This is a genomic window from Bacillus sp. AFS077874 (assembly GCF_002566505.1).
Classification (GTDB): Bacteria; Bacillota; Bacilli; order Bacillales; family Bacillaceae_G; genus Gottfriedia.
The window spans coordinates 57,672-115,342 of sequence record NZ_NUYF01000052.1; the positions used below are offsets into that span (position 1 = coordinate 57,672).

Consider the following 57,671-nt stretch of genomic DNA (forward strand, 5'->3'; position numbering starts at 1 on the left):
ATATAGCCAAAAAATATTCTATTTCCCTTAATTCCATTAATTTAACTCCTCATAAGTTTTTTGTTTTATGTATTAGATTTTATAAATACTTCTAGAATAAAGTGAAACAAACATTAAATGAAAATATTTAACAGGTTGGTTCAATAACTTATGAAAGAAACCTGAAGAAAAGAATCCTTGGAAGATGGTACTCCCTTCTTTGGATTTTGTGGACATTTCTGAAGTATATGAACGCTACTGTTTCTTTCTTTTCTTGAATGTAAAGGTATATTTCTGCCAGAAACAGTGAAAACTTTACGTCTTTACAATTTAGCCTTAACAGATAAATCTTGCTTATTTGGTAAATTCAGTTGGGAAGGGATTTGTAAAGATACCACACTCGCCAAAAGTAATAATAAGGTGGTGATACTATAGGAAACTAGATGTGTGCCAAAATGCTCATAGCTCCACCCGCCTAGAAAGGAGCCAATTGCTCCACCTATTTGATGAATGAAATATGCCCAACCATATAAAATACCCATCCATCTCACACCATAGATATCTCCCAGAATCGCAGAAGAAAGTGCCATACTTCCTGCCCATACCAACCCTCCGATTCCAGCTACCATATATAACTGCCATGGGGCGGTCACCAAAACTAGACCTAAGAAACCTAATCCACGGACAAAATAAATCACACTCAGTATTTTTCCACGAGGAATTCGATCTGAAAGAGAACCCAAGAACAGCTTACTAATCATTGCAACAACACCAATCATCCCGACCCCAAACGAAGCGGTGACATTAGAAAAATGATGATCTGTCAACATTGGTATACCATGAGATCCAAGTAGATTCATACTGACGCCGCAGACAAACAGCCCAAAAGATATTTGCCAAAACGGACGTGTCTTAAGGGCTTTAGTCCAAGAGGAAAAAACGAGCGGTTCTTGTTTTTTATTACCGGATGCGTCCCACAGGTTTCCTGGCAACGCATCACTTCCCTCGGGCACTTCATCGCGGATGACAATAATGGCTGAAGGGACAGCGATAAGGATAAAGATACCTGCGAGCAGCATTAAGGTGTTGCGCCACCCGACAAGATTAATAAACAATGTAAAAATGGGAGTCATGATGGCAATCCCAGCCATGGAGCCAGTTGACAAGTAAAACAACGCTTTTCCTCTTTGCCGTGTAAACCATCTGCTGACTACAGGAGAGACTGTCACAGGACTGGTAAAAGATAATCCCAGTGAAAGCAACACGCCATAAGCAATCGTAAAACTTAGTAAGCCATGAGAAAAATACGTCCAAATAATAGATGACACGACCAATCCCACACCAATCAGCAGAACAATTCGCGTTCCAAACCAATCCAACAATCGCCCTGCTAACGGCATACCAATGCCGTAGACCAACATGCCGATTGCAATAATGACTGAGAGCGTGGTTCTATCCATTCCTAAATCATTCAAAATTGGTTTTACAAATGGACCAATGCCTAATCTTGTCCCTACTGTTAATAACGTGAGAATTGTGCACACTGCTACAATGTTCCAGCCAAAGTACCATCTTCCTTATGATTGATTACTACTCACTTTTTCTCCTTCTTTCCATATTTTTTATGATGAAAATAATTAACTATTCCCTCTTTTCTCTATCTTAAAAATTATAATATGGCTTGATTGATAAGAAAAATATATATATGGTATATTAACTATAATAATTACTTATATCTTGATTTTAGGTGGTCATTTAATGTATGGAGCTTAGACAACTAACTTACTTCGTAGAGGTAGCAAGACTTAAAAATTATACAAGAGCGGCTGAACGGTTAAAGATAGCACAACCGGCGCTCTCGCAACAGATAGGTAATTTGGAACAGGAGCTCGGCGTTAAGCTCTTTAAACGAACCGGGCGGGGAGTAACGCTAACAGAGTATGGGGAGCAATTTTATATTGGTGCTGAAAAGACCTTAGCAGAGGCGCAAAGAGCGAAAGACTCAGTCAAAGAGTTTATAAATTACCCTCACGGCAAAATTATCGTAGGAGCGCTAGAATCTTTAGTACAAACTAGGTTGCCGAGTTTGCTGGTAGCGTTCGGGAAAGAGTACCCTGCGATTAAAGTTTTTTTAAGGGAGAATACTACTGAATTGATGCTAAAGGGTCTTCAAAAGGGAGAATTAGATGTCGCAATGGGTCACTCATTGGATTTTAAATACTCACCGAATTTGGTAAAGTTAGTAGCGCAGACGGGGATTTGCTCAAAACCTTTATATCAAGATGAATTGGTTCTAGTTGTCGCGAAAGGACATCCACTGGAGAAGAGAAAAACAATTTCAATCGGAGAACTTAAGGAAGAATCATTCGTATTCTTTAAGGAAGGGTCCGGAATTCGTTCACAACTACTTGCAACGTGCATTAGTGAAGGTTTCGAGCCGCATATCGCCTACGAGTGCGCCTCACCACGAACATTGGTGACAAAGGAGCTAGGCATTTCGATACTTCCACGTTTGATGGCGGAGTCTCCGGGACCAACAGTTTCTATTTTATCCTTGGACCCTCCTCTTTCACGTTGGGTTTCTATCTTTTACCTTGAAGGACGCTATCTCTCGCCGTGTACTAAGGTTTTTTTGCGTTTTGTGGAAAAATACCTCGTTTCCGATATCGAATGCTAAGAATAGTGGTTACTGTAATACGTAAAATACAATCTTAAATCTGAACTGTTCATTTTCAATTTCGTAATAGATGTTGTACGTACACATCTTTATAGTTGTCACTAACATAGTTCTGTAAATGATATTATCCCCTTATAGTAGATACTAAAAAAAGCCCATCCGATAATAAGGATAGGTAATCTACTATTTGGGAATTTATTTTGTCTAAAAACGAAATGATTCTTCATTTTTCCATCGATTTTTTCTCGAGGAGATAGTGACCCTCTTTTGCAAGCGAACTATTTGGTGTTTGATGTGAATCAATCGAAGCAATATAGTTATCCGAACTAATACTCATTGATGATAAGTTATGAATGTGTAGCAAAACATCGTAATGCACCTAATGAATTGCATGATAGTAAGTTTTCCCTATTATTATGCAATCGTTTAGGTACGGGAAAAAATTACTCGTTTTAATCAGTAATCCTTCTACCTATACTTCGAACCCAACAAGTACCACTTTCTTTCCAATTTCTTTGGCCAAATGAGCGAACATCAATCTTAAATCAGTAAACGATTGTCCATTTTTCGTTTCCCCTTGAATGAGTTTGTAATGCCCCTCGATCAATAATTTTTGTTCAAATGGATTAATGATTAAATATTTGTAATCATTAAATTTATTAATTATATTGAACATAGCTTATATCCTTTTGTTAAATAACTTTTCATTTTATATAACAAACTAATTTCACCCTAACCTATCGGCTTTTTTAAAAGCTTGAAAGACCATATAAATAATAAACAAAATTGGTATATAAAAATAAAGAAAACTAGAAGTGACATATGTCATGAAAGTCCCTATTTTCTCCACATCCAATTTACTTTTGACACTGATCACCATGAAATAAACAATTAATATTGTGAACCATAAAGACTTTCTAGTTTTAAATTTAAACGATTCTTTTAAAATTCGGAACGCTCCCCACAATGCCATACAACAAGGAGGAAGAATTACTAAGAGCCATAAAAAAATATAAACATATTCAAATCTTTCTATAAATGGATAGCGAATAATTTTTGACATCATAAGGGTTGGCCAAGTTATATGTTTAAGTTGTCCATGACTAAAGTAAGCAAATGAAACGAATGTAACAAATAAGTATAAAATGATTGTATACGCTTGAGAAATATGTGCCCATTTTTGAGATTTTTGATTATTTTTAATAAATGGGAAGTAAATTAGCAAAAACTCAGGTCCAGAGTACATCAGAATACAATTTTTTGCTGAAACATAATAGTCACTTATACTATGATTAAAAACTGGTAATAAATTCGTCCAATATGCATATTTTAATGGAAAGTAAAATGTTAACAATAAGAGAGAAGGAATGATTACTCCCCAAAAACAGATTCCTGTAATGACTCTAAATCCTCCAATGACCAAATATGTGATAACAAATAGCATAATAAGTGATAATAACCAAATTGGAAAATATGGAAAAACCCAAGTAATAAGAACTGCTATATAGGACCTAATGATCGTTGTAATGACTAAAAGTATGTAAACATAAAAAAAAGTATTTAATATATTTCCTATCCATTTCCCAAATAATTGTTGGTGTAAAGACATAATATCTCCATTATTCGATTTCTTTAACAAGTAAAACATTAACCAAATAATGATATGAAAAGATATACCCACTATTAAAACCGAAACCCATGCATCTTGTCCGGCTCCTTTTACTATTTCATTTTGAAAATTCAGCAAGCCAACACCTGTTTGGGTACTATGAATAAGAAATAATAAAAAAAAGGGAGATACTGTCAGACTTTCTTTTAATTGTTTACTCATAGACGGATCTCCTTCACTTTTTACTCGCCAATCCCGGATTGAAATAATACAACTTTTACATTCACATCAAAATCAATAGTTGGATACACCTTTTCATAAAATTCCTTTTCGTTCCATTTTTTCGAATGTGCTCGTGCTAAATCACCTATACCTAAAGGATCGACTTGATGTTTTTGAAAGGTTAAAAATAGTTTTTCAAAATCTTCTTTCATCTGTTTTTCTAATTGATTATTTAAAAATAGATTATTTTTTCTTTTCATTAAATCTAGCCAAATTGGATAATCTTTTACCATCCCATTTAGAGTAATATCAAATTTCACTTTTGTTTTTGTCTTATTAGTTTTAATTAATCTTTTTTCATCCCCATTTAAAATCGTTAATATTGCAGAATCATTTTTCTTCCCCTTCTGAATATTAAATTCTGTTTGCCCTCTAATTACTCTTCCTCTTAATATTTTATACAGTAAGCTTTCTTTTGGATTTAAGATAAGAGCAAGTTTGTCCTTCTTAAATACAGCTAGCCCGTTTACTTCAATATTCTTGTTTTGATTTATCTTAATATATGGTATTGAAGCATCTCTACCTTCTCCATAGTAATCAAATAAAAAACTATGAAAAGTTGGAAGCGGTACAAATTGGTTCTTAAAATTTTGTTCAATTAATTTATAGATATAGTTGCTGTCTTTCTCTTTGTTTTTCATTAATAAATCTCCTGCTGGTTCTTCTGAAACAGCCAATAGTGCATTGCTTCCAATCAATGGATCCCTACAAACAGCCTTAATAAAATACGACACCCCATTTTCTGCTAGATCTTTTCCGAAAATTAGAAGGTTCAACTTCCCAATTTCTATCGGTTTTGGGGATTGTTCATTTAAAGCTTGTTTAATTAATAGTGATTTCTTACCACTCCCCTGTAGGATCGAGCTCCCTTTGTTTGATACATCGGTAAAATCAGAATAAAGTGCCGTTCCAACAAAATGATCATCAACCTTATCAAAACCGTATACTGATAGAATTTGTACTTCATCAATAATTTTTTGCCGAGGAAAAGAGCAGCCTGATAGTAACAAGGTTAGTAGAAAAAAAGCACAAAAAGAGCATTTATTTTTTAGATTTATCCTATTCATCTTCATTATTACGATCATCCTTAACTTGATTAGGATTATATCTTTTAAGTGATAGAGGTCTTAAAAATCTACTGCGAGTGTTTGTAAATTGATATGATGACCGAATAAAACTATCGCCAAAGCTTTTTATTCTAAAAGGATATAAAGGAACCATATACGGATTTCCTAAGGATTTAAGCTTTAATAAATGCCCTAGCAGAAGAACAAATCCTATTATAATTCCAAAACCGCCCATAAATGCTGCAAGTAAAATGAGTGGAAACCGCAAAAGACGAATGGCATTTGACATTTTAAATATAGGTGTTGTGAAAGAAGCTAGTGCAGACAGTGATACAATGATAAGTAAAATATTGCTTGTTAATGCAGCTTGGACAGATGCCTGTCCGATTACAATCCCACCTACAATACCAAGTGTCTGTCCAATTTTTGTAGGTAAGCGAGCTCCTGCCTCTCTCAACAGTTCAATTGTAGTTTCCAAAAAAATGGCTTCCCATATCGGGGGAAATGGAACATGAGCTCTTGAACTAATGAGAGGTTGCAATAAATCATCAGGTAAAACTTCATAATGGTACGTTAAAATTGCTACATATATTGGTGTAGCAAACAATGAGAAAATAACACTCATTATACGAATGATTCGAAAAAATGATCCTAGTACCCAGTTTAGATAATAATCTTCAGGTGATATGAAAAAATCCAATATAGTGGTTGGTCCTGTAATAATGTAAGGCGATCCATTCGATAGGATAGCAACTTGCCCATTAACCATTGCATATACAACCCGATCAGTCCGTTCAGTAGATAAAAAAATAGGAAAAGGCGTATTTGAGTTATCTGAAATAATCTGGTCAATAAGGGAATTATCAAAAATAACGTCAAAGTCGATGTTTTCCAAACGTTGACGAACTGTTTGTACGTATTCTGGATTCGTAATTCCATCCAAATATGCAATAACTACTTCTGTTTTAGACATTGAACCTATTTTGATTTCCTCAAAAACTAACTCTGGTACAGCTAAGTGTTTTCGAAGTAGATGAAGATTTGTACTTAGATTTTCAACAAATCCAACTTTTGGACCAATAACACTAAATTCATTTTCTGTATCATTATTCTCGCGATAACCAAGATTTGTATTTTCTACGCTTATCGTCAAAAAACGTTTGAAATACTTTAATTCAATAATAACGTATCCTTTTATTAATCTTTCTTCGATATCTAGTGGGTCATTTGTAAATTGGACATCCTCAAAAGGAATCGACTTCTTCACATCATTTATCGTACTAATTTTCTTAATATTCTCTTGCAATGCCGGGAGTAAAAGGTTATTTATTTTTTCTCCATCTACCATACTTTTAAAGTAACTAATAGTTAGATCCTGCTCTTTAGATAATGAAAATTGGTGAAAATCGCTCGATTTAGCAGCCTGTTGAAATATGGATGTTATTGACTTTGTTTCTTTCTCGGACTCTTGACTATTTAAAATTCGTTCATTAGATTTGAAACGCATTTTGACCACCCAATCGAGTTTGTTTACTTATTTCTAAGTATTAAATCTAATCTTCCTAGAATTTCCATCTTATTTTCTATTTTATTTTTTCGTTCTTTCCAATTTATATACAATAAAAGTATTCAATTAAGATTACACTTAATTCTCTAATGCATCCTTCCAATGTTTTTAACTCTGAATTCGATCTATAAAAACAGTTCTTTTAGACAACAAATTACTTTATAAATATAGTGTTCGAACAGACGAACACTATATTGAATTATCTGCTTTGTTTAAAAAGGAAGCTGAAATCATGTTGCTCCAAATGTTTCAAAATGGTCTGCTAGTATAAAACTACTTCGTGCATATCGAATTAATCCAAATGAAGTTGTAGCTATAGGAGACGGACCAAATGATATTGAAATGCTTCGTCAAGTTGGGTGTGGCTATAGGGAACGCTACCGATGAAGTTAAAGCAGCATCTGACTTTGTAACTGGACATCATGAAAATGATGGATTAGCTGAATTTATAGAACATTATCACCTAAATCAAAAGAAACATTGCGATTTAGTGTTTTTTGAAAATGTAATTCTAAAAAGTTTGGTGAATAGGCGTAAATCCTAAAACAGCAAAAAGGCTCAGAAAAAAATCTGTGCCTTTTTACTTTGGTGTAGAATTTTATTAAATTGTTATTTTCTAAATATTTATCATCAATTAAATAAACATTTTATTGAATCCAAAATTCATTTAATAATATTTCTTCTGTTTGTGGCATTGTGATCCCTATATGCCAGCACCCCAATCCAGCTAATTTATATTCTTTAACTAAATGAAATTTTGCAAGTAAACTTCGAGGGTCTTCAAACCATACCTCATGCTGTGTTCCTTTTTTATCTATATATCGAAACGCTGGTGCTGATGCGTCTCGATCATAGTAAACTTGGCTTTCATTTTTCTTATACATATTTATCGCGTTTTGTGTAGAAATCGCGCTCCCTGTTCGGATATCACCTGTTAATGGCCAATCATATGCATATTGAGGAATTCCAAGTAATAATTTGGACCTTGGAACAACATTTACAGCATATTTTAAAGAATTTCTCACATTTTGTATGGGTGCTATAGGACCGGATGCACTGCCCGACCAATGCCAGTTATACGCCATTATAAACATCTTATCTACATATTTTCCAATTGTTTTATAATCATAAGCACTATAGTAACTTGGATTATTTTCCGCATCTTTTGGGGGCATAGCTATTAGTAGTTCCATTTTAGACCGATGCAACTTAAAAGATAATTCTTTTATAAATTGATTAAGATCTATTCGGTCATCTGGTTTAACCATTTCTAAATCCAAATTGATTCCTTTAAGATCATTTCGATCTAATAATGTATAGATATTTGAAATTAATTTTTTTCGTAAGATTTTATTACTTATAATATTATGTAATAAATTTGGATCAAAACCTTTATCGCTAATATTAGTAAGGGTCGCATAAGGTGTTATACCTTTTTTCCAAGCTTGTTTAATCGCACCATTTTCTTTTACTTTTATCAAATTTCCTTGTTTAGTTGAATGATATTCAAAAATAAAAATACTTGTTAACGTTTTTTTATAATGCTCCAGCATCCAATTATTCGTTTTTTTACTTTTAGGTATAAAATAAGTCCCTGCCCATACTTTCTTTTTTGAAATTGACGGAATAAATAATTTTTGCCCAGGAATTATATTGTCATTTCTTAACTTATTTTTGGATTTTAACAGGTTAACACTAATCGAATGTCTATAAGCAATATCCCATAACGTTTCATTTCCTCTCACATAGTACGTTGAACCTGGGATGATCATTGCTTGGCCGATCACTAATTTATCATTTTTTTCAAGTCCATTTAAATGAGCAACTGTTTTTACATTTAGTTTGTACTGTGCAGATATTTTATTTAAACTATCACCGGGTTTAACTTCATATATTACTGTTGCAAATGATGTAATGGATGGAAGTAAGAATAACAATAAAAAAGTTAAAAATATGATTACAAATCTTCTATGCATGTATACCACCTTAAGGTCTTTAGAGTATAGGATAAAGATAAATTTCCATTTTTATCATTTGCTTAATTTGAAAATTTTACTTAATGCATTGGATCTATTTTAAAATAATCTTATCTTGAGAATACTGTCTTTATTCGAAAGCATTAAGGTAATGTAGAACTTAAATTGCTTCAACCTCTAGTTAGGAAGAAATGACCTGTATAAAATTAATACAAAAAAATCAGGCCTAGTGATAAGGAATTCCATCTCCCAATTGTTCAAGATTCATTAAAACAGTTGATTGAATTTCTCCGACAGTTTGTATAAGTAAATGGTAAAATCTGAAGAATAATGGGTTCTCTTTAAATGGAAAACATAAAATAAAAGGATGTCTATTAGTCAAAAAAATTGACTATGAGACATCCTTTTTTTACTTACGCGATCGAAATACCATAAGAACTGGCTATTTTACCATTCGAATTGGAAGAATTAGCAATAATGACAGTTGTTCCTACATTAACTTGCTCAAAAAGCCATTGGATTTCACTGTTATGCATTCGAACACAACCTGAACTTACTGATTGTCCAATGGAACTTTCTTTATTATTTCCATGGATTCCATATGCAGCACCAACACTTAATCCTAGCCAGCGGTTACCAAGTGGATTCCTAGGATCGCCTCCACGAATATTTCCCTTGTACCATGGGCGGTTCTTCACTTTGTTTGAGATTACAAATTTTCCAGTAGGTGTAGGTGTTGATGACTTACCTGTTGCAACAGTAAAAGTTTTAACAAGGTTACCATTACGATAAAAAGTTAGTTTATTCGTCTTTGTATTGATAATCAATAATTGGCCAGCTGATAACGTTGAGTTATTTTTAACTGTACTTACTACTGGTGAAATATAATGTGATACGCGCAATGTAAATGGTTTACTTTGATTATTACTTTGATCCAAAACGATTACCTTGAGAATTGAATTCGCTTTTTGTTTACCAATTTTAACAGTGAACTTTCCAGTTGAGCTAACTGTATTATTACCGATAAGATTGTCATTCATAAATACTTTTACAGTTGCAAAAGGCTCAGATATTCCGGTTACATTCTGTGATTGATCAGTTATAGTAGACAGCGAAGTAATGGATGGTGCAATCGAATCTTTTACAATTAAAGAAATAGGTTTACTTTTTATTCCTTCACTAACCCCAATGATGCTTATTTTAGTAAATTCTTTCAATGGTTTTATAGCATTATTAAATTCACCTTTATCATTTGTTTTCACGGTATTAAAGAAAAGAGAATCTTTATAAATTTCTACTTCACTATTTGGAAGAAATTCCCCTTTAAGCGTTGTTGATTGATTTGTTACTTGTTCAATTGTTGGAATCGGTAAATCTATAATTGTGAAATTTATTTTTTTATCAGAGATTACTAGATTTTGATGATTAAATTTAATGGAATCAAGTTTATATTCTCCTTGTGCAAATGAACTTGTAATCTTCATTTTTCCAGAAAAAGAGTTCTTAGATGTTTTTATTAAAGAAATAACTTTTCGATTCGTACCATTTGAAAATGTTAATGAAACTTCTTCACCGCTTTTTTTCGTTTTTATAGTGATCTCAATCGTTTGACCATAGGTAGCTTTTGTTGTGTTTAAGTTCAAATGATCTATATAATTCGAGAACTCATTATTGTTAAAATTAAACTTAAATGTAGTGGCATTCGCTTTCGGTATGAGGATGAGGATTACTAATATTCCCAGAAGTATCAATATAATTTTATTAGGCATTGGCTCTCTCCCTATTTATATTAAATAACTTAACTAAAAGCCTTGAAGATTTCAAAATTCATTTTTGTTAAGTATTTGTAACGTTACATTTCAGCAATTTCTATTTTTCATGGATCACACTCCTGAAAACTTATATATGTATCATAGTTTTTAAATGTTTCATTTTTAGTCATAGGTTGTTTCAAAGTTGTAAACATTTCGTTTGTTGAATTAACAAGATAAATAAATTAAAAAATAAAAAAGCCAAGAAAAATTTCTTGGCTTTTTTATTAACCTATCTTTTGGGGGGGATATGTAAAAAAGAAAACAGTATTAATACTTTTTTCTTTTTACAAGTTACTTACGATAAATGGTATAGTGATTACTGTTATTAACATTAAAATCCAATTGTGTTTTTTTAGTTTATCTTCAAATTTTTGCATCTCTTCTGCTGAAATTGTTTTAATGGGCTTCAATTAAACCGCCTTCTTTCTGTTTAAGTAATAATTAAGGATAAAGTGATTATAATCTATTGATGTGAACTTAATGTGAATTTTACGATGAATTTTTTTGATTCTATTATATAATCAAAATCTGACTAAATCATGTTTTCAGGTCTAACAATTCGATCGAATTCTTCTTCCGATAAATAACCCGTTTTTAATGCAGCTTCTTTAAGTGTCAAATTTTCGTTAAATGCTAACTTCGCAATTGTTGCTGCTTTTTCATAACCAATATGAGGATTTAATGCGGTTACGAGCATAAGTGATCGATTTAGATTTTGTTCAATCACTTCTATATTTGCTTCTATGCCTTTTGCACAGTGATCGTCAAATGAACTGATTGCGTCTGAAAGTAATCTAACTGATTGCAGAAAATTATAAATAATGACTGGTTTAAACACATTCAATTCGAAGTTTCCTTGACTAGCAGCAAAACCTATTGTAGTATCATTTCCCATAATTTGTGTTACAACCATTGTCAGTGCTTCGGATTGGGTTGGATTTACTTTCCCTGGCATGATTGAACTTCCTGGTTCGTTTGATGGAATGGTAATTTCACCTATACCACTTCTAGGACCGCTTGCCATCCAACGGACATCATTCGCTATTTTCATTAAATCTGCCGCTAATGCTTTTAAAGCACCATGAGCATAAACAATCTCATCATGACTTGTTAATGCTTGGAATTTATTTTCAGCAGAAATAAAATGTAGTCCAGTTAACGAACTAATTTCTTCAGCCATCATCCTTCCAAAACTCGGATCCGCATTGATTCCAGTACCAACAGCAGTCCCACCGATAGCTAATTCAGCAATAAATTTCATACTATCTACTAGCATTTCTTCATTTTTTTCAAGCATTCGATGCCAACCACTTATCTCTTGACCAAGCGTTATTGGTGTTGCATCTTGCAAATGTGTTCGGCCAATTTTTATAATCTGTTTAAATTTATTCATCTTTTCATTTAATGTCATTTTTAAATTTATTAACGCAGGGAGTAGTTGCTCATTTACTGCAAGAGAACTTGAAATATGCATTGCTGTTGGAAATGTATCATTCGAACTTTGAGACATATTGACATCATCATTTGGATGAATTCTTTTATTGTTTCCTTTTTCTGCTAAGAACTCATTCCCACGATGAGCGATTACTTCATTAACATTCATATTTGTTTGTGTACCACTTCCTGTTTGCCAAACAACAAGTGGAAAGTGATTGTCAAGTTTACCATTTAATATTTCATCCACAGCACCAATGATTGCATCTGCTTTTTCACTATCTAATTTTCCTAGTTTTTTATTGGTAATCGCTGCACTTTTTTTAATTAATGCCAAAGCATAAATTAATTGAATAGGCATTTTTTCAGTACCGATTTTAAAGTTCTCATAACTTCGCTGCGTTTGAGCTCCCCAAAGTTTATTTACGGGTACTTTTATCTCACCAATTGAATCTTTTTCAATTCGATAATCCAATTTTTTTGCCTCCTAGATTTTAATTACTAAATCATATGTGAATAGATGGAATCAAAGTAATCATTTTGACATTAGAATCAGTAAAGTTAAGTTTGTTTATGTATCATTGGAACTTTGTCAAAAATTTTTTCTAAACGAGTAGTCCATTTATATTTTATATTCACATCAATATTTAAAATAAAAGTAAGCTAATCGAACAAGTCTCGATTAGCTTACTTTTAATTGACTTACATTTTCTATTATTTCTTTTTTTTATGATCAGATTCATTATTTAACAGCACATTTAAACTAATTAGAATTTACTTGTAAAATCATTTTTTAAAGTAATCATTTAGAATAAGAATGCATCTAACGCATATTTACCAGGTCCAATTAAAGCTATACCAATAGCAACTGAAAGCAATGTTAAGTTGTATTCATATCCATTAGCCGTTGCCCATAATCCATTTGGTCCATGAACTTTAATAATTGCCATCACCATTGTACCCGCAATCATAATTCCTGCAAGTGGTGTTAATAGCCCTAGTGTAAACAAAATTCCCCCAATCAATTCTGCTAACCCTGCGAAAAGTGCAATAGTTACACCTGGTTTCATGCCGATTGATTCAAACCATCCACCTGTTCCTTTCAATCCATGACCACCGAACGAGCCAAATAATTTTTGAGCTCCATGACCTACAAAAAGTAAACCGATTACTAAACGAATAATTAATAAACCAATATTTAACATCTTTAAATCCTCCTAATTATTTTTTACCTTTATTTCGAGATAATCTTACAAAAAAAATATTGAATTGAATTATTTTTACACAGTATTCCAAAATCATTTTAGTGCTTATATTCATCTTAAACTTCTTTATATTAGTGCTTTAATAGTATAACGAAAGGTTTTGAATTCATTCTCCATATTTTCACCTCCAAATTATTTCTAATTAAAATATCTCGAACTCGAGATAATAATAGTATGAATAGGCTAAGTTGTCAATATACCCTAAATAAAATTTTTTGTACAAGTTTAGAGTATACATTACAGGTTCTTTGTAAAAATTTTTTGAATAAATCAATAATAGGTATTTGATTACTTGATGTCTTTAGTTTGATCGCTTAATGATACGTTTTTTGCTTAAAACAAATTACAATAATAAGTAATGGGGGTAAATCGCGTTGAAAACAAGTGTATTTTACTACATGAAGGAAAGTATAGTTCAATGACCTTTCAAATGTGGAGTCCATTCCATTTTTTATTTATGTCGAGCCCTTTTCTATTTGTCACTTTGTTTTATTTTCTATTTAGGCGCTTTAACCATCAGTCGCTACGATTGATTGGTATGGGTTTCTCGCTTATTGGGATTACTCTTTTAGTTGGGCGTAATATCGAAATTTACCACAAAGTAAATCAAATCTCACCTGAAGAAATCCCTTTACAAATTTGTCATTTTGCTAATTTTATTTTATTTTTTGCTTTTTTATATGAAAGTGAATTGCTATTTTCAATTGCGTTTTGTTTCAACCTTCCTGCTGCTTTAGTAAGCATTATATTTGCTAACGGTCTTTCAAACTATCATTCTCTCCTAACGTGGCAAGGAATGGCGTATCTTTGGGGGCATATGCTAATCGTAGGAATCGTATTGTGGGCATATTTCAATAATATGGTTGTAATTCATTTAAAAATTTTGCGAAAAACAATGTCACTCATTATTTTATTGTACATTTTATCAATCTTTGTAAATAATTTGTTTATGAAATGGATGCAACCCTTTACATCTAATTACTTTTACACAATGGCTCCCGAAAAAGGAACACCATTAGACTATTTTTACAAAATGGGTAAAGAAACAACAACTTTAGGACTTCATTACAATCCAATTTATTTACTAATCCTACTTTTTGTTGGACTTTTTGTTGTATTCATCTTTTATTTAATCTATCTATTTTTGAATTTTTTTAAAAATAGTGAAGTCAAGAATCTTAATGAGCAGAGTTAAATGAATTAGTTTTAGAATCAAGGACTTTTAAAAATAAAGCCTCTTACTAAAAAGAGGCTTTAGACTATTGATAAATATCTACTTCTATATAATTTAAACGTACTTTTTCAATACTATGGCAGAATTATGTCCACCGAAGCCAAAAGAGTTTGAAATACCGATGTTTAACTCTTTTTTCCTTGCCCCTTCCGATACATAGTCTAAATCACAATCAGGATCTGGTTGAGTTAAGTTGATTGTTGGTGGAATAATACCTTCTTGAAGACTTTTCACTAAAGCGATCGCCTCTACTCCTCCTGCTGCGCCAAGCATATGACCAAGCATTGATTTATTTGCTGTAACTGGAATTTTATAAGCATGTTCGCCAAACAGTTTTTTTATAGCCAGTGTTTCAGATTGATCTCCTAATGGGGTACTGGTTGCATGTGCACTAATGACATCCACATCTTGTATTTCTATTTCTGCTCTATTTAAAGCATTTCTCATAGCTAAAAACGCTCCTCGTCCTTCTGGGTGAGTTGCAACCATATGATATGCATCTGAACTTGCTCCATAACCAATTATCTCACATAAGATAGGGGCATTTCTTTTTACTGCGTGTTCCATTGATTCTAACACTAAAACCCCTGCACCTTCACTCATTACAAATCCATCTCTTTTGGCATCAAAAGGTCGACTTGATGAGGTAGGTTCCGTATTGATTGACAATGCCTTAGCATTACCAAAACTTGCTAAAGATAATTGAGTTATAGCAGCCTCTGTGCCACCTGCAAAAATAACATCGGCTTCTCCGTTTCGAATTGTATTGAATGCCTCTCCAATAGATGAATTTCCTATAGAGCATGCAGTTACTGGTGATAAAGATGGACCGAGTGCACCTAATCTTATACTTATTTGAGCCGCTGCCGCATTTGAAATCATCATCGGTACTAAACTTGGACTAACTCTCCCAGGTCCTCTGTCGTTTAATAAATTTACATTTTCAATAAAGGTGTTAATCCCACCAATTCCTGATCCTACATAAACTCCTAAACGTTCAAGGTCAATTTTTTCTAGTTGCAATTGGGAACTTTCCAAAGCTTGTTCAGCAGCTGCTAAAGCAAATTGACAAAAACGATCTAATTTTCTTGCTTCCTTTCTTCCCCATCTTTCTTCGGCATCAAAGTCACGAACAATTCCTGCAACTTTCGTTTTTATATTTGAAACATCAATTGTATCAATAGCCGTGATACCTGATTTTCCGTTAATTAAGTTATTCCAAACTGTATCTACATCATTTCCTAGAGGGGAGACAACACCCATACCTGTAATAACTATTCTTCTCATCATAATTTCTCCAATCGTTTTTTCTTTATTTTAACGCGAATTTATCCTATTACAAGTTGTAGTTTATCCTAGTATAATTTATACTACGCTCAGAAGGGAGTTATAAGATGAATCGAGAAACCCGACTACAAGCACTGTCAGAATTTCTAAAAACGCAACGGTCTAAAATAAATCCGCAAATGGTTGGATTACCAGTTGGAACCCGTAGAAGAACTCCGGGCCTTCGTAGAGAAGAGGTTGCCGGGTTAGCAGGAGTAAGTACAACATGGTATACGTGGTTAGAACAAGGAAGAGATATAACCGTATCTAATTCCGTATTAGATGCCATTTCAGATGCATTACAGTTAAATAAGGATGAGCGAAATTATTTATATGCACTTGCTTTACCGGAAGCTGAAAAACGCTCATTTTCAAATGAAGAAGAAACAGTCATTAGTCCAGCCTTGACTAAAATATTAAATGAACTTCGGAACTGTCCGATCATTATTTCAGATCGAAGGTGCCATATTGTTGGATGGAATCAGGCAGCAGCTCACGTATTTCTAGATTTCGAACAAATTCCAAAAGAGGAACGAAATCTTATTCAATTGCTCTTCTCTAGAAAAGAATTTAAAAGTTTAGCAGTGAATTGGGAGCATTTTGTGAAAGGCTTTTTAGCAATTTTTCGAACTTATTACGGACAATATGTGGGCGATCAATGGTACACTTCCTTTATAAATGAAATGGAACAAAATTTCCCAGAATTTCATGAACTCTGGAATGAGAGCGAAGTAAGTTCGGCCCCAGATGTATTAATCGAGTTTCGACACGCAAAAGCAGGAAAAATGCTTTTTAACTTAACATCCTTACAAGTTCAAGGAAACATTGATTTAAGATGCAGTGTTTATACGCCTGTTGAAAATACAAATACAGAATCTAAGTTAAGAAAACTGATGGGTAATGAGTAGATTTTTAAAGTGCAGAAGCTTGGCAACCATGATTTCCAGACATTTGAACCATATTTCATATATTTTCTTTTTTACTTACTCATGAAGCTCTTATAGGTTACTACTTTTCTTATTATTGCTTTTTTTCATATTCAAATACCTTTTATGGAAGATTTTAAAAAAAGTAATTGAAGTAATTTAAAAACAAAAAAAGGGTAACTAATTTTAGTCACCCTTCTGCTTTAATATGCTTCCATTTGATCTGGAGTTCCGTATTCTGCTTTACGACGAAGAACAACAATTCCTCTTTCAGTTTTACCATTAAAATCAGCAAGTCCCTTTTGGCCAATACCTTTTACAACTTTTGGATAGAAATCTTTCTTGAATTCCTTTTTAGCATCATTTAAGTTGATATACCTAGTCATACAGAAACACCTCCAAATCAGTTAGATCGATTGCTTCATACTCTTCACTTGAAAAAGTGACAGTTAGTACCATACTATTTTCAATAGGATAGAATATTAAGTATGTATTGTAAAATTCACTTTTTTTAATGAAAATAATTTCGCTATTTAGATAACTATCGATCACAAAGATTGGCTCATCAACAATACCTTCGTTCACATCAAAATGATAAAAATCGATTCTAGACTTTTTACCGGCAACATGTTTTAAAACTGTCAGACCCTTCTACTTTCCATACACCTACATCAGCAATTTCATAACCTTCGGGTACACTATGGGCCCTTATTAAATTATCTGATAAGAATATCGCAACTTTATTTTGGTCTGATTTTAAAAGTTCTAGTGTTAGAAGTGTACTAAATTTAGCAACAACTTCACTTTCTTTTTTTGTACAATTAAATCATCAATTTTATTTTGAAGATTAGGAAATAAACCCTTTTCTCTAATCTTTCTCTTTATTTTAATACAAGCACCAGCCACTTCTTGAACAATATCTTTATCATCACGTATATCATATTTTAAGGAATTAAGACCTGTTAAATCCGAAAGTAAATGATAGTTCAGCGGTTCTATAGAGTTTTTATGTACTATGCCTTTCGTATCATTTGGCATAATGTAAAAAACACGTCCTCTTTTTAAACGCCCCCAAAATAGTCCCATTTCAAACATTGTATTATCTCTTGTTGCTAAATATTTCTCATTTCGAATTTCAATAATATCGTCTGGAGTAAATATGAATACTGCAAAGTCATTTGTATCGAGTTGCTTTTCTAAATCATCCATCGTGTACTCTAGTTCTTCAAAAGCATTCATCCACATCGTGACTTCCGTATCCCTTTTTAGTCCCTCAAATACGACTTCAACATAATGAATAGCTTCCGCTGATGAACCAATAAACACTCTTGGTTTCCTCTCCATAAATCCTAGATCCTCCACATTTCATTCACTAATAATGACAAAATAATTAGGCTGGCCAACGAAATGACCAATGTATTTTTGTTTAATTTTACCAAATGTAAAGCTAAAACGTCTATATTATTCAAAATATTTCACAAAATTTGTTACCTTTTTATTTCCTTTGGAAAAGGTAATTAACCTAGTCTAAATTTGAAAAAAAAATCCCGATCTACTCAAAAGAGCAATCAGGATTTTTTGTTTTGCAAATGCTAAAGGATATTATTTAACTACAGTTAACTGAGTTAATTTAAACGAATCAACATTTATTAACTTATTTGTTGCAGCACTAGATTTTGTACCAGTAGCAACAATTTTAATAGTGTGTGCTTTGTTTGGTAGATTTTGCAAATTAAAAACACTCACTTTATATTTGCGGCTTGAAGAGTAAAGGTCAATTTGCTTGATTTTTTTACCATCAACATAAACATCAGCTCTACCCATATTTTTATCTTTTAAAGCATATACAGTTATACCCGTACCATTAAAATTGTATTGAAGTGATCCAGTAGATTCTTTTGTTTGATTAATCGTACCGCCAGAAGCGTTCGAATAATTTAACTTACTCCAAGTTCCAGAGTATTTAACATTGGAATCATTGTTCTCTACTGATTTCGTTGTTTGCACTGCAATATTTATACTATATTGGCCAGATCCTTTTACAGCAGAAGGAACGATATAGTACATTCCAGTTTTTGTTGGTTTAAAGACAATTTTTTCAGTAGATGTGGTACTAGCAGACTTTTTCAATTCTTTCGTACCATAAATAGATGATGTACCAATGTTATATAATGAAAGATCAAAATTTGCATTAGTAGGGCCAGTTAACGTAATTTCATATGTTTTGCCTGCTTCTAAGGTTTTAGCCCAAACATCTAAAAAGTCTTTTGCGTCAGTATTAAGACTGCCTTTAGCAGTACCAGTAATATATACTTTTCCTTTAATATCATCATCGTTTACGTAATTAACTGATGCTGAATAAGGTGTCTCAGTTTTATCAAGTGTATTAATTACCACAACATAGTTGTACGTTTTTCCAGGCGACATTGCAGTTGTATCTGTAAAAGTTGTTGTAGTAATAGGTGTTTTATTTATTTGTACATAATCAGTTTGTGACGATTCTTTACGATAAATATTATATGATTCTGCCCATTTTGGAGCATTCCATGAAATAACTGGATATTTCTTTGCTGTATCAAATGAAGTTTTTAATGAAATAGGATTATCTTTTACAATAAATTTATCCAAGTTGATCCCCGTAGCAGATTTTCTTGCCACTGGATCACTTTTTCCAGTCCAAACAATTCTGATTGAGTGATTGCCATAAGTTGTAAAATCGTATTTTAATAAACTTTGTTTTGATTTCAACGTACTATTATAAAGAGATTGAGATTCAATCTTATTGCCATCTATATAAACATCGGCAATTCCTTGTGTTGGATCTTTAAAACCTTGCCATTCAATGCTAGAACCAACAAATGAGAAATTAACTTCACCTCTAGAATTTAGGACTCCTGCCATTTCTTCAGAGAATTCTGGATTAAATGCTGGCATCCAATTACCATCTAAAGTCACTGAGTCAGAATCATCTTCATACGATCCACCGAAATTACCAGAATAAAGTTTATAGTTTCCTGAACCACTGTAATCGTAGACATTTACAAAATAGATTCCAGTTCTAGGAGCGATAAATTTTATCTTTTCTTTAGATGAATTTATGTTTTCTGAATATGCAACCATACCATTTTTATTATTTACACTAGCTGCGGATTCATTATACACATACAGGTCAAAATCGCTTCCTGCTTGTCCATTTAATGAGAATGTGATGCCTTGGCCTTCTTTTAATGATATTGCATAAACATCGTTTTTGTCTTTTACAGAATCTAGACTTCCATTTATTACACTTTTATCTAATGGAATACCTGGTGTATCATTGTCATCAAAGTTATCTAGAGTTGATGATTTAACAATATTTCCTGTGCCTACAAGACCTTTTAGTGAATCTAATTTCGTTCCTTTTGCACTTGTATATAGTTTAAGCATCTCTGGTGACATATTCGGATGTAAACCTAATAAAATAGCAGCAGCACCCGTAGTATGTGGAGTTGCCATAGATGTTCCACTATAATAATCGTATGCTTGAGCATAGTCAGAAACATATTTAGAATTAATGATTGTTTTTTGTTGATCATTCGAAGTTACATAATCAGCAATGTAATAAGGTAAATCATATCGGTTTACATCATATTTAGTATTTTCATAGATTCCACCAGATAAACCTTCAACGTTCAAACTTGGACCCATATCTGAATATACATTTAAATGTAAAGAATCCTTTACAAATGATGATTTTTCTTGGCCAATTAAAGCGTTAACACCTGATAATAATAATTTACCGCCATTTGTAAGATAATTTTTTAATAATTCTGTATCTGATTTTGTTAAAGTATTACCTTCATCTGAGTTTAATCCAATAGCGTTTCCTGTAAACCAAACTACAGCATCGTATTGTGATAAATCAGTACTATTCATTGATAAAGACGATTCAGAACTGATCGTAACCGTTTTTACCGAAGAATACTTAGATAACAGATTTTGATATGTTGGTAAATAGTTTTTAAAGATTTTAGCAAGTTCAGGAATGCCTTTTAACATGTCTGCAAGATCACTTTCATCATCTTGAACTAGTAAAATTTTCTTATTTGTATCGGTCAAATCTAAATAACTTAATGCTTTATCAAAAGCATCTTGTCTTTGTTTTTCAGATATCTTTTCATATCCAATGCCATCAAAGATCGCTTTGTAATTGTCTCCAGCAATTTGAGCTGATGCTCCTGCTTGATCAATTTTTAATGCATTTGTAATTTCATCGATTGGGTATTTAGGGACTGAACTGATAATGTCGACTCCAGGAGCAGCAACATCAACAGATTCGGCGCCATAGTTTGAGAAAGGTGCTAAGTTACCTTTGTTATCAACGGCCGCAACTGATAAGATATTAGAACTTTCGTAGCTAGCTGGATATGCCCCTTCTTCATCATTATCCATTCCGTCATTACCCGCAGCAGCTACAAATAAGCTATTTGAATTTGCTATTGCTTCTTCAAGTAATGGATCGTATTCTCCGCCACCCCAGCTGTTATTTGTGATTTTAACGCCCATACTTTTAGCGTATTCGATTGCCTCAATCGCATCTGCAGATGTTCCTCCATCAGGACCGAGGAACTTTAATGGCATAATTTTTACGTTAGGAGCAACACCAACTACACCTTTGTTATCTTTTAGATTTGGACCTTCTAATGCTGCAGCAATTGTTCCGGATACATGAGTACCATGTTCATCTCCATCTAGTGCATCGTAAACAGTGTTATCATGGTTATAAAAATCCCAGCCATTTACATCATCAACATAACCGTTATGGTCATCATCAATTCCATTACCAGGAACTTCCTTTGTATTTGTCCAAATTTTTCCTTTTAAATCTGGATGGTTAATATCTACGCCCGTATCGATTACGCCAACTACTACTTGCGCTTCAGGTTTCGCAAGTTTTGAACTAAAATTGGTCCAGCTTTCAGGTGCGTCTAAGTCAATATTCTCTTTTCCTACACTGTCATTGATGGTTTGTCCGATATTATTAAGTCCCCATAATTGATCATAATAGTCATTAGCATTATTGAAATCAGAAGCATAATATTTGTAGTTCGGTTGTACTGATTCAACGTTTGGATCCTTTTTTAGTTTAGTTATGTATTCTGTAGTACTTTCACCTGTTGGAATTTTTACTAGTTCAGCGTTTAAACTCTTTAATTTCTTTGAAGATTTTAAAGAATACTTTTTCTGAAGTGTAGTGATTTCACTAGTAGTCACTTTCTTCTTATATTTAACGATTAATTCACCTGTTTGTTCATTATGTTTCGATACCGATTGTTTATTTTTTAATTTATCTCTTAATTTTGTTTCAATTTTAGATTCTGCCTTTTTAGGGAGTACTTTACCACTTGCTTTTGGTACTTCTTTTATTTGACTTTTTCTAAGGTTTTTACCAGAGTTTACCTGATTAGCAACTGTACTATTAGCTCCAGTTACTGAAGCAGCTTGAACTGTCCCAGAATAAATACTTGAAAATAAAAGGATTGTAGATACAGGTAAAGCTAAATAATTTTTTTTCTTCATTGTAGAGCCCCTTTTTTAATAGATTCAAAGATAATTAATTAGACACACATATGTAACATTTAAACATTAATCCATTCATTTGATTGAAAGATTTGAATTTATTAATGAATGAAAACAAATGGATTAATTTTTATAAGTAGTTACATTAGTTCCAAATCAAAACTGTCAAATCCCTCCTTTCTATTGGAATTATTTTCTAGTAAACACTCAATAATACCTTTTAGATTACTCAAAAATAGAACTTTTGGATTTGATAATATGAATTTCCGAGGATTTTTAAGGTCTATTTACCTGCAAGGTAATTAACGAAACAAGAGTTTTTACTCACAATAAATAGAATAAGAGATATAATTGTAACAAACTCTTATTAATTGTAAGTTATTTAAAACAAAATTAATATATAATTAATTTTTTTTTAGATTAATAGAAAATCTTCTTTATTCATATTTTTGTCATAATTGTGGCTAGTACAATATGAATCTCCTGAGTTAGGGTTCATTTCAATAGTACTGCTATTGCCATTTATAGCGTTAGCACTTTGCCAATCGTTGTATGTACATTATCATCACAATGTTTGTCATGGAAAGGCCGCCTGGCACAATTTTAGAAGTAGCATTTCCGATGTAACCAAATATGATATCTCCACCAAATAACTTGAGAAAATTAAATTTATGGCTATATATTTTTATCCTATCCCGTTATTAAATACGGCAATTAACCTCTCTCCTATGCCTTGAAAATTGTATTTTTCTTTTTGCTTTCTTCAAATTACAAAACTATATCTTTTTCTCTTAGCTTTTTCCAATGAATACGGGAGAGAAACTAACAGCAGACATCATACCCGCAAATACACCTAACCAACCTGTTAACAATATAATAAGTCCTCCAAATTTATCCTCACTTGCTGTAGTTAAAGCAGTAAACCTTAACGAAATAAAATACAAAGCCCAAATTATTATCAGAGTAATTATCTTGAAATGCTTTTTCATTATTTCTATCCTCCTTAACATATTTTACTATTAAAATATGATTCTTCTATATGCATTTTGTTTCTTAAAACTTAAAAACCTCTTCGTTACTGCATTTGTTTTATTTTCAGTGAAAGTTGCCAATATATTCGAATAGACTATTACTAATCCTAATAGTTGCAGATGGGGAAGCTGCAAAACGAATTAGAAACTGGCTTAAATTTGATATTTAAATGATAAAAGAGAAGCCGGTAGCAAAATAGCTACTCTCTTTACTTAAATAGGTAATCAAACATGTAATTAAAAATACAAATTAAAAAGAGTCTCCTAAAATATGGAGACTCTCGCTTTTTAATATTGATCACTAAAAATTCGTTGGTCCAAGATAGAATGAAAAAATGATTCAATTTCTTTGATGTCTTCAGCTGCAATGCCAAGCTTTTGGTCCCAGTGTTCTGGATGGTCAATGTCTTCTCTGCAAAGTAATACCATTCTACCACTTTGAATAGAGACCACCATTGCTTTGCCTAGAAATTTTTCCGAAAAGATAACAGCAAAGTCGTAGCGATGGCTACCTGCAGCGATACAGTAATAATGAATGTTTTGGTTTTCTTTCTCTTCCGATATAATGTAGAAATTCATCCCTACCACTCCTTTTTTTTCACCATAGTTTTTACTTTGAGCATCTTACACTATAATCGAATTGTTGAATCGATTATTAAATAGTAAAGAGAGTAAGAACTCCCTTTCTTACTAATTAGCTAAAATATGCCAATTTTCCTTTATTTTATTGCTAAAATTTTACGACAAATTAAAAATTATGTCGTAATGCATAGGAAATAATTTTCATTTAATATAAAATTGGACTTTTTCCTTAGCTATTGGTAATTATTTTCCATCAAAAAAAAAGATAAACAGTAAACTGTCTATCTAAATTTAAACAAAATATTTATTTTACTAGATTAATTTTGTGCAATCTTCTCTGCAAATTCTTCTTCTAAGATTGCTAAACAAACATGATCATACCACTGATCTCTAATTTTTAGGTTTTTTCGATAATATCCTTCCTTCACAAATCCAACCTTTTCAAGGACGCGTAATGACCCTAAGTTTTCTGGATTAACTTCTGAAGTCACTCGGTGGAATTTCAAATCTTCAAATGCAATTTTCAGAGCAAGTTTCAAAGCTTTCGTCATATATCCTTTGCCATTAAATTTTTCCGCAATATGGTAACCAACCATACAACTTTGTTTTGGTCCTCGTGTAACAAAAATGAATTGTACTTCTCCTATTAAAGTTAGATCATTGTCTTCTTTAACAAAGACCGCAAAATCATATCTACTATCTTCTGCGCTTTTTTCTATAAATTCTTTAATACTATTCATTTGTCCTTCAACAGTGTAAAATTCCTCTTTCCTAAACGTAGGAGACCACTTTTCAAAATGATCTTTATTTTCGAGATGTAGTTGAAGTTTTGCTTCTGCATCTTCGAATGTATATGGTCGTACAATAATTTCTTTCAAATTAACCCCTCCAATACAATCTTTTTCTCTTTATTAAATACTTTCCTAATAGATAAAACTCCTTTTTTTAAAAGATCGGAATGAACCTTTCTTACGGAAAATTCTTAATAATCAAATTATACTATAAAAATAAAAAAGCACGCAATTTGTAGAATTGGGCAAAGGTCTTGAAGATGAATATCAAAGAACAAGGTGTCGATGAAAATGAGTTCTTAGAGAAGGTTTCTTACTTAACAGATAAAGCTTTCGAGGATCAATGTACGACTGCAAATCCAAAGTTACCACTTGTTAGAGAACTTGAGGAATTTTATTTAAATGCTTATCGAGGATTCTAAACAAAATGAAAAAGCAGATGGTTTTTCCATCTGCTTCTTCTTATTCACAAGCTGGATTTCTAGGAATTTTTTTGAACTCAACGTCATTTAGATGCCTCGTTCTTTTTGTAACAATAACAACATGATTAGCCGTCCAGATAAATTGAGGAAAATTATGTTCATCAACCATCATCGCCTGAAAGGTCTCTCCCATCATTTCTTCAAATTCTTCTTCAGATAGGTTATCACCATTTTCATACTCAAAATCTATCCATTCACAATGTATCATAAATCTATCCACCTTTTTAAATGTTCGACTTATTTAAATTCTACACATAGTAAAGTTTGTAAAAATGAGTAAATTTATTCTTTAATTAAAGTAATTTATTCAAACGATTCAAAGAGTTCACTTCCTTTTTAAGCAAAATCAATTTTGTATATTTCATACTTATTTGTGGGCAAATTAAAAAGGGGTGATACCATGGAAACTAAACCGCTTTTAGAAGTTGAAAAATTGGCTTTAAAGAAACAAAAAATATTTGAACAAAGCCATTTCCGCTACGTATTAAGAAGTATGCTTGCTAGTATGTTTATTGGTTTCGGTGTAATGGTAGCTTTCAAAACAGGGAACGGCTTTTTCTTAGTGAATTCTCCTGTTGCTTACCCAATTGCCGCATTAACATTTGGAGCTGCTATTGTGTTGATTTGGTATGGTGGTGGAGATCTCTTTACTGGGAATACATTTTATTACACTTATGCTGCATTGAGAGATAAAATGAAATGGCCTAAAGTTTTTGAACTCTTGGTATATAGTTATGTAGGAAATGTTTTAGGGGCATGTCTTTTTGCATTTATCATTTATACTACTGGACTTTTTGAAGCTCCTGACTCAAGTGCATTTCTATTATCAGTTGTCGAACATAAAATAGATAATTCTATTTTTCATTTATTCGCAAGGGGTATCTTGTGTAATTGGCTTGTGTGCCTTGCCTTTTTCATACCAATGTCTTTTGGTGAAACTGAAAATCTAACAAAAATTACTGCGATGATGTTATTTGTATTTTGTTTCTTTATGTCCGGTTACGAGCATAGTATTGCCAATATGTGCTCCTTTGCAATTGCACTTGTCATTGATCATCCTGCCACTATTTCTATATCCGGTATAATTCGAAATCTAATTCCTGTAACAATAGGAAATCTTATTGGTGGAGAATTTATGATGGCAGTTATGTACTATTTTGCGAACAAACCATTTTTTGATGAAGTAAATTCCAAATAATGTCTAGTTAGAAACTATCCAATTTTTTATGGTCTCAATAAAAATGTACGCTGTTCACACAGCGTACTTTTCTACTAATTTATTCTTAATATGCTCTCTCATACGGTTTTGGAGTCAAAGGTTTCCCATCAAGAAGGATAGAAGCTTCATTCGCCCAATAAGGATTGCTTAGCATCCCACGACCAACAGCGATTAAATCCGCTTCTTGATTGCCAAGTACAGATTCTGCAAGATTTGCATCATCTAATTTCCCAACTGCAATAACAGGGATTTCTACTTCTTTCTTTATTTGTTCAGCCAATTTGACTTGATATCCAGGATGAGATCCAGGTCTACCTCCTGAACCGATTGGACCTTCTCCACCAGATGAAATGTGGAAGATATCGACACCTGCATCACGGAATGATTTAGCCATTTCGACAGAATAATCTAGTCCATAGCCTCCATCCACGTATTCTAACGCAGAAATTCGCATAATAAGTGGCATATCAGCTGGCATTACACTTTTAGCTGCTTTAATGACTTCTTTTCCAAATAAAAATTTATCCCGTCCATATTCATCTGTTCTTTGATTCGTATAAGCAGATGCAAATTGGTGAATGAGATAGCCATGTGCTCCATGAAGCTCAATCGTATCTACTCCTGCAAGAACCGCGCGCTCTACACCTTTTTTGAACTTTTCAACCATTTCTTTAACTTCTAAAGTTGTTAACTCATGTGGTGTTTTTGATTTCTCGTTAAATGCGTTCGGTGAAGACGACACTGGAATTGGAGTATCTTCAGCTTTACGTCCTGCATGAGCAATTTGAATCGCAACTTTTGCACCATATTTATGACATTCATCGACAATACGCTTAAATGCCGGTATATGGTCATCACTCCAAATTCCTAGGCAATAATCTGAAATGCGGCCTCGATCTTCAACATTTGTCATTTCAATAATGATTAAACCTGTACCTCCGATTGCACGACTAGTATAGTGAACGAAATGCCAATCTGTTGGAATCCCATCTTTTAAATGGACTGAATATTGACACATAGGTGGCATTACAACACGATTTTTTAATTCTAATCCTTTGTATTTGAATGGTTTGAATAAATTAGACATAGTCAACGTCCTCTCACAAACTTTTTATTTAAGCTACAGTCCCATATTATCCCAATCAATTAAAAAGTTCTATTTAATTGCTCAACTCACTTATTTATCTTACCCAAGTAATAAAATATAAAAAGTAGAAAGCATTGTGCCCTCTACTTTTTTTGTCATAATTAATAATCTACAATTCTTCGTTTCAAAAATTCCAAATCGTTTTATAGGCGTGCTTCCATGAAAAGAAAGTCACAATAATTAGCAAGACTAAATAAATCATTACACCAAATGGAATAAAAGTTATCCCCCAGTGAATTAAAGCTAAAATCCCCCCTAACACTAAGGCAATCATTATTTTAATACCAGAATTTTGTTGAGCATCCTCAAAAGACTCTGAAAATGGAAGTGATCCTTTAAGATAATTTGAGCAAATTACTGTATATAAAATTGAGCTTACAAAAACAACTAATATATCAGGAATTATTTTAATACCAAAGATTCCGATAAAAATTATACTTAAAATAAAATAGACAGGAAAATATAGATTTGCGATAAATACCTTTAAAGTTGCACTATATAATGGTGCGAGGTTTGATACTGGCGCTGTTTTATAGATCCAGGCTCCTTTATATTTCCCGGAATATTTTAGCATTGCGATTGCATTCGGAATGATTAAGCAAGACGAATAAATCGTTAAATAACTTTTACCTGAAACGATATGGTGATAGGAAGAAATTTGTAATTGATTGAATAGAAAAACGAATGGAAGAACGAGTGATAATCCCAATGATGGATAAACCTTTAAACGGAATTCCCTCTCGTTTCGCATCATATTATCTGCAAATCTAAAAAAAACCTTTTCTTCATTATTACTGCAAAATACTTTAGTCAGCCAATTCTTCCACTTACTGTCTTTTTTTCTATTAATACCACTATTATTTGATAATTTTTGAAGATTTTTCTCAAAGGACGGGATCAATAAACTATATAACATGATTGCAATAATAGGGATTATTACTGCTAAAATAGAAAATCCAATTAGATATGTACTTGTGTTACGATTTAAAATCAACTCAAATGGCGCCCCGAACCAAATAGGTGGAATAAGAAAATGATACCATGTTGGCGAAAATGACATATCTAGATTTACAAAACTAAATGCTCTACCAACAAGTTGATAACCTACAGCAATTGAAATTGATAATCCGATTTGGACGTAGTTGATAATATCTTTTAACTTCTCACCATCAAAAAATCTTAAAATGAAATAATAGATAATCGACGTTAAGACAACTATAAATAAATTGACGAGAAGTAGCTCTACAATCGCCAAAATTAAGAATAAAATTCCATGTCTAAATGTCCCAACTATTACTGGCAAAGCTGTAATTGAAGTCGTTATTAATAAAAGATAGATAGATATGTGTACCATTTTAGCTGCAGTAATTGTCTTTTTTCCAATCGGTTTTGTATGAAGAATCCCCTTATCTTTTACATCAAGTAAGACATTTGAAAAATCCGAAATCATTGATGTCATAATGAGGAACATAATAATGCCAAAAAAAGCGCTCATTTCATATACATAACTTTTTCCAAACAGCACTAATGGAATAAGCATCAAACTAAGTAAAGCATATATTCCTAATGATTTTGTGATTCCATTTTCTTCATCTTTCTTTGTTTTCTTGTTGTTTTGATTAAAAATGGTCGGTGTCCTACGACTATCCATTGTTAATTTTACTGCTAAAATTTTACGCATGATAGGATATTCAACACCAAATAATTCAAATAGTGGTCGGAAAAAATCTAAGATTTTTAACATAGGGAAATCCTTCATCGTTATCCCCCTTTAACAATGGATACGAATTCCTCAGCTAAAGCTTGATGTTCATTAAACCCTGTAAGCTGATTGAAAATCTGTTCCAATGATCCCTCTTCATTTTGCTCCTTTAATTCTTTAAAACTACCATCTGCTACGATTTTACCATCATTAATCAAAATAATTCGATTACTTATTTTCTCTACAACATCCATAATATGAGATGAATAAAAAATCGTTTTTCCACTGGCAGCTAGAATATCTAGAATTTCTTTAAATACCATCACACTATTTGCATCAAGCCCACTTAGTGGCTCATCCAAAAACAATAGGTCAGGATTATGTATTAAACTTGAAATGATTAGGACTTTTTGCTTCATCCCCTTTGAAAAAGAAGCAATTCGGGATAAGTAAACTTCCTCCAAACCAAATACCTTCATTAACTTCTTAGCCTTCTCATCAGCTTCATCAAAATCCATCCCGTATAATTCGCCAACGAATGTTAAATACTCTCTAGCTGTAAGATTATCGTATAGTTCAGCAATTTCTGGAACATACCCAATTTTTTTCTTGTATTCAACATTCTGATCTGAAATTTCTTCCCCAAAAATCTCAACATTCCCAGAGTAATTTCCTTCTAGTCCTAATAAAATTTTTATAGTCGTGCTTTTACCTGCACCATTTGGTCCAATATAACCAATAATTTGACCACGATGAACAGTTAAATCAATTCCTTTTAAAACCGCTTTTGCACCATAGTCCTTTTTTAAATCCTTCAAACACAATACGACTTCTTGATTTGTCTCGATGATGATCACCTACTTTTTATTTAATACTTCAATATTAATAGTCTACTAATCTTATTGAAAAGAGTAAGATTTACCATATTTTAGGAGATTTTTACAATAATAGAAGAATTATATGTCTGTTTTAAGGAAATTGAAAATGATTGAAAAGTTTCAAAAAGTTCATACGAGTCAAAATAAAAAAGCATCGATCTGTAAAATCGATGCTCTTTTGTAATTTGTATTAAATAGTTGAGCAAAATAATTAGCACTGTACTGTAGTTAAACAATCTGAAGTGATGATTTTCCAATCAGTGGAGATTTGTTTCCAGAATATAATACGATCAAATTGTGAAGTGCTCGAGTACATCCAACATAAAGTAACTTTGCGTCTTGTTTGGTTTGTTCATAATGCACATCATCTACATCAACAAGTAGTACAGCATCAAATTCAAGTCCTTTAGAAAGATACACTGGTACTACTGAAATTCCACCTTCGTATTTTCTCTCTTTTGAATGAATAAAGGATACTTCTTCCCCAGCTGCAGATAATTCATTATGTAAAATTGCACACTCATCCTCAGTACGGCCAATTATTGCAATTGTATCCATTTTATCCTTTTTTAATTGATAGATGGAATTAATGATTACTTGAATTCGATTTGTATGATCTACTTCTTGTATTTTAACTTGTTCTCCACTTCGAAATACTGGATTTGCTAGGCTAACTGGTATATTTGCTTTTTTAATAATCTCATTCGCAAAATGAATAATTTCCATTGTAGAACGATAGCTTCTATTTAACTCATAATAGGTTACTTCTTTTTCATTAAATACTTCTAAAAATTCATCCCAAGTATTAATCCCTTGATACTCGTGAATGGCTTGGGATAAATCGCCGAGAATGGTAAACGAATTTCCAAACGTCATCTTATTTAATAATGCAATTTGAAAAGGTGAAAAATCCTGGGCTTCGTCTACTATTACATGATGGAACTTTTGCTTTGACTCAATTCCAAAAAGACGATTGTGAATATAGACTAGCGGAGCCAAATCCTCCTGATCCATCTCTTTCTTTTTACAATTTAAAGATGTGGATTTAATAATATCTGCTGGAATTTCGTCTACAATAGAAGCATCCTTTGTTGTAGGGAATAGAGATTTATAGAAAGAGAGTGCAGTATGTTTTGGCCATTGTTTCATATAAGAATTCAGATATTGAGTAGCTTTTTTCTTTTTCTCTTTTCTTATATTCGTTTCTTCTATAACCTTTAACTCATTATCAATCCATTTCTTAAGCCTTGCAACAATGCGTTCTCTCCGTTTAGCAAGTGGATAATGTTTATATTCAATACTAAACCAATGTTTAAGTGTTTCTTTATCAATCATTCTCTTTTTCCAAGGTTTGAAATCTTTTTCAGGAACTGCTGAGGCTTCATACATATCCATGCAGCGATCAATATATGACATAAAATGAGTTGAGCCTTTCCATTTACCTGGACTATTATGATTGATTTCAAGACGTTTAGCTCCAGTTGCGAACCATTTATTTAGGTTTTCTGATGAATCCTTTAGTTTTACTTCATGGTCGAGGGTATTTAATGCCCAATCAGAAAATGTTGTTTGTTGAATGCTGCCTACACCCAATTCTGGAAGAACATTTGAAATATAATCTAGAAACATGTTATTAGGTGCAAAAATAATCATTTTATCTGCCCTTAATGTTTCACGGTATTGGTAAATAAGAAATGCAAGTCGATGAAGAGCAACAGTTGTTTTTCCGCTTCCTGCTACTCCTTGAATGACTAAAGGTGTATTTTTGGATGAACGAATAATATCATTTTGTTCAGATTGAATAGTAGATACAATATCCTTTAAGCGATTATCTTTGTTTTCACTTAATCGATATAGAAGAAAATCATCAGTAGTTGATACATCTTGATCGCCTTTTACATATGTATCTACAACGCGTTGGAGATTTTTTTTGCGGATTACTATATTTCGTTTTAAATAGATTATACCTTCGATAATCCCTTCCGGAGATTCGTAATAAGCAGGATCGTCTCCTCCTGTAAACGAATAAAACATACTTGCAATTGGAGCACGCCAATCAATTATCAATGGATTTTCTGTAGTTTGTTCTGATATTCCTACTTTTCCTATGTAAACTGGTACCGAATCTTTCTGTTCCTCTTGAAAATCCATTCTCCCAAAATATGGTTCGTTTTTAGCAAAGCGAAGATTTCTTCGATTTGTATCTCGAATTCCTTCAAGTACTTGTTCGGTTACATCACTTCCAGTATAAACGGGAATTCCTTCAAGTTTCGTTAGCTGCCGTTCCATTTCAGATAAAATTGTGTTTAAATACTGGAGTTCTTCTTTAAATTGTTGTGTAGACATTTTTCTACCCCCTTTATATAAATAAATAGCCGAATTTTCAGACGGAAAGCTATTGTATCAAGAAGTTTATTAAAAAGTAAAGAGATTTAAAAAATAAAATATTTAAAGTTTAGCATAAGTTTACTTCAAATAACTAAATTTTAGCTGAACATGAGTTCAAAAGAATTATATAGAAGCAATCTAAAATAAAAAAGATGAACCTGTAGAAACAGAAATCATCTTCTTTTTGAGCATTAACTTAATCTTAGGTTCTTCTCTTAAGCGCATATTTTACAATCGAGACTTTTTTAATTGATAATAGATAAAATAAAAATAACCTGTTTTTTTGTTATTTTTTTCGTTTCTTCCATTTAACCGATCCACTTATATTTCATCCCTTCGCTAAAAACCAAAACTATTTTTGATAAATCATCCTACCATCTTTTACTCTAAATTATCTTGATTAGTATGCGCTTCTTTGTTTCTTTTCATTAATGTGAGTTTAAATAAAGCAAATAAAAAAGCATGAATCAGATTAATATTCGATTCATGCCTAAGATACAGCTTTATATTTTATGTTTTTTGTTAAGATTTTAAAAATTATTCCAATTTAAATTCTAATAATATGCAGTTTCCCTATTTGTTGGAGAAACTAGAATTTCTTTATTTTTCACATCATATAATCCACTTGGAGTTAATCGAATAAATGGTAAATGGGTTGCAGAAAAGAATAATAGCGTAAAAGCAGGATCGTCGTATTTATATCCTTTTTCTTTTAACAATTCGATCAACTTTTTCTCAACTTTTATTAGACTGTCCATGTCTAATTCAGACATGCTACCTTTTAAAGCTAAAGATATTTCGTGAACAACTTTGTTCTCTTCAACCAGTACCATGCCACCACCTATTTCTTTCATTCTTTCAAAAGCTTTCAACATATCGGATTTTCTTTTACCTAAAATTAAAATGTCTCCAGTACCAGAATAGGAACTTGCAAATCCACCCATATGTTGAGCAAATCCTTTCACTACTGTGTTTAATCTCCAAGAACCATCTCTTCCAACCATTAAAAGAAAACATTCATCATGTTCGTATGATAATTCATCACTTTCTACATCAATCATACTTTCATATGGTTTTGTAATAACATTATTTATCAAGTTTATACCATATGAGCTTGAAAGACTCAGATCCTTTTTTTCTAAAGTCCACTTTAAATCTAGTCTAGAAAATTGATATTTCTCCCAATCGATCGGCAAATATTGATTGATAAGATTCCCATCTTTCTTGATCCATTTACCTTTTGCTAAAACACTTAAAGGTGTTGGGTTTTCTTTATTTTCTAGTAGATTAATATTTGCAATTCTTCCTGTGGCAATTGAACCATGTAAATGTTCCATATTATAATAGCAAGCTACATTATAACTTGCCATATTATAAGCTTCAATTAACGGTATTTCGTGACGGATTGCTATTTTTATTAATTCATCAGTCATTCCTTTTTCATAAAAATAAGGATGTGAACCGTCGGTCGTAAAGAAAAAACGATCAAATTTTTGAATGCCAAGCTCTTTAATTTCCTTTAAAAGCACTTCTAAATCAGGTCGTATCGAAGAATGTCTTAATGAAACCATATAGCCCTGCATTAAACGCGAAAGTGCTTCCTTTCCTGTCATTGCTTCATGATCACAATCTGCACCTAATAACTTTAACTTAGCTAAAGTGCGTTCTGAAGCACCAGGAAAATGCCCTTCTACTTTCTTATTTAATTGCTTTGTCTCCTGTATCCAGGTAAGCATTTGGTTGTCACCGTTTAGTAGCTTTGGCCACGCAGTTAGTTCTCCACCTTGTAAGACTAATTCATGTTCGAGCCATGACATAACATCTTTCGAATTAAATAGCTCATCATTATTCGGAATTTCAGTTTGTGCGTCGAAACGACACCACCAATACATGCTTGATGGGATATTTTTAAAATCATTCAATAATTCAAAAGCAGCATGACTAGGCAATTCTAAGAATAATTTTAGATTATCGTTAATTAATGTTGTTGTACCGAATTGTCCAGCATACTTTGCTAAAGTAAGAGGATTATAGAGTTGATATGGATGAGCATGAGGTTCAATATAACCTGGCACTATGTATTGCCCTTCGCAATCCACCACCTCAATTTCATTCAAATTTTCTGGAAGAGCTTCTCCAACATAAACAATCCGATCCTGGTAAACCCAAATATTCGCATGTAGCCATTGATTCAAATATGAGTTTAAATACGTAGCATTTTTTAAAATGATATGTGGATTAATTACTCCATCAAGAACATTTACTTGGTTTCTAATTTGTTCATTACTCCATCTATAATCTTTCATCATTTCACTCCTATTTCATTAAAAAACTAATTGCACAAGAATCATATATACAATCGTACCTCCTGCGATCGAAAGAAGCATCATTCTTTTCCATAAATGGAGAATCGCAACTACAAATACTGAAATAAGCTCTGGAATACCGTGAGTTCCAGTAAGTAAATTTACATTTTTAAAACAATAGATGACCAATAGTCCAATTACTGCAGACGGTAGGACTTTACCTAAATACTGTACATACTTCGGTGTAACTTTTCCCGGTGGAAAAATGATAAATGGAAGAAATCTTGTAATCATTGTACCTAAAACAACCATTGAGACTGTGATAATTTGCTGGGTTATATTCATCGTCATAGTGATACCTCGACTTTCTTAGATGGTTTAGATGGTTTTCTAAGTACACTAAGTGTAATAAGAATTGAGAGCATCGCAGGAATAATGAAGTTATTTCCACCAAAAATAATAAGACAAATGGTTGAAAGACCAACCCCTGTTATTGCACTAATGTGTTTTGTCTCTTTTTTCCACTGCTCAATGAATATAACAACAAAAAGGGCAGTCATGACGAATTCAAGCCCCTTAGTATTGAATTTTACAAGTGATCCAAAAATTCCTCCTATTGCTGCACCGATTACCCAATACAAATGATTAAGGAATGTAACATAAAACATGTACAAACTCTTATCCACGCTATCTGGTAGATCAGCGGTATAATTTATCGAAAAAGTCTCATCACATAGTCCGAAAATTAAATAGATTTTTTTCTTTCCAGTGCCTTTATATTTATCTAACATTGAGATTCCATAAAACAAATGTCGCGCGTTCACCATTAAAGTTAGTAACAGTGCGTTAATTGGATTAAAACCCATCAGTAATAAGTTTGCTGCAATAAATTCCATCGATCCAGCAAAGATTGTTAGCCCCATCAAAATCGGATAAATGGCACTGAATCCTAAAGAGTTCATAAAAATCCCATATGCTATCCCTAAAAATAAAAATCCTGCAAAAATGGGTATCGTGTGTGGAAAGGCAAATCGAAATGCCATCCAAAGTTTGTTCCCCTTTTTCATAGCTTCACATCCTGTATCGTTAAATTTATTATAATTTAACATACAGAATCCATACAAAAAACGAAATAATTGTATGGATTACAATTTTCTAAAAATTAAATCAAGTACAGTTTAAAGAATGTTTACAAAGTTTCTACTCAATTATGTATAGAATTGTATTTTTTGATTTCCATACAAAAATGATATAATTGTATGGAATTAAACAATAGAGGTGAAGTATATGCCAGTAAATTCATTTGAAAATTACCCAATGTCTTGGAAACCTGATAAATCATCTTTAAAACGTCCTTTTTATAATTCCATTGCACTACAACTAGAACAAGATATTATTAATGGCTTTCTAGCACCTGGTACAAAGTTACCACCTCAACGCGAATTAGCTGATTTTCTTGACTTAAATTTTACGACAATCACTCGTGCCTACAAAATATGTGAAATAAAAGGTTTAATCTATGCGCTTACAGGAAGTGGAACTTTTGTTGCTCCAAATGCAGCCCATTCAATCACGATTTCAACAGATAAAACAGCAAATAGTATTGATCTTGGCTTTGTAGCTTCTTTTGAACAAACGAATAGTATTGTAACTGAAGCAATCCAGAAAGTAGTCAGTAAAAGCTATTTAGATCAATTATTAAATTATAATGATCCTACCGGAATACCACATCACAAGGCAGCTGCACTAAACTGGATGGAAGCTTTCGGTATTAAAGCTGCTCAAGATAATTTAGCGATTGTATCTGGTACTCAAAACGCTTTGGTCATTGCTTTAGCAAGTTTATTTGAGCCAGGTAATCGTATTGCAACCGACTTTTACACTTTTTCGAATTTTATAGAGTTAGCAAAAACGCTTCACATTCAATTAGTTCCTATTCATTCCGACCAATTTGGAATGTTGCCAAATGAACTTGAAAAGCAATGTAGCCAATTAAATATACATGGCATATTCCTAATGCCTTCTTGTAGTAACCCTACTACTATTATGATTTCTGACTTTCGAAAACTTGAACTAGCTTCTGTAATTAGGAAGCATCGATTAATTTTAATCGAAGATGATATACATGCATTTATAACTGCGGGAGTAATTTCTGACTACAAACAACCGATGTATAACCTACTTCCAGAACAAAGCGTATATATTTGTGGTACATCAAAGTCCATCTGTTCTGGATTGAGAGTTGCTTACATGGTTTTTGGGGATGCACTACGCGAAAAAATTTTGAAGGCTATTTTTAATCTTAACGTAAAAACATCATCACTTGATGTAGAAGTAATTACTGAGCTGATTTTATCAGGTAAAGCGCATGAAATCGTTCAACAAAAGAAACAGTTAGCTGAAAATGTAAACGATATTTATTCATCCTATTTCCCTGTAAATAAGATTGGTCATCCACTTAGTTTTTATCGTTGGCTTCCTATTCATAGTCATAGTAATGGGGTAAACTTAGAAGCAGATTTGAAAAAACTAGGTGTACGTGTGTTTCATTCAGATCGTTTTCTAAGTGGACAATCTTCTTCTGAAAAGTATTTACGTATTGCACTTTCTTCAACTCAATCTTTAGAGGATTTAGATTCTGGTTTGAAGGTTCTAGCTCAATATCTCGACAAACAGATTTAACTAATTACAATACAACAACCGTGTTTGAAAAAAGGAGCTGAATGACAATCAGCTCCTTTCAAACTATTAATTTATTCTTTTGATTTTATTTAAAACGTGAAGAACTAACCTTTAAGTTGTAATCGGTTATCTCAAATCCAAGTTGTTGATATAGATTCAATGCACCTTGATTATGACCAAAAACGTGTAGCCAAACGTCATCTACCCCTAATTCATTAATTTCTTTTATACACATACCCATCGTTTCTTTACCGAATCCCTGTCCTCTATATTCTCGATAAATGAGAATTTCATATAAATAAGCATAAATTGACTCTTGATTTTTATTAATAGAATACCAGATATAACCAATCGTTTCTTCATTTAAAACGATGTTTTTCAAATAGTTATTTTCAGTATTTTCTCCTTCAGGCAATAAAGATTGAAAAGCTGCTTTAGATTGTTCTAAAGCTGTTTCTTCTTTCCAACTTCCATTTTTCACTTTATCATTCGCAAAATTCACAGTTGCTATTTCTAGAAACCTCTGAAAATCTTGATTATTCATAAATTTTAAATTTAAAGTCAAATTAGATCATCCTTTGCATTTAAATAATTTTAAGCTTAAAGTCCCAATTAAGTATTCAATTTTATCTCAGAAATATCCTTTTTTGAACGTCAGACTATGAAAATAGGACGGCACTTTTGGCTAACTGATAGTAATTTCCATGAGATTTATCCTAAAGATGGGTGGAATTGAGTAAAAGTAGACTATTCAAATGTTTATTTTCAAATCCATCTGTTCAGACAAAATATGAAGGTAAAAAAGTAATCTTGAAATTTAATATTTAAAAAGGACTGTCTAAATTTTGACAGTCCTTTTACGATCTTATTGAAATAATGCTAGCGTTAGCTCGATAAGAAAAGCTTTGTTTGAACACTGAGAAGTACCTATTCTAATGTAAATTAATTAAGAAATGATGGTAATAAAATCACCTCATTAAACAAAAACGAATACAAATTAATTGTAAAAAACAGGGGGAACTCGATCACTAGTATTGTTACTGGTATACGATTTCTTGCTACACATTCACCATTTTTTACAATATAGCACACTACATAATGATCACAATGAAATTCATGCAAGTTTGTTGTTGTTGTGAATTCAGCCAACTTCGCTTTAAATTATGAACGCCTTATTTTTTTATTATTTCTGTTTTTTCTTGTTTACTTTAGATAATCTTCCTAATGTAAAGGCACCGACCGCTAAGCCAATCATGGTGTTGTTTTTTTTATTAAAGACCTGTTTTGCTACAAGGTTTAAGTTTTGTGGTCTTTCCGCAAGCCGACGCATAAAGTAACCGTACCAGTCCTTTCCAAATGGCACATAAGTGCAGAAATTGCAACCTTCACTTGCTAGTTTCAATTGAAGGTCTTTTCTGAAGCCGTACAGCATTTGGATTTCAAATTTATCGTTCGGAATATTATTTCTTTTTACAAAATCTTTAACATGTTGGATGATTTTGTGGTCATGTGTTGCAATAGAAGTGAATTTTCCATTTAACAAGTGCCATTCTATCAACTTAATAAAGTTTTTATCAATATCTTTCTTGTCTTGGTACGCATATTCCTCAGGCTCTTTATATGCACCTTTTACAATACGAAGGCGAAAATCTTTATACTTTTCGAGATTTTCTTGTGATTGATAGAAGTATGCCTGGATAACGGTTCCTACATTATCATACTCCAAAGAAAGCTCATCTAAAAGATCAAACGAAGGCTTTAAGTGCCCATAATCTTCCATATCAATATTAACAAAAATCCCATATTGATGTGCCTGGTGAACAATTTCCTTTAAATTACTCAAACAAAAAGAGTACTCAATGTCCAAGCCCAATTGAGTCGGTTTTAACGAGATATGTGCATCTACTTTATTCTTATGAATGGCTTCGATGACTTTCAGAATTTGTTCTCTAGCCTGGATTGCTTCTTCCTTTTTAAAGACAAATTCCCCTAAATTATCGACCGTACATGAGATCCCATGTTTATTTAGCTCTTTAATGCTTTTAATTACTTCTTCAATATTTGTACCAGCTACAACACTTTGCGCCCCCATTTTTAAACCATACTTTTTAGCGGCACTATTAAGAAATTGGTTTTGTGATAAGGCCATAAAAAAATCTTTCAATATCATATTGATTCCTCCCATATTTTCCTGCTACCTAAATCTAGTTAAAACATTTCTGATGTCGTTTTTGCTTGCATATGAAGAATGAGGTAATCTGGTCCGCCGGCTTTAGAATCTGTACCGGACATATTGAATCCACCAAACGGCTGATAACCAACAATGGCACCCGTACATCCCCTGTTAAAATATAAGTTTCCTACATGGAATTCTTTTCTAGCCCGCTCTATATGTTCGCGATTGTTTGAAATCAATGCACCGGTTAAGCCATAGTCGGTATTGTTGGCAATTTCCATCATATGATCAAAATCACGTGCTTTACAAAAAGCCACAACTGGTCCAAATATCTCCTCCTGCATTAAGCGCGCCTTTTCATTAAGATCAGCAATAATGGTAGGTTGGATGAAATAACCTCGAGAATCATCACCTTCTCCGCCAGCCATTAATTTACCTTCACTTTTTCCAATTTCAATATAATTCATGATTCTGTCAAATGCCGCCTGATCAATGACAGGTCCCATATATGTTCCAGCCTCTTCAGGGCTACCGACGGTTAAGGTTTTGGTTAATTCCACTGCTTTAGCTAATACTTGATCATAAACATCCTGATGAATTACAGCTCTCGATCCCGCAGAGCATTTTTGGCCAGAAAAACCGAAAGCAGAATATACAATGGATGCTGCTGCAAAATCCAAATCTGCATCTTTATCAATGACCATTGTATCTTTTCCACCCATCTCCGCTATCACTCGCTTTAGCCAAATTTGCCCAGGATGCACTTTTGCTGCTCGCTCATAAATACGGCAGCCAACCTCACGTGATCCAGTAAATGAGACAAAACGCGTTTTTGGATGGTCTACAAGATAATCGCCAATTTCCGCACCACTCCCAGGAACGAAATTCAGTACTCCTTTCGGAAGCCCCGCTTCCTCCATCACTTCCAAAAATTTCGTAGCCACAACCGGTGTGTTATTTGAAGGCTTAAGAAGAACGGTGTTCCCAGCCACAATGGCAGCTACAGTTGTTCCAGCCATAATAGCGAGCGGGAAATTAAAAGGAGCAATAATCACCCCAACTCCCAGTGGAATGTAATGAAATTGATTTAGTTCACCTTCCCGGCTTTGCACTGGTACACCATTTTGAAGCTTGATCATTTGGCGTGCATAAAATTCAAGGAAATCGATTGCTTCGGCTGTATCGGCATCAGCTTCTTTCCACGGCTTTCCTGCTTCCTTTACAAGATAGACAGAAAATTCATGTTTACGGCGGCGCAAGATCGCAGCCGCACGGAATAGGATATCAGCCCGTCCTTCCGGCTGGAAATTCTTCCATGACTCAAATGCTTCCAGTGCGGATTGCATTGCTTTTTCCGCCAAATCTTTGCTTGCTTTTGAAACAACCCCAACCACTTCATTTTTATTAGCAGGGTTAAATGATGTGATTTTGTGATCCGTTATAATTTTTTCCCCGCCAATTGTTAGGGGATATTCTTTCCCAAGCTGTGAGTTTACAAGATCTAATGCTTGATTAAACGCGTTTATATTCTCCTCTTTTGAAAAGTCTGTAAAAGGTTCGTGTTTATAAGATAGCATGTTTTTACCCCCTCAAATCCTTTGTTGCTTTATTTAAATGCAATTTTTGTGCCAACTTAAAAAACTACTTTATACTTGATTTTTCGAAAATTGTGTAAACTAAACGTTTACAAAAGTGTAAATGGAGTGTAAAATATAAACACTTTTGTAAACCATTAAACAATGATAAGGTGATTGGTTATGTTAAAAGAAAAAGTTTCACTTCTGTCCATTTCCCTTCCTTTAGATGAAGAGATTCATACAGAAAAAATAAAACAATTCTCTGTCGACACCTTGCTCTCAGAGGTTGAAGAAATAGTTCTAGACCAAGATATTGTTCTTGTTGATGAAGCTGGAAGGCATGTGCGAAGGGTCCCCTTTACTACATTAATAAATGCTATTTTTCAAGAGTGGCAAAAGCTTTCAGGTGTTTATCAGACGCTTCTGTGTGCCGTAGATAATGCCATTACAATAGTAGACAGCGATGGAAAAGTTGTTGCATGGAATCCTAAGGCAGAAGATTTGTACAAAACTTCTGCTGAAGAAATGATCGGCTCTAAAATTACGAATCGCTTTAAAGAGGATTCTGTAGTTTTAATGTCCACAATGAAGGAAGGAAAAGGGGTTATTCGGCATTATAACCAGCCGCAGGAAGATGTCCATGTATTAATTAACACCTTACCAATATTCATCAGGGATAAGGTGGTAGGGGGGATTTCAGTTGAAAGTGATATTACAGAAATTGTAAAACTAAATAATGAACTTACAACTACTACTGCGTATATTCAAGATTTGGAAAATCAGATTGGGAACAAGGATATTATCGATCCCTTCCACAAAATAAAGGGAAGAAGCCAAGCGATAAAAACTTCCATCTCTTTGTCCAAGAAAGTCGCCCATACAGATGCAACCGTCGTGATTACTGGTGAGAGCGGTGTTGGTAAAGAGTTGTTTGCACAGGCTATTCACAAAGCAAGTCCCCGTTCAAAAGGGCCATTTGTTGATCTTAACTGCGGGGCCATTCCCTCGGCGCTTTTTGAAAGTGAATTATTTGGTTATGAAAAAGGTGCATTTACAGGGGCAATAAAAGAAGGGAAGCTAGGAAAAATAGGGACAGCAAAGGGTGGAACATTATTTCTCGATGAAATTGGGGAAATGCCATTAGAGCTTCAAGTAAAATTGCTGCGTGTCTTGCAGGAGAAACAATACTATCGAGTTGGCGGAAACCAACCTCTTCCAATAGATGTACGAATTCTTTCAGCAACTAACCGGGATTTGGAGAAAATGGTGGAAGAAGGTTTATTTCGCGAAGATTTATATTATCGGTTAAATGTGGTTACGATCCCTATCCCGCCCCTCAGAGACAGAAAGGAAGACCTTCCCGAACTTGTCCAATTATTTTTAAAAGAGTTTTCCATCAAATACCGGAAGCCGGTTCCAGTCATTTCTCCGGAAGTGATGGTAACATTCATGCATTTTCCTTGGAACGGCAATATCAGGCAGCTAAGAAATATAATTGAGCGAGTAATGATATTTACAGATGATAATATAATCAAATCTGAACAATTGCCAAATGAATTTTTTAAAAGACACACAAATTCTCAATCGCCTATTCTCGGAGAAGCAGAATTACACGAAGTGGATGAAAAGTCACTAATAATACATGCCCTAAAAGTAACATATGGAAATAAATCAGCTGCTGCAAAAATGCTTGGGGTTTCCAGGGTGACACTTTATAACAAAATGAAGAAATATGGGCAGTTATAATGAGATGTAATTTTTAACAAAAAAAGTGATCGCCCGATAGAAATTTAGCGATCACTTTTTTCAAAAAACATCTATTTTGTAGGAAATGTATTTAGCTCCTTAATTGGGGGAGTACCAGTGGTTATCACCACCCGCAGTAAGGAATAGCCCGTTTTTGTCTATTGTTTAGCAATTTTCATTTTAAGTAAAAGGTAATCGATAATAAATTGTGTAAATTACAGTTAAAACCATAAGGCTTATCAAATACCATCAATAGGCACTTTTTTATTTTCCAAACTATAAATTTCTAAACATTTTACAAGATTATGGATAACAAGCTCGTTATGAAAATAATAACTCCAAATGGCATGGTCGAAAATTCACCTGCAACTCCCACCAGTGGGGCGATAACTGCACCGAATAAAGTCGGCATAACACCAGAGTGACGCAGCACTTCCACCTCTACCCTATTAAATTGAGGATCCTTTAAACCACTATGCTATCTTTTTGTACAAATTATTGTTGTGATAACAAATATTGGGCGTCTCTAAGTAAATATTCTGCAGCCTCAGTTGTGATGTGTTTACCACTTTGAGCCTGAACTTCATTCAAGAAGCCTTTCAAATTGTTATTTCCTAACTTTTCCTGGAGGCTATTTGCGATTCCTGCATTGTCAATCCATTCCGAATCAGCAAATCGCTTTACTAGTCCATATATAGATTCATAGGTTGCAATTGTTTTAAATTGAATAGTTTTGGTACCGATATTACCAGCATTGTCTACTGAGTAGATTACTAATGAATGCAGGCCTAGTCGCAATTGATATAATGCGATTGGCGTTTCAATTTTGTAAGGATCAGCATCAAGTGTAATCGTCGTTTTGTTGTTATCAACACCCGATAAATTGTCAGCAAATTTAAACTTAGGTGTAATTTTGCCATCATTTTCATAAATACTACCATCGACTGGTACTGATTCTGTAACAATTGGTCCCGTCTTATCAATATTAATTATAAGTTGTTTTGTTACTTCAACATTTCCTGTGTTATCAATCGCACGATATTCAACTTTGTGTATGCCTTCCGACGTCAAAGTCAATTGGTTTTGGGTTACCCATTCACCTTCGTCTATCCTTGTCTCAATACGCTTGACACCTGTACCATTCAAATTGTCCTCAGCATTGAAATTAACATTTACATTCTTTATATTCCAAACATCGTCACCAATAAACCCGTCAGTTGTTGCGGTTGTAATAGGCGAATCAACATCTTCGCTTCGTCCATATACTTCAAATTCATAAATATTTGCTGTTCCTGTTTCAGCATAATTTTGAGGTGTCGTAATGTAAAGCCTTACATACCTTACATTGGTTTTATTAAAATACCTGTCCGTGCTATTAGATACATTACCTGCAACGGTGTCTAGATCCTTCCAAGTAGTTCCATCTAGACTACCCTGAAGTTTATAATTTTTAGTATTTAGAGATAAACTTTCTCCACCTTCTCCAGAATGCTTCACAATCCATCTACTAATATCATAGTCTTGTCCAAGGTCCACCATTAGCCATTTGTCTCCGTTAGTATTTGAAGACCACTTACTACCATTTTCAGCAGACCCATCAACGGCCTTTGAAGGATCATTGCCTATTAAACTACCATTTGCTGTAGCTGTTTTGTTCAATGTCAAATTGACTGGTGCGGGATCAAATGCTAATGTGGTAACATTAATTACACTACTTTCCTCTGATACATTACCTGCTGCATCCTTTGCTTTCACTGTAAATTGATAGGTTGTATTAGCTTTTAATCCTGTTACTTCAAAGTTTGTTCGACCAGTTGTCGATCCAATCAAAGTGCCACCGTTAAAAATTTCATAGCCAGTTACACCTACATTCCCTTTAAAATTGTCTGTTGATGCATCCCAAGATAGAATCGCTTTCTTGTCGGTTACTAACTTTGTAGTAATATTTGACGGTACAGTTGGTGCTTGTTGATCCGCTTGTAGTGCATCCTGCGTATAATTATTAATTGTCCAAGTAGCGATTGTACTTTTTTTAGCGAAGTCTCTTCCATTAATTACAACTCTATCGGCATATATATCAAAAATTAGCCCTTGAGCACCTGGCTCTTTACTATAAGAAGGAAAATATTTGATTGCTCCATCTCGTATCATTGAAAAATATTGTTTATTATATAAAGTACCAGGTAGTCTAATATCATCATGAACATGTCCAGTTATTAACACGCTTTGAGGATATTCACCTACAATATCTTTAAATTTTTGATCCTGTACTTCATCACTTTGATAGCCATCCTCTGGCCTTGTCATTGACACCGTATTACCTAATGGTTGGTGAACGAATAAAAAGATTGGTTTAGATTTATTAGCGCCCTCGGCCAATTTTACTTTTAACCAGTTAAGTTGGGTATCCGAAAGGTAAGCACTGTCCTTATCATCCGTCTCGGTTGCCAAATAGATAAAATGATATCCATTAATCCATTTATCAAAGTATACAGCTGGCATGCCGGTATGGGTTAGAAATCTATTTTTAGCGGTTTCAAATCCGTTCATCCATCTTACATCATGGTTCCCAAATACATAGTTGCGATTTAATTCAGGATATTTATTCATTGTTGACATAAAGGTATCATATTGTGCATCTGTTCCATAATCAGTAAGGTCTCCTACGACGCTAACTGATTTCACATTATTATTTACTGCATCGTTCATTGCTTCATTTAGTATAATATCATTACTATCCCCTTTTACATTCGAATGAGTATCAGAAATTGCCATAAAACTGAATTTATAACTTGTATCTTTTTCAGGTGTTGATGAAGCTAGTACAGTTACATTTATTTGTGTTGAAAGTGCGACATTATTTGGATTAGTAATGTCTTGAGGCTTGTTTACTAATCCTGTAATCGAAAAGCTCTGCTCATCCTTTAAAGCTGGATTATATCCTGAAGAGTCAATCTCCCATTTAACGGGTGCATTAACATTTCCTGCATCAGTAACTAGAACAACATTACTGGGCAAACCTAATGCGACCGTTGAAGGTGCTGTGCCATTTTCTACTCCTGTGATTGATTTAGGTGCGATAATACTTTGTAGAATCTTGGGATTTATCTTTACTGAGAATGTAACTTTCTTACCTCGTACTGTAATGGTTAAGGTTTGAATTGTTGTTGACGAAGAACTATTGAATCCGCTCACATCAGAAGCTCTAATCTCTTCTACACGTTTTGTACCGTCTATATAAGTACCAGATACTTCTAACCCCGTAAGATCAAGGCTTTCACCAATGTGATAGGAAGTCTTCGTTGGTAGCTTTATAAGCTCAATGCTGTTCAACGATTTCGAAAACTGAAACCAGTTTATATTGGCAACATATGTTTTTCCAGCCGCAACCTTTAATACGAGATAAACATTATGTACTCCAGTAATCTCAGTAATATCGGTAGACATTGTTTGATAAACATTCCAATTGTCTGGTGCAGTTGCAGTAACTGAAAGGGTACCTACTTTTTTCCCATTCGTACTATTTGGACCGTCAATCCATATTTCAATGTCTCCACCAGCATTTGATCCCTTAACTGCGACTCTTGCACTGAAATTTGTTGCACCACTGATACCGCTTCCAAAATCAAAATTCTCGTATTCCAAATACTGGTTATCATTCGTACCACCTACACTTTGTCCACCGTCTGGACAAGATTCAACTTTAAGATTTGAACCCGACTTGGAACTAAAACTTTCTGCTTCTGACAGCTTATATCCATCAGTGGAGGCATACACTGGTCGTATGTAGCTCACACTGCTTAAAATAAGTAATACTGACATAATAATTAAAAGTAAATGCTTCAACTTCCTTCTCCTACCCATCTTACCACTCCTGTTTTTAAGTTCTCATTTGCCCATGGACATTAATATCTTATCTACCAATTATTAAATTGAAATCTATAAAATGTAATCCTTCTGTAAAATGTTTTAAAATCTTCTCATAACTTTCTAAACTCCCAAATTAATACAAAAATATATAAATAGTAGGTAAATTACTTAAATTAATCCACTTAATAAAAAAAGGTTAAGTCCCAATCACGAAGGGAACTTAACCTCTAATCTCAACTATTTTGATATTTTATATCTTAGACTTTACTTAAAATTAACACTACCTCTAAAACCATTCACATTTCATAAATAATTTATTCTCTTTAAACTATACATAAATTTTACCATTCATTTTTTCTATTAAACTTTTAGCAATTGGCTAACCAAGGTCTGTGCCTTTTCCTGTTCGAGTATGATCAGCTTTATAAAAACGATCAATCATACGTTATTTATGTGTAATTCATCAACAATTAATCAACTACACAGACTGACTATGACTTGTCGATATTTCCATTTCCACATTGTTTTTGGATTTCCATAATATAAAGAGTGAACAAATTACAAACAATATACAAAGTAAATATACATTACGATACCCTGCTAATTGTGCAAACAGACCTCCGCCTAAATTTCCTACTAAACTTCCAATCGTCGAGCAATTCGCATAAATTGATGCAGAAAAGCCCGGTGAATTTGGTAGTAAGTCGTTAAAATAACTAATACCATTACCCATTACGATAGCAATGTATGTTGCCTGTAGTAACTGAGCAACGATTAACTCCCATGTATGTGTCGATATGCTTAAGATTAAGTAATAGAGTAAACCAATAAAGCAACCGTAGATCATCAATGCATGGTTCGAGATTTTTTTAGAAAGTACCCCCAACACAAGCATGATTGGAATTTCTATACCTGCACATATACTTACGACTAATCCAACATCTGTATTTGTACCATGTAACTCATTGACGATAAAAAGAGGTGTGTTGATCCAATTTATCGAACTAACTGCAAATAATAAGATAAAAGCAATAAATGGTAGTCTAAGTTGTTTTCGTTTAGCGGCCGTGACTTTTGTCTTGTTTTTCTTTTTTATATTGTTCTGAACTGGCTTTTTCTTTTCTAAAAAGAAGAATACTAGAAGCGTAATCATTACATAAATGCTAGATGTACCCCAAAATAGTCCATGATAACCTTTTGCTCTTAAAATTAAAGTACCTACTAATGGTCCAATTAAAAATCCTAAAGAAACAAGTGAGCGTAAAGTTGATAATGCTAAAGTCTTGTCTTTAGATAAACTTGCATTTGCCGACTCCTGTGCGGATGCAAAAATTTGTGGCATGGCCGCTGCACCTAATCCATTAAATAAAGCCACAAAAACTAATAATAAGTAGTAGTTATGAAATATTAAATACGATGCATATCCTATTGCTGATGAAATCATCGCAATCATAATAATCCATTTTCTGTCAATCCCTCGATCAGAACGTTCAGCAATAAATGTATTAACTAAAACACCACTTAATGATATCACTGCCATGAAGATACCAAATGCTCCAGAACTCATCCCTATATATTTTGTAGAATACAGTGATAAATAAGGAGTTGTGATTGAAAGTCCGATCCCTACAAATAATAAACAGATGACAAATAAACTATACCCCTTAATGGCAAATAGATCTTTTATCCGTCTAACCAAAATTCAGTCCCCCTTACCATTCTATATTTTAATCGATTAGTTAAAATAGACAAAAAAACAACCTTGGATAATGTAATATACTCGTACATTTAACCAAGGAAAACGTTGCTTATTTAGATGTATTTAGATTTCTATACTATTATAGTACATTTGACTCTTTAAAAATATATTTTTCGAATGCATAAGCAACACCATTTTCATCATTACTTAATGTAACAACATCACATGAGAGCTTTACTGCTTCTTCAGCATTCCCCATGGCTATTGATAATCCGGCTATATTAAACATCGGTAGATCATTTTTTTCATCTCCAATAGCTATTGTATTTTCTAACGGAATATTAAAATATTTAGCCATTGCTTTTAAACCATACCCTTTATTTCCATTTAGATGTGTAACCTCAAGATTAAAAGGTGAGGCACTCGTAACAAAAATATCATCTATGAATCTTAATTTTTTTTCAAGTCTCTCCATTTGTTTTGGTTCAAGGGTTAAAATAAGAAACTTTTGAATCGTAAAATCCTTATTATCAATTATTTCATGAACTTTGTTAAAAAACGAATGCCCATATACATTTGGAGGTGTAGTAAACATTTTGAAGTGTCTGTTTGAGAAGTATTCTTTCGGAACACGCCCAGATGAAACAACATGTTTAAATCGTTTATCCCAATTACTTGGAGCAAATATTCCCTTATTTGTAGAAATATTGTACGGTAAGTCTTCACTCTCAATTTCTGAGGCGATTTTTTGTATTTGAGGTCTCCCTATTGAATTTAGTTCAATTAATTTACCGTTCACATATAATGCAGTTCCATTATGACCTCCAACTGGACAATTTAAGCCATACTTTGAAAGTTCATCATTTACTGAACTTGGTGAACGCCCGGATAAAATCATCACGATATGTCCTGCTGCCTGAGCTTTTTTAATCGAGTTTAACGTTTCTTCACTTATTATTTTATTACTGTTGAGTGTAGTACCATCCAAGTCTAATGCAATCAGTTTCATAAGAATCTCTCCCTTAAGGGTTTTAAATTTATTTCCTCATAGGTGAAATGGTAATATTATAGTTTTGAAGATATGTTTGATATACTTAATTATGCAATAAAATAAGCAGTGTTCGTTAACTCATTCCTCCTAAATGATTGCCTAATCCTCTCATTTTTACATATTCTATGAAAAATTTTTATGTTTCTATTAATATAAAGTAAGCAAGGAGGACTATATGTCTGAAATTAACGTTTCTTATCTAAGCGAACTAATCCAAATTATTGATCGTAATACTAGTCATGAAGGTGTTAACGAGACCTCAATTAACTCGTTATTTTTCATTCGGGAGTCAAATATTACTGATCCTAAATACAGGGTCTATAAGCCGTCCCTATGTATTGTTGTTTCTGGTGTAAAGGAATTATTACTAGGAAATGAACGTTTAAAATATGGCCCTGGAAATTATTTAGTAGCATCCGTTGATTTACCTGTTACAGGCCAAGTTATTGAAGCTACACCAAGCGCTCCATATCTAGCTTTAAAACTAGAATTTAATCCTAGTCAAATCTTAGAAATTTTAACGGATACTGAAATTCCCACTAATTCAAAGGAAAATGCAAAACGAGCAATTTTTGTCAACGAGTTAGAGGGTTCGATTTTAGATGCAGTCATTAGATTGGCCCGTTTATTAGATTCAGCTGAAGATATTCCAATTCTTGCACCTATTTTTACAAAAGAAATTCTCTACAAAGTTTTGCGTGGACAGAATGGGAGTATATTGCAACAAATTGCCATAGAAGGTAGCACTACTAATCGAATAAGTGAAGTTATTGAACAAATTAAAGCGAATTTTTACAAATCTTTACGAATTGAAGAGCTTGCAGAAATAGCAAATATGAGTGTTTCGTCCCTACATAGACATTTTAAAGACGTAACTGCAATGAGTCCTCTACAATTTCAGAAGCACTTAAGATTACAGGAAGCGCGACTTCTCTTACTATCCGAATCTTCAGATGCAGCAGATGTAGCATTCCGAGTAGGGTATGAGAGTCCATCCCAGTTCAGTAGAGAATACTCTCGATTATTTGGTTTTCCTCCAAAAGAAGATCTTAAACGAATGAGATCGAAATAATAGCGTGATTCATATTTTTACAATTTAATAAAACCAAGATTATTAGTGGTTATATCCCCCAAACTTTAAATAGATTACTAAAGAGGTGAAACGTTTCGCAAATTAATTGTTTATCAAAATGCATTCAATTAAAGAAGTACCCCTAACCTGCCCATTCATTAATCCTAAATTTGTATATATTAGGTATACATACGAAAATTTAAATTTAGGAGTGTTAACATGGCTTCAAATAATAAGTTCGATGATTTTTTATTTGGTCGGAATGATGAGAAAAACATTCATAAAAATGAATCGAATAGTGAACATGTAAAAGTAGGTGTTAAAGGTTCTCGTCATAAGAATCGGAAAAGTGTTATTGCCAATCTGCCTCCAGTACCAGTCGTTTTGAACCCTATTCCATACCAGATTACGCCAATTGGAACGATTCCAATTTATTTCAAAAAATGTTAAAAACCTAAAGACCACTAATTTTCTTTTTAACTGTAATTCTAAAAAATGTAAAAGCCTGCGTTTTTATTAACGTAGGCTTTTAATATTTTAAGAGAAATGTATTTTTCTAACGTCTATTTCTAGGTCTACCCCGTTGTTCGTTTAAAACCGATAATACGGCTTCTTTAATTTCCTGATAACTAGTGCAACGACATATATTTGAACTAAGCCATTCTTCGATGACCTCTTCAGTTGCGTCAGGATGCTCGGTTACAAGTGCATGAGCGTTTAGGATAAAACCCGAAGTACAATACCCGCATTGAAAAGCCCATTTTTCCACAAAAGCACGCTGCATTGGATCATCATGTAAGCCTTCAATTGTTGTTAGTTTCTTTCCGACTGCATCAACCGCTAACATCATACATGTTTTTACTGGTAATCCGTCCGCTATTACCGTACAAGCCCCACAATCACCGTTTTCACAGCCACGTTTTGCTCCTGTTAAGTCTAGTTTTTCCCTTAAAACATCTAAAAGCGTATCAGCCATTCTAATAGTCGCCGTTCGTTGTTCTCCGTTTATATCAAGATTTAATTTCTGTATCACGCTCTCACTCCTCCCAAATAAACTAATCCATCTAGAAGTAAGTTCCTTAAGACAAAAATACGATATTCCCTTGAACCACGTATATCACTTATGACCGGTGCTGGTATTGCAAGAATGGCCTGATTAATCCGCTCCAGGGCTGATAGATTCGTGTTATTTAAAGCTTGCTCCATCTCATAAGAACGAAATGGATACGCACATAATCCGCTAATTGCTAACCGGTATGCGCGATTAACTTTTAATAATTCAAGTGTAATAAGAGGATAATCAACCTTTTCACTTTTCCTTTTTTTATCAATAAAGAAAGGAAACTTTCTATATATTCCATCAGATTTGGTTTGAACTAAAAATTCTCCCCGTTTTAAGCGTAGTTTTTCATTAAAAATTTCTTCTACTGGGTACTCTTTGACTCCATCAATGCCTGCTATCACTAATGTACTATTAGAAAGCAGCAATGGAAGAATTGCTTCACGATAGATGATGTCACTAGCAAGATTACCGCCAAAAGTAATTTGATTCCTCGAAGTTCGATCAGCGATTCGCACACACGCCTCACCTAGTAGAGGGAAAATTTTCGATTCAAATACTCTTGTTAATGTATGGGCTGCTCCAACGACCACGGAATTCTCCTTAATTTCTAGGGCATTACATTCAGGAATTCCTTTTACATCGATTACTGCCTTCGTATGAATCAGATTCAATCTTCCTAAAGTAGTAACCTCCGTTCCACCGCTAAAATAGATAGGTTTCTTTCCTTTTTTATCGAGTTTAACAAATAAATCTACTGCTTCCTTGATTGTAGAAGGTCGATAATAATCAAAATTGAAGTGGAGCATTAATACACCTCCCCAGCTTCTAGCCTTGATTTCCATATAAATTCCGGAGTTAAGGGCAACTTTTGTAGTGAAACATTAGCAGCAAGAGATAAACTATTTGCGACCGCTGAAGGCATACCCATTAAACCGTGTTCTCCTAGACCTCGGGACCCATATGGAGCACCTTTTACTGGGTTTTCAACGAATTGAACAATATACTCTGGTTGCTCTCCAAAATGCATAACTTTATACGATCGAAATTGTGTCGTTAAGACTTTCCCTTCGTCGTCAAAAATAAATCCTTCCCTCGTTGCAAAGCTAAGTCCCATATTCATCGCACCTGTTATTTGTGTCTCCGCGCCTTTATAATTTAAAATTTGACCTGCATCCGAAACAGTTACTGCTCTTAATAACTTAAATGTATTATCCCTCCTGTCAAATTCAACTTCCACACCTTGTGCGACCACACCCCACTCAGGTCCTTGAACACCTTTTCCAGTAACTGGATTCATTTCTGTTAAGCCAGGAATCATATATGTCCCTCTTCCAACAACCTGATTTCCGGCTACTTTACCATTAGGATAAATATATCCAAGCGCTATCTCAGAAAAATCAATTGAAACAGATGGGTCCGTTCTTTTAAATACTTTTTTATTAGCCACATCTAATTCATCTTTCGGAACTTTCAGTACAATGGATGCAGTCCTTTTTAATTGTCTAATGGCATCATCACATGCTTTAAGCACTGCATTTCCAGACATATATGTTGTACGACTGGCAGCAGTTTCCCAATTATCAGGAGAATCCTGGGTCTTTACTTCCATTTGAATAAACACTTCATCTTCGTCCATGTTCATTTTTTCAGCAACCATTTGAGTTAATACGGTTTTAGTACCTTGCCCAATTTCTACAGCAGCACTAATAATATTAATACTTCCATCTTTGTTAAAAGTTAAAATAGTCCCCGCTCCCACTCCAGGAGGTGGATCCCCATTCTTCCAAGCACAACTAATTCCTTTTGTACGGACAAAGCGATCCGAAATTTCAATTCGTTGTCCTCTATCCCAATTCATTAGTTCCTTTAACTGCAACAAACATTCCGTTATATCTCCTAGATTACTTTTGTTCAAAAGTACTTGCGTAGGTGAAGTATCACCTGGCTGAATCGCATTTAATAGACGAAATTCTAAAGGATCTATCCCGAGTTTTTTAGCCATTATATCCATTGTTCGTTCTACACCAAAAGCAGCTTCTGTCCGTCCAAATCCCCGAAAATCAGTTACATACGGATGATTTGTATACATACATAATGAATCACACCAAACGTTATCTATTTTATATGGTCCAGTACTGTCAAATGCTGCAGCCTTCGTTATCGGAACAGACCTTTCAGCATATGCACCACCGTCAAATAAAAAAAAGAGTTTTAGAGCTTGTATTTTACCATCATTTGTACATCCCATCTTAACTGTTGCATGTAATCCGATATGAACTGGAGATGTAACAATATCTTCCTCACGACTATTACGAAGCCTAACTCTTCTTCCACCAACTGACTTAGAGGCTACATATGCTAGCGGTTCTAATTGCACACTTGTTTTAGCACCAAACGAGCCCCCGACTAACGGGATATTTACAAGTACTTTCCCTTCTTCAATATTGAATGTTTCACTAATTAAATCTTTCATTTCAAATGGTTCTTGGGAAGCAGAGTGAATTATAACCTCGCCGGTCTTTTTAATTTCTACATCCGCACATCTTGTCTCGATTGCTGTATGATCAGATTGGTTAAATGAAAATTCTTCTTCTACAATGACGTCACAGTTAGCAAAGCCTCGATCAATATTCCCTTTTCGGATTCCTTGTATGTTTGCTATATTTGTACCAGGTATAGGCTGGATTCCACCAGACGTACCTGTTAATCCAGATGATTCATCAATTAAATATTGTTCAACATTTTCATGTACGAGGGGAGCATCCTTTTCATATGCAGCTTCAGGTGAATTAACGACAGGAAGGGGTTCGTATTGAACACAGATTAAAGTAGATGCTTTAATAGCAATAGCTTCCGTATCTGCTATGACCATGGCAATTGGCTCACCATAGTAACGTACTTTTTCAAATGCAAGCAATGGTCGATCTTTTATCGTTGTACCTAAAAGCAGCGGATAGTCCTTTCCAGTAATGATCATCCGTACACCTTTGACCTTCCACGCTTCCTTTGTATCGATATCACCTAAAATTGCATGAGCATGGGTACTCGTTACGAGTTTGGCATGTAGTGTACCAACCTCTTGAACGTCATCAATATACTTAACCCTACCGGATACCTTATCCCAGCTTTCTTTTTTAGGAACACTTTTCCCAATAACTCTATAATGCTTCACACTTTCCCCCTCCTTTTTACCACTATAGAATCCTATTAATTGTTGTACATAAATAGAACTAATTACATGGAGTATGAATGGTAGAAAAAGGCTAATTGAAAAAAGATATGTCACTTACTACATATCTTTTTCCAGTATCTTCTATAATCCGATTCGATCCCCTTTTTCAAGTCTTTGAATCTGCCTAGAACCGACTTCAGCTAATTCTTGAAATTGTAGGATTGTTTGACGCATTTTCGGTAAAGCTTCTTGTTTAAATGTACTAATCGATTCAAACGCTGATATGACGTTTGTGAATGAAGTTTTTAGTGTTTCAACAGAAACCGCTGACTCCATGGCTTGCTTTTGGATTGCAACTCCTTGCTCCTTTAATAATCTAGAAGTACCTTCAATAATCGTATTTGTTGTTTGATTTAAAGCAGTGATTTTTTGTAAAACAATTTTTTGATTATATAGAGCACTTGCTACCGTTACAGCTGTATTCAGCGCAGAAATCGTTACCGTTTTTGCTCGTTCAACACCACGAATTAATTCACGGTTATTCCGAATAACAACCTCATATGACATATCTCCTTGGTGATTGACAACTAACATTTGCTGTAGGTCCATGACTCGTTGTCGTAACGGATAAAGAACTTCCTCTGAGATGAATTTAATTTTTTCTTGATCTTCCCCTTCGATTTTTGCTTTTTCAATTTGATTTTCAATTGACTCATCCATTAATGTTCCAAGTTGGATTTCCTTCTCTAGTGTTTTTGAAAGCATACGAAGTGATAATTGTTCATGCTCTAATGTCGTATTATCATTTTCAAGAATTTTTTTCCCCTTATCAAGTGACATTACGATATCTGCGATAGCGACATCTGCTTTTTCAAATCTTTGAAAATATGAACGAATAGGATTAAATAACTTACCTAAAAAACCCGATTTTGCAAAATTAATTGCACTAGGATCTAAATCCTTTAATTGAACTTGAAGCTCTGATAATCCTTTTGCAACTTGACCACCTTCGTCTCCACTTTTAGCAAGTTGACCAAGTGAAACCTTTAGAAGAGAATTTTTATTGGAAGAGGATTTCATCGTCTGTAATCCAAATGATTCAATTGATTGAAGAATTTCTTTTCGTTTTTCGTATGTTTCCTTTGATACAGTGTCTAATTCCATAATCATCGCTACATTTGCATCCGCTGTTGCCTTTAATTTCATTAATTCCTCTGGTACAGGCTTTACTTGTTCTTCAATTACTGCCTTGATTTCCTCTTCATTTACAACTTGCATAGAAAATGACATTCTTAAATCCTCCTACTTATTAAAGTTGAACATTAAAGAGATTACGAATTTTATAGATTACGTCATCTGAATCAGCATTAATATTTGCAGCTTCGTTAATATTCGAAATACTTTCAAGCGCTTTAATATTAGCGTTATAACCAATCGTATAAATTGGAATTTTATATGCTTTTATGATTCCTTTTACATTTTTCAATGAATTCCCATGATTGGTCTCGCCATCGGTTAGGACAAAAATGAGCGGTCTTACATTTGGATTTTTTTTCATTTCATTTTTTAGCATATTAATGGCAACAAGGATTCCATCGTTTGTTGCTGTATCTCCACTTGCATCGAGGCTAGATACGGCACCAACAAATTTTGATTGTTGATTTGCATCATATTTTGCAATTGGAAGATTGATCGTAACATCGGCAGAAAATGAAATTAAGCCAATACTATTATCTCTTCCTAAATATTTTTGACCTTTAAGGAGTGATTCTTTTAGCTCATTTAATGGTTTACCATCCATACTACCTGAAACATCTGCTACAAAAACCGCAGCTATTGGATTTGAAGTATTTTTCTTTCCTTTCCAAAGTTTCTGTGCAGCACTTAAAGTATCCCCATCAATCGTTTTAAGCTCTGATTTGTAATTATTCAACCCATTAAACCCATCTTGTTTCGCAAGTGATTGAAGATTAGTTTGACTAGTAAATTCAGCAAATTTTTTCAAAATATCCATTTTCTCTTTTGGTAAATTCCCTAAAGCATAAAGTGGACTGTCGTGACGCACTCCAAATGGTATAAATTCGTAACTATTTTTTAAATCAGGTGAATTAACAAATGTTTGATATTCTAAGACAAATGCATCTAGAACGCCTGATTCTGCTGCATCACTCATTTGTAGAGTCGTAGAAGCAGTGAATGGCACATTTGCTTGAAAGCTTTCAAAGCCTCTCACAGCAGTATCGCTTAGTACATCTTTTGAATCAAAGGAATTTAAAGTCGCAACTAAAAAATTTAGTCCCGTTGAACTAGTAAATGGGTCGG

Annotated in this window: 46 protein-coding genes and 1 pseudogene (2 of these 47 cut by a window edge); 10 read left to right on the forward strand and 37 right to left on the reverse strand. The window is 33.5% G+C overall.

Features of this window, described 5'->3' with window-relative positions:
• Both COJ46_RS21595 and COJ46_RS21600 read right to left on the reverse strand, forming a co-directional pair.
• Positions 1-37, reverse strand: the start of a protein-coding gene (locus COJ46_RS21595; protein WP_097977151.1) for a LysR family transcriptional regulator. The gene continues 887 nt to the left of window position 1, outside the view; only the first 37 of its 924 coding nucleotides appear in the window; its start codon is at positions 35-37; the stop codon falls past the left edge of the window.
• Positions 38-302: 265 nt separating this feature from the next.
• Entirely contained in the window at positions 303-1,523 is a 1,221-nt protein-coding gene (locus COJ46_RS21600) for an MFS transporter (protein WP_286133589.1), read from the reverse strand.
• Positions 1,524-1,741: 218 nt separating this feature from the next.
• Here COJ46_RS21600 and COJ46_RS21605 point away from each other — a divergent pair, with 218 nt between their 5' ends.
• Positions 1,742-2,656, forward strand: coding sequence for a LysR family transcriptional regulator (locus tag COJ46_RS21605; protein ID WP_098566273.1), 915 nt, complete (start codon positions 1,742-1,744; stop codon positions 2,654-2,656).
• 472 nt (positions 2,657-3,128) lie between these two features.
• On the opposite strand, the gene COJ46_RS21610 is transcribed toward COJ46_RS21605, so the two are convergent.
• The 4 genes from COJ46_RS21610 to COJ46_RS21625 are packed head-to-tail and all read right to left on the reverse strand — an operon-like array spanning position 3,129 to position 7,121.
• A complete protein-coding gene (locus COJ46_RS21610) occupies positions 3,129-3,332 on the reverse strand; it encodes a hypothetical protein (protein ID WP_097977145.1) in 204 nt (67 codons plus the stop codon).
• A 51-nt stretch (positions 3,333-3,383) separates the two neighbouring features.
• Entirely contained in the window at positions 3,384-4,487 is a 1,104-nt protein-coding gene (locus COJ46_RS21615) for a GerAB/ArcD/ProY family transporter (protein ID WP_097977143.1), read from the reverse strand.
• Positions 4,488-4,507: 20 nt separating this feature from the next.
• Entirely contained in the window at positions 4,508-5,620 is a 1,113-nt protein-coding gene (locus COJ46_RS21620) for a Ger(x)C family spore germination protein (RefSeq protein ID WP_176522577.1), read from the reverse strand.
• Entirely contained in the window at positions 5,607-7,121 is a 1,515-nt protein-coding gene (locus COJ46_RS21625; RefSeq protein WP_097977139.1) for a spore germination protein, read from the reverse strand. The genes COJ46_RS21620 and COJ46_RS21625 overlap by 14 nt, the downstream gene beginning before the upstream one ends.
• Before the next feature lie 351 nt (positions 7,122-7,472).
• Between COJ46_RS21625 and COJ46_RS25135 the strand changes: the two are divergent.
• Positions 7,473-7,725, forward strand: a pseudogene (locus tag COJ46_RS25135) (HAD family hydrolase).
• 103 nt (positions 7,726-7,828) lie between these two features.
• Here the strand turns inward: COJ46_RS25135 and COJ46_RS21635 are convergent.
• The 4 genes from COJ46_RS21635 to COJ46_RS21650 all read right to left on the reverse strand — a co-directional run bounded on the left by COJ46_RS21635 (position 7,829) and on the right by COJ46_RS21650 (position 13,610).
• Positions 7,829-9,157 (reverse strand): glycosyl hydrolase family 18 protein, encoded by a 1,329-nt coding sequence (locus COJ46_RS21635; RefSeq protein ID WP_098566274.1) that lies wholly within the window; start codon positions 9,155-9,157, stop codon positions 7,829-7,831.
• A 413-nt stretch (positions 9,158-9,570) separates the two neighbouring features.
• Entirely contained in the window at positions 9,571-10,926 is a 1,356-nt protein-coding gene (locus COJ46_RS25140; protein WP_176522576.1) for a L,D-transpeptidase family protein, read from the reverse strand.
• Between the two features lie 577 nt (positions 10,927-11,503).
• Positions 11,504-12,880: a class II fumarate hydratase gene (gene fumC, locus COJ46_RS21645; protein WP_098566275.1), complete on the reverse strand. Its 1,377-nt coding sequence runs from the start codon at positions 12,878-12,880 to the stop codon at positions 11,504-11,506.
• Between the two features lie 331 nt (positions 12,881-13,211).
• Positions 13,212-13,610: a DoxX family protein gene (locus tag COJ46_RS21650; RefSeq protein ID WP_097977134.1), complete on the reverse strand. Its 399-nt coding sequence runs from the start codon at positions 13,608-13,610 to the stop codon at positions 13,212-13,214.
• Between the two features lie 490 nt (positions 13,611-14,100).
• On the opposite strand from COJ46_RS21650, the gene COJ46_RS21655 reads away from it, so the two are divergent.
• Positions 14,101-14,865: a TMEM164 family acyltransferase gene (locus COJ46_RS21655; protein ID WP_286145535.1), complete on the forward strand. Its 765-nt coding sequence runs from the start codon at positions 14,101-14,103 to the stop codon at positions 14,863-14,865.
• A gap of 93 nt (positions 14,866-14,958) precedes the next feature.
• Here COJ46_RS21655 and fabF read toward each other — a convergent pair whose 3' ends face one another.
• Positions 14,959-16,191, reverse strand: coding sequence for a beta-ketoacyl-ACP synthase II (fabF, locus tag COJ46_RS21660; protein ID WP_097977130.1), 1,233 nt, complete (start codon positions 16,189-16,191; stop codon positions 14,959-14,961).
• Positions 16,192-16,298: 107 nt separating this feature from the next.
• Between fabF and COJ46_RS21665 the strand changes: the two genes are divergently transcribed.
• Entirely contained in the window at positions 16,299-17,138 is an 840-nt protein-coding gene (locus COJ46_RS21665; RefSeq protein WP_097977128.1) for a helix-turn-helix transcriptional regulator, read from the forward strand.
• A gap of 221 nt (positions 17,139-17,359) precedes the next feature.
• Here COJ46_RS21665 and COJ46_RS21670 read toward each other — a convergent pair whose 3' ends face one another.
• The 6 genes from COJ46_RS21670 to COJ46_RS21695 all read right to left on the reverse strand — a co-directional run bounded on the left by COJ46_RS21670 (position 17,360) and on the right by COJ46_RS21695 (position 25,206).
• Complete coding sequence (locus tag COJ46_RS21670; RefSeq protein ID WP_098566277.1) at positions 17,360-17,542, reverse strand: hypothetical protein; 183 nt, start codon at positions 17,540-17,542, stop codon at positions 17,360-17,362.
• A gap of 385 nt (positions 17,543-17,927) precedes the next feature.
• Entirely contained in the window at positions 17,928-18,500 is a 573-nt protein-coding gene (locus tag COJ46_RS21675) for a TIR domain-containing protein (RefSeq protein ID WP_097977124.1), read from the reverse strand.
• Positions 18,501-18,758: 258 nt separating this feature from the next.
• The gene (locus COJ46_RS21680; RefSeq protein ID WP_098566278.1) at positions 18,759-22,715 is read right to left on the reverse strand and encodes a S8 family serine peptidase; all 3,957 of its coding nucleotides are present in this window, start codon (positions 22,713-22,715) and stop codon (positions 18,759-18,761) included.
• Positions 22,716-23,506: 791 nt separating this feature from the next.
• Entirely contained in the window at positions 23,507-23,704 is a 198-nt protein-coding gene (locus COJ46_RS21685; protein ID WP_097977122.1) for a hypothetical protein, read from the reverse strand.
• Between the two features lie 330 nt (positions 23,705-24,034).
• The gene (locus COJ46_RS21690; RefSeq protein ID WP_097977120.1) at positions 24,035-24,325 is read right to left on the reverse strand and encodes an SAV0927 family protein; all 291 of its coding nucleotides are present in this window, start codon (positions 24,323-24,325) and stop codon (positions 24,035-24,037) included.
• A gap of 320 nt (positions 24,326-24,645) precedes the next feature.
• Positions 24,646-25,206, reverse strand: coding sequence for a GNAT family N-acetyltransferase (locus COJ46_RS21695; protein WP_176527967.1), 561 nt, complete (start codon positions 25,204-25,206; stop codon positions 24,646-24,648).
• 173 nt (positions 25,207-25,379) lie between these two features.
• Here COJ46_RS21695 and COJ46_RS24230 point away from each other — a divergent pair, with 173 nt between their 5' ends.
• Positions 25,380-25,541: a hypothetical protein gene (locus COJ46_RS24230; RefSeq protein WP_176522560.1), complete on the forward strand. Its 162-nt coding sequence runs from the start codon at positions 25,380-25,382 to the stop codon at positions 25,539-25,541.
• Between the two features lie 40 nt (positions 25,542-25,581).
• On the opposite strand, the gene COJ46_RS21700 is transcribed toward COJ46_RS24230, so the two are convergent.
• Complete coding sequence (locus tag COJ46_RS21700; protein ID WP_097977117.1) at positions 25,582-25,809, reverse strand: hypothetical protein; 228 nt, start codon at positions 25,807-25,809, stop codon at positions 25,582-25,584.
• A gap of 192 nt (positions 25,810-26,001) precedes the next feature.
• Here COJ46_RS21700 and COJ46_RS21705 point away from each other — a divergent pair, with 192 nt between their 5' ends.
• Positions 26,002-26,799 carry a formate/nitrite transporter family protein gene (locus tag COJ46_RS21705; RefSeq protein ID WP_097977115.1) on the forward strand — a complete coding sequence of 266 codons (798 nt, stop codon included), beginning with the start codon at positions 26,002-26,004 and terminating at the stop codon, positions 26,797-26,799.
• Positions 26,800-26,884: 85 nt separating this feature from the next.
• Here the strand turns inward: COJ46_RS21705 and COJ46_RS21710 are convergent, their stop codons facing one another.
• The 7 genes from COJ46_RS21710 to azlC all read right to left on the reverse strand — a co-directional run bounded on the left by COJ46_RS21710 (position 26,885) and on the right by azlC (position 36,308).
• On the reverse strand, positions 26,885-27,907 hold the full coding sequence (locus tag COJ46_RS21710; protein ID WP_097977113.1) for an NADH:flavin oxidoreductase/NADH oxidase: 1,023 nt from the start codon (positions 27,905-27,907) through the stop codon (positions 26,885-26,887).
• Between the two features lie 184 nt (positions 27,908-28,091).
• Entirely contained in the window at positions 28,092-29,726 is a 1,635-nt protein-coding gene (locus tag COJ46_RS21715) for a hypothetical protein (protein WP_097977112.1), read from the reverse strand.
• A gap of 2 nt (positions 29,727-29,728) precedes the next feature.
• The gene (locus COJ46_RS21720) at positions 29,729-30,487 is read right to left on the reverse strand and encodes an ABC transporter ATP-binding protein (protein ID WP_286133587.1); all 759 of its coding nucleotides are present in this window, start codon (positions 30,485-30,487) and stop codon (positions 29,729-29,731) included.
• A 288-nt stretch (positions 30,488-30,775) separates the two neighbouring features.
• A complete protein-coding gene (locus tag COJ46_RS21725; protein ID WP_097977110.1) occupies positions 30,776-32,893 on the reverse strand; it encodes a HelD family protein in 2,118 nt (705 codons plus the stop codon).
• Between the two features lie 596 nt (positions 32,894-33,489).
• On the reverse strand, positions 33,490-35,241 hold the full coding sequence (locus tag COJ46_RS21730) for an adenine deaminase C-terminal domain-containing protein (protein WP_098566280.1): 1,752 nt from the start codon (positions 35,239-35,241) through the stop codon (positions 33,490-33,492).
• A gap of 18 nt (positions 35,242-35,259) precedes the next feature.
• Complete coding sequence (locus COJ46_RS21735) at positions 35,260-35,592, reverse strand: branched-chain amino acid transporter permease (RefSeq protein ID WP_098566281.1); 333 nt, start codon at positions 35,590-35,592, stop codon at positions 35,260-35,262.
• On the reverse strand, positions 35,589-36,308 hold the full coding sequence (gene azlC, locus COJ46_RS21740) for an azaleucine resistance protein AzlC (protein ID WP_098566282.1): 720 nt from the start codon (positions 36,306-36,308) through the stop codon (positions 35,589-35,591). The genes COJ46_RS21735 and azlC overlap by 4 nt, the downstream gene beginning before the upstream one ends.
• A 220-nt stretch (positions 36,309-36,528) precedes the next feature.
• Here azlC and COJ46_RS21745 point away from each other — a divergent pair, with 220 nt between their 5' ends.
• Positions 36,529-37,923: an aminotransferase-like domain-containing protein gene (locus tag COJ46_RS21745; protein ID WP_097977102.1), complete on the forward strand. Its 1,395-nt coding sequence runs from the start codon at positions 36,529-36,531 to the stop codon at positions 37,921-37,923.
• Positions 37,924-38,008: 85 nt separating this feature from the next.
• On the opposite strand, the gene COJ46_RS21750 is transcribed toward COJ46_RS21745, so the two are convergent.
• The 4 genes from COJ46_RS21750 to pruA all read right to left on the reverse strand — a co-directional run bounded on the left by COJ46_RS21750 (position 38,009) and on the right by pruA (position 41,676).
• A complete protein-coding gene (locus COJ46_RS21750) occupies positions 38,009-38,488 on the reverse strand; it encodes a GNAT family N-acetyltransferase (RefSeq protein ID WP_097977100.1) in 480 nt (159 codons plus the stop codon).
• Positions 38,489-38,865: 377 nt separating this feature from the next.
• Positions 38,866-39,072 carry a nucleotide-binding domain-containing protein gene (locus COJ46_RS25280; protein WP_176522573.1) on the reverse strand — a complete coding sequence of 69 codons (207 nt, stop codon included), beginning with the start codon at positions 39,070-39,072 and terminating at the stop codon, positions 38,866-38,868.
• Positions 39,073-39,106: 34 nt separating this feature from the next.
• Entirely contained in the window at positions 39,107-40,093 is a 987-nt protein-coding gene (locus COJ46_RS21755; protein ID WP_176522572.1) for a proline dehydrogenase family protein, read from the reverse strand.
• A 38-nt stretch (positions 40,094-40,131) separates the two neighbouring features.
• The gene (gene pruA / locus COJ46_RS21760; RefSeq protein WP_098566283.1) at positions 40,132-41,676 is read right to left on the reverse strand and encodes an L-glutamate gamma-semialdehyde dehydrogenase; all 1,545 of its coding nucleotides are present in this window, start codon (positions 41,674-41,676) and stop codon (positions 40,132-40,134) included.
• 180 nt (positions 41,677-41,856) lie between these two features.
• Between pruA and COJ46_RS21765 the strand changes: the two genes are divergently transcribed.
• Positions 41,857-43,422 carry a sigma-54 interaction domain-containing protein gene (locus COJ46_RS21765; protein ID WP_097977098.1) on the forward strand — a complete coding sequence of 522 codons (1,566 nt, stop codon included), beginning with the start codon at positions 41,857-41,859 and terminating at the stop codon, positions 43,420-43,422.
• A gap of 495 nt (positions 43,423-43,917) precedes the next feature.
• Here the strand turns inward: COJ46_RS21765 and COJ46_RS21770 are convergent, their stop codons facing one another.
• The 3 genes from COJ46_RS21770 to COJ46_RS21780 all read right to left on the reverse strand — a co-directional run bounded on the left by COJ46_RS21770 (position 43,918) and on the right by COJ46_RS21780 (position 50,000).
• Positions 43,918-47,268, reverse strand: coding sequence for a carbohydrate-binding protein (locus COJ46_RS21770; protein ID WP_176527968.1), 3,351 nt, complete (start codon positions 47,266-47,268; stop codon positions 43,918-43,920).
• Between the two features lie 502 nt (positions 47,269-47,770).
• Positions 47,771-48,991, reverse strand: a complete 1,221-nt coding sequence (locus tag COJ46_RS21775; protein ID WP_098566285.1) for a sugar efflux transporter — start codon at positions 48,989-48,991, stop codon at positions 47,771-47,773.
• Positions 48,992-49,130: 139 nt separating this feature from the next.
• Positions 49,131-50,000 (reverse strand): Cof-type HAD-IIB family hydrolase, encoded by an 870-nt coding sequence (locus COJ46_RS21780; protein ID WP_097977092.1) that lies wholly within the window; start codon positions 49,998-50,000, stop codon positions 49,131-49,133.
• A gap of 217 nt (positions 50,001-50,217) precedes the next feature.
• Between COJ46_RS21780 and COJ46_RS21785 the strand changes: the two genes are divergently transcribed.
• Positions 50,218-51,114: an AraC family transcriptional regulator gene (locus COJ46_RS21785; protein ID WP_098566286.1), complete on the forward strand. Its 897-nt coding sequence runs from the start codon at positions 50,218-50,220 to the stop codon at positions 51,112-51,114.
• Positions 51,115-51,333: 219 nt separating this feature from the next.
• Positions 51,334-51,564: a hypothetical protein gene (locus COJ46_RS21790; RefSeq protein WP_097977090.1), complete on the forward strand. Its 231-nt coding sequence runs from the start codon at positions 51,334-51,336 to the stop codon at positions 51,562-51,564.
• 106 nt (positions 51,565-51,670) lie between these two features.
• Here the strand turns inward: COJ46_RS21790 and COJ46_RS21795 are convergent, their stop codons facing one another.
• The 5 genes from COJ46_RS21795 to COJ46_RS21815 form a co-directional block, all read right to left on the reverse strand.
• Positions 51,671-52,147, reverse strand: a complete 477-nt coding sequence (locus COJ46_RS21795; RefSeq protein ID WP_097977088.1) for a (2Fe-2S)-binding protein — start codon at positions 52,145-52,147, stop codon at positions 51,671-51,673.
• Entirely contained in the window at positions 52,144-52,983 is an 840-nt protein-coding gene (locus tag COJ46_RS21800) for an FAD binding domain-containing protein (protein ID WP_097977086.1), read from the reverse strand. Before COJ46_RS21800 ends, COJ46_RS21795 begins: the two co-directional genes overlap by 4 nt.
• A complete protein-coding gene (locus tag COJ46_RS21805) occupies positions 52,983-55,349 on the reverse strand; it encodes a xanthine dehydrogenase family protein molybdopterin-binding subunit (RefSeq protein ID WP_097977084.1) in 2,367 nt (788 codons plus the stop codon). Before COJ46_RS21805 ends, COJ46_RS21800 begins: the two co-directional genes overlap by 1 nt.
• 141 nt (positions 55,350-55,490) lie before the next feature.
• Entirely contained in the window at positions 55,491-56,639 is a 1,149-nt protein-coding gene (locus tag COJ46_RS21810) for a toxic anion resistance protein (protein WP_097977082.1), read from the reverse strand.
• Positions 56,640-56,658: 19 nt separating this feature from the next.
• Positions 56,659-57,671 carry the 3' portion of a vWA domain-containing protein gene (locus tag COJ46_RS21815; RefSeq protein WP_097977080.1) on the reverse strand. The gene runs 670 nt beyond the window's last position, so only the last 1,013 of its 1,683 coding nucleotides appear in the window; its start codon lies beyond the right edge, outside the window; the stop codon is at positions 56,659-56,661.

What these genes read in the sequence shown, in the direction of transcription:
- COJ46_RS21730 (WP_098566280.1), bottom strand. Translation starts at nt 35,241, where the DNA reads ATGAAAGATTATAGATGGAGTAATGAACAAATTAGAAACCAAGTAAAT.
- COJ46_RS21635 (WP_098566274.1), bottom strand. Translation starts at nt 9,157, where the DNA reads ATGCATAGAAGATTTGTAATCATATTTTTAACTTTTTTATTGTTATTC.
- pruA (WP_098566283.1), bottom strand. Translation starts at nt 41,676, where the DNA reads ATGCTATCTTATAAACACGAACCTTTTACAGACTTTTCAAAAGAGGAG.
- COJ46_RS21650 (WP_097977134.1), bottom strand. Translation starts at nt 13,610, where the DNA reads ATGTTAAATATTGGTTTATTAATTATTCGTTTAGTAATCGGTTTACTT.
- COJ46_RS21675 (WP_097977124.1), bottom strand. Translation starts at nt 18,500, where the DNA reads ATGGAGAGGAAACCAAGAGTGTTTATTGGTTCATCAGCGGAAGCTATT.
- COJ46_RS21715 (WP_097977112.1), bottom strand. Translation starts at nt 29,726, where the DNA reads ATGAAGGATTTCCCTATGTTAAAAATCTTAGATTTTTTCCGACCACTA.
- COJ46_RS21670 (WP_098566277.1), bottom strand. Translation starts at nt 17,542, where the DNA reads ATGACTAGGTATATCAACTTAAATGATGCTAAAAAGGAATTCAAGAAA.
- COJ46_RS21810 (WP_097977082.1), bottom strand. Translation starts at nt 56,639, where the DNA reads ATGTCATTTTCTATGCAAGTTGTAAATGAAGAGGAAATCAAGGCAGTA.
- COJ46_RS21610 (WP_097977145.1), bottom strand. Translation starts at nt 3,332, where the DNA reads ATGTTCAATATAATTAATAAATTTAATGATTACAAATATTTAATCATT.
- COJ46_RS25140 (WP_176522576.1), bottom strand. Translation starts at nt 10,926, where the DNA reads ATGCCTAATAAAATTATATTGATACTTCTGGGAATATTAGTAATCCTC.
- COJ46_RS21800 (WP_097977086.1), bottom strand. Translation starts at nt 52,983, where the DNA reads ATGCTCCACTTCAATTTTGATTATTATCGACCTTCTACAATCAAGGAA.
- COJ46_RS21710 (WP_097977113.1), bottom strand. Translation starts at nt 27,907, where the DNA reads ATGTCTAATTTATTCAAACCATTCAAATACAAAGGATTAGAATTAAAA.
- COJ46_RS21685 (WP_097977122.1), bottom strand. Translation starts at nt 23,704, where the DNA reads ATGAAAAAGCATTTCAAGATAATTACTCTGATAATAATTTGGGCTTTG.
- COJ46_RS24230 (WP_176522560.1), top strand. Translation starts at nt 25,380, where the DNA reads ATGAATATCAAAGAACAAGGTGTCGATGAAAATGAGTTCTTAGAGAAG.
- COJ46_RS21620 (WP_176522577.1), bottom strand. Translation starts at nt 5,620, where the DNA reads ATGAAGATGAATAGGATAAATCTAAAAAATAAATGCTCTTTTTGTGCT.
- COJ46_RS21615 (WP_097977143.1), bottom strand. Translation starts at nt 4,487, where the DNA reads ATGAGTAAACAATTAAAAGAAAGTCTGACAGTATCTCCCTTTTTTTTA.
- COJ46_RS21655 (WP_286145535.1), top strand. Translation starts at nt 14,101, where the DNA reads ATGTGGAGTCCATTCCATTTTTTATTTATGTCGAGCCCTTTTCTATTT.
- COJ46_RS21705 (WP_097977115.1), top strand. Translation starts at nt 26,002, where the DNA reads ATGGAAACTAAACCGCTTTTAGAAGTTGAAAAATTGGCTTTAAAGAAA.
- COJ46_RS21780 (WP_097977092.1), bottom strand. Translation starts at nt 50,000, where the DNA reads ATGAAACTGATTGCATTAGACTTGGATGGTACTACACTCAACAGTAAT.
- COJ46_RS21605 (WP_098566273.1), top strand. Translation starts at nt 1,742, where the DNA reads ATGGAGCTTAGACAACTAACTTACTTCGTAGAGGTAGCAAGACTTAAA.
- COJ46_RS21680 (WP_098566278.1), bottom strand. Translation starts at nt 22,715, where the DNA reads ATGAAGAAAAAAAATTATTTAGCTTTACCTGTATCTACAATCCTTTTA.
- COJ46_RS21735 (WP_098566281.1), bottom strand. Translation starts at nt 35,592, where the DNA reads ATGACGATGAATATAACCCAGCAAATTATCACAGTCTCAATGGTTGTT.
- COJ46_RS21765 (WP_097977098.1), top strand. Translation starts at nt 41,857, where the DNA reads ATGTTAAAAGAAAAAGTTTCACTTCTGTCCATTTCCCTTCCTTTAGAT.
- COJ46_RS21785 (WP_098566286.1), top strand. Translation starts at nt 50,218, where the DNA reads ATGTCTGAAATTAACGTTTCTTATCTAAGCGAACTAATCCAAATTATT.
- fabF (WP_097977130.1), bottom strand. Translation starts at nt 16,191, where the DNA reads ATGAGAAGAATAGTTATTACAGGTATGGGTGTTGTCTCCCCTCTAGGA.
- COJ46_RS21665 (WP_097977128.1), top strand. Translation starts at nt 16,299, where the DNA reads ATGAATCGAGAAACCCGACTACAAGCACTGTCAGAATTTCTAAAAACG.
- COJ46_RS21790 (WP_097977090.1), top strand. Translation starts at nt 51,334, where the DNA reads ATGGCTTCAAATAATAAGTTCGATGATTTTTTATTTGGTCGGAATGAT.
- COJ46_RS21700 (WP_097977117.1), bottom strand. Translation starts at nt 25,809, where the DNA reads ATGATACATTGTGAATGGATAGATTTTGAGTATGAAAATGGTGATAAC.
- COJ46_RS21625 (WP_097977139.1), bottom strand. Translation starts at nt 7,121, where the DNA reads ATGCGTTTCAAATCTAATGAACGAATTTTAAATAGTCAAGAGTCCGAG.
- azlC (WP_098566282.1), bottom strand. Translation starts at nt 36,308, where the DNA reads ATGAAAAAGGGGAACAAACTTTGGATGGCATTTCGATTTGCCTTTCCA.
- COJ46_RS21725 (WP_097977110.1), bottom strand. Translation starts at nt 32,893, where the DNA reads ATGTCTACACAACAATTTAAAGAAGAACTCCAGTATTTAAACACAATT.
- COJ46_RS21755 (WP_176522572.1), bottom strand. Translation starts at nt 40,093, where the DNA reads ATGATATTGAAAGATTTTTTTATGGCCTTATCACAAAACCAATTTCTT.
- COJ46_RS21690 (WP_097977120.1), bottom strand. Translation starts at nt 24,325, where the DNA reads ATGAATTTCTACATTATATCGGAAGAGAAAGAAAACCAAAACATTCAT.
- COJ46_RS21745 (WP_097977102.1), top strand. Translation starts at nt 36,529, where the DNA reads ATGCCAGTAAATTCATTTGAAAATTACCCAATGTCTTGGAAACCTGAT.